General features: G+C 42.4%; 36 protein-coding genes and 8 tRNA genes (1 of these 44 only partly in view). 5 read left to right on the top strand and 39 right to left on the bottom strand.

Annotation, left to right across the window (positions count from 1 at the left end):
* From miaB to SALPA_RS26375, 15 genes are all read right to left on the bottom strand, one after another.
* Positions 1-1,201, bottom strand: the 5' portion of a protein-coding gene (miaB, locus tag SALPA_RS26305; protein ID WP_145101105.1) for a tRNA (N6-isopentenyl adenosine(37)-C2)-methylthiotransferase MiaB. It extends 140 nt beyond the left edge of the window; the window shows 1,201 of its 1,341 coding nt (coding positions 1-1,201); the start codon lies at positions 1,199-1,201; the stop codon falls past the left edge of the window.
* Positions 1,202-1,240: 39 nt separating this feature from the next.
* Positions 1,241-1,609, bottom strand: a complete 369-nt coding sequence (locus SALPA_RS26310; RefSeq protein ID WP_255451372.1) for a sulfite exporter TauE/SafE family protein — start codon at positions 1,607-1,609, stop codon at positions 1,241-1,243.
* Positions 1,606-1,962 (bottom strand): sulfite exporter TauE/SafE family protein, encoded by a 357-nt coding sequence (locus SALPA_RS26315; protein WP_145101108.1) that lies wholly within the window; start codon positions 1,960-1,962, stop codon positions 1,606-1,608. The genes SALPA_RS26310 and SALPA_RS26315 overlap by 4 nt, the downstream gene beginning before the upstream one ends.
* 15 nt (positions 1,963-1,977) lie before the next feature.
* On the bottom strand, positions 1,978-2,805 hold the full coding sequence (locus SALPA_RS26320; RefSeq protein WP_145101111.1) for an Asp23/Gls24 family envelope stress response protein: 828 nt from the start codon (positions 2,803-2,805) through the stop codon (positions 1,978-1,980).
* Positions 2,806-2,869: 64 nt separating this feature from the next.
* Positions 2,870-3,697, bottom strand: a complete 828-nt coding sequence (locus SALPA_RS26325) for a PHP domain-containing protein (protein ID WP_145101114.1) — start codon at positions 3,695-3,697, stop codon at positions 2,870-2,872.
* Positions 3,694-5,193 carry a leucyl aminopeptidase gene (locus SALPA_RS26330; protein WP_145101117.1) on the bottom strand — a complete coding sequence of 500 codons (1,500 nt, stop codon included), beginning with the start codon at positions 5,191-5,193 and terminating at the stop codon, positions 3,694-3,696. The genes SALPA_RS26325 and SALPA_RS26330 overlap by 4 nt, the downstream gene beginning before the upstream one ends.
* A 114-nt stretch (positions 5,194-5,307) precedes the next feature.
* Entirely contained in the window at positions 5,308-5,568 is a 261-nt protein-coding gene (locus tag SALPA_RS26335; protein ID WP_094607502.1) for a stage V sporulation protein S, read from the bottom strand.
* 129 nt (positions 5,569-5,697) lie between these two features.
* Positions 5,698-6,219 (bottom strand): hypothetical protein, encoded by a 522-nt coding sequence (locus tag SALPA_RS26340; RefSeq protein ID WP_145101120.1) that lies wholly within the window; start codon positions 6,217-6,219, stop codon positions 5,698-5,700.
* Between the two features lie 163 nt (positions 6,220-6,382).
* On the bottom strand, positions 6,383-7,927 hold the full coding sequence (gene rny / locus SALPA_RS26345) for a ribonuclease Y (RefSeq protein ID WP_145101123.1): 1,545 nt from the start codon (positions 7,925-7,927) through the stop codon (positions 6,383-6,385).
* A gap of 170 nt (positions 7,928-8,097) precedes the next feature.
* On the bottom strand, positions 8,098-8,547 hold the full coding sequence (locus SALPA_RS26350; RefSeq protein WP_145101125.1) for a regulatory protein RecX: 450 nt from the start codon (positions 8,545-8,547) through the stop codon (positions 8,098-8,100).
* Positions 8,547-9,605 carry a recombinase RecA gene (gene recA, locus SALPA_RS26355; protein ID WP_145102304.1) on the bottom strand — a complete coding sequence of 353 codons (1,059 nt, stop codon included), beginning with the start codon at positions 9,603-9,605 and terminating at the stop codon, positions 8,547-8,549. The genes SALPA_RS26350 and recA overlap by 1 nt, the downstream gene beginning before the upstream one ends.
* Positions 9,606-9,742: 137 nt before the next feature.
* Positions 9,743-11,317 carry a DEAD/DEAH box helicase gene (locus SALPA_RS26360; RefSeq protein ID WP_145102306.1) on the bottom strand — a complete coding sequence of 525 codons (1,575 nt, stop codon included), beginning with the start codon at positions 11,315-11,317 and terminating at the stop codon, positions 9,743-9,745.
* A 13-nt stretch (positions 11,318-11,330) separates the two neighbouring features.
* Positions 11,331-12,578: a competence/damage-inducible protein A gene (locus SALPA_RS26365; RefSeq protein WP_145101128.1), complete on the bottom strand. Its 1,248-nt coding sequence runs from the start codon at positions 12,576-12,578 to the stop codon at positions 11,331-11,333.
* Positions 12,579-12,719: 141 nt separating this feature from the next.
* Positions 12,720-14,048 (bottom strand): 30S ribosomal protein S12 methylthiotransferase RimO, encoded by a 1,329-nt coding sequence (gene rimO / locus SALPA_RS26370; protein WP_145101131.1) that lies wholly within the window; start codon positions 14,046-14,048, stop codon positions 12,720-12,722.
* Between the two features lie 61 nt (positions 14,049-14,109).
* Positions 14,110-15,141: an ABC transporter substrate-binding protein gene (locus SALPA_RS26375; RefSeq protein WP_145101134.1), complete on the bottom strand. Its 1,032-nt coding sequence runs from the start codon at positions 15,139-15,141 to the stop codon at positions 14,110-14,112.
* Between the two features lie 137 nt (positions 15,142-15,278).
* Here SALPA_RS26375 and SALPA_RS26380 point away from each other — a divergent pair, with 137 nt between their 5' ends.
* A complete protein-coding gene (locus tag SALPA_RS26380; RefSeq protein ID WP_222428131.1) occupies positions 15,279-15,695 on the top strand; it encodes a hypothetical protein in 417 nt (138 codons plus the stop codon).
* Positions 15,696-15,747: 52 nt separating this feature from the next.
* On the opposite strand, the gene SALPA_RS26385 is transcribed toward SALPA_RS26380, so the two are convergent.
* The 4 genes from SALPA_RS26385 to SALPA_RS26400 are packed head-to-tail and all read right to left on the bottom strand — an operon-like array spanning position 15,748 to position 21,632.
* Positions 15,748-17,649: a YgiQ family radical SAM protein gene (locus SALPA_RS26385; RefSeq protein ID WP_145101140.1), complete on the bottom strand. Its 1,902-nt coding sequence runs from the start codon at positions 17,647-17,649 to the stop codon at positions 15,748-15,750.
* Between the two features lie 21 nt (positions 17,650-17,670).
* On the bottom strand, positions 17,671-18,417 hold the full coding sequence (locus SALPA_RS26390) for a RodZ domain-containing protein (protein ID WP_145101143.1): 747 nt from the start codon (positions 18,415-18,417) through the stop codon (positions 17,671-17,673).
* A 5-nt stretch (positions 18,418-18,422) separates the two neighbouring features.
* Positions 18,423-19,466, bottom strand: coding sequence for a tRNA 2-selenouridine(34) synthase MnmH (gene mnmH, locus SALPA_RS26395; RefSeq protein WP_145101146.1), 1,044 nt, complete (start codon positions 19,464-19,466; stop codon positions 18,423-18,425).
* A 57-nt stretch (positions 19,467-19,523) separates the two neighbouring features.
* Positions 19,524-21,632 (bottom strand): DNA translocase FtsK, encoded by a 2,109-nt coding sequence (locus SALPA_RS26400; RefSeq protein ID WP_145102307.1) that lies wholly within the window; start codon positions 21,630-21,632, stop codon positions 19,524-19,526.
* A 157-nt stretch (positions 21,633-21,789) separates the two neighbouring features.
* Between SALPA_RS26400 and SALPA_RS29330 the strand changes: the two genes are divergently transcribed.
* On the top strand, positions 21,790-21,951 hold the full coding sequence (locus tag SALPA_RS29330) for a hypothetical protein (RefSeq protein ID WP_186451239.1): 162 nt from the start codon (positions 21,790-21,792) through the stop codon (positions 21,949-21,951).
* 310 nt (positions 21,952-22,261) lie between these two features.
* Here SALPA_RS29330 and SALPA_RS26405 read toward each other — a convergent pair.
* The 7 genes from SALPA_RS26405 to SALPA_RS26435 form a co-directional block, all read right to left on the bottom strand.
* Positions 22,262-22,350 (bottom strand) — tRNA-Leu (locus SALPA_RS26405).
* A 47-nt stretch (positions 22,351-22,397) separates the two neighbouring features.
* A tRNA-Cys gene (locus tag SALPA_RS26410) sits at positions 22,398-22,472 on the bottom strand.
* A gap of 7 nt (positions 22,473-22,479) precedes the next feature.
* Positions 22,480-22,554 (bottom strand) — tRNA-Gly (locus tag SALPA_RS26415).
* Positions 22,555-22,627: 73 nt separating this feature from the next.
* A tRNA-Phe gene (locus tag SALPA_RS26420) sits at positions 22,628-22,703 on the bottom strand.
* A gap of 142 nt (positions 22,704-22,845) precedes the next feature.
* Positions 22,846-22,922: transfer RNA gene (locus SALPA_RS26425), tRNA-Asp, on the bottom strand.
* Positions 22,923-23,062: 140 nt separating this feature from the next.
* Entirely contained in the window at positions 23,063-23,425 is a 363-nt protein-coding gene (locus SALPA_RS26430) for a response regulator (protein ID WP_145101149.1), read from the bottom strand.
* Positions 23,426-23,452: 27 nt separating this feature from the next.
* Positions 23,453-24,118, bottom strand: coding sequence for a hypothetical protein (locus SALPA_RS26435; RefSeq protein WP_145101152.1), 666 nt, complete (start codon positions 24,116-24,118; stop codon positions 23,453-23,455).
* Positions 24,119-24,263: 145 nt separating this feature from the next.
* Here SALPA_RS26435 and SALPA_RS26440 point away from each other — a divergent pair, with 145 nt between their 5' ends.
* From SALPA_RS26440 to SALPA_RS26450, 3 genes are read left to right on the top strand one after another with little or no spacing between them, the layout of a single operon-like run.
* A complete protein-coding gene (locus SALPA_RS26440) occupies positions 24,264-25,340 on the top strand; it encodes an ABC transporter substrate-binding protein (RefSeq protein ID WP_145101155.1) in 1,077 nt (358 codons plus the stop codon).
* A gap of 36 nt (positions 25,341-25,376) precedes the next feature.
* Positions 25,377-26,123 carry an ABC transporter permease gene (locus tag SALPA_RS26445; protein WP_145101158.1) on the top strand — a complete coding sequence of 249 codons (747 nt, stop codon included), beginning with the start codon at positions 25,377-25,379 and terminating at the stop codon, positions 26,121-26,123.
* Between the two features lie 13 nt (positions 26,124-26,136).
* Complete coding sequence (locus tag SALPA_RS26450; RefSeq protein ID WP_145101161.1) at positions 26,137-26,937, top strand: ABC transporter ATP-binding protein; 801 nt, start codon at positions 26,137-26,139, stop codon at positions 26,935-26,937.
* Positions 26,938-26,976: 39 nt separating this feature from the next.
* Here SALPA_RS26450 and SALPA_RS26455 read toward each other — a convergent pair.
* From SALPA_RS26455 to SALPA_RS26515, 13 genes are all read right to left on the bottom strand, one after another.
* Positions 26,977-27,052 (bottom strand) — tRNA-Trp (locus tag SALPA_RS26455).
* Positions 27,053-27,055: 3 nt separating this feature from the next.
* Positions 27,056-27,130: transfer RNA gene (locus SALPA_RS26460), tRNA-Gly, on the bottom strand.
* 79 nt (positions 27,131-27,209) lie between these two features.
* Positions 27,210-27,285, bottom strand: a tRNA-Asp gene (locus SALPA_RS26465).
* Positions 27,286-27,477: 192 nt separating this feature from the next.
* Positions 27,478-29,382 (bottom strand): sigma 54-interacting transcriptional regulator, encoded by a 1,905-nt coding sequence (locus SALPA_RS26470; protein ID WP_145101164.1) that lies wholly within the window; start codon positions 29,380-29,382, stop codon positions 27,478-27,480.
* A gap of 365 nt (positions 29,383-29,747) precedes the next feature.
* Entirely contained in the window at positions 29,748-30,506 is a 759-nt protein-coding gene (locus SALPA_RS26475; protein WP_145101167.1) for a 4'-phosphopantetheinyl transferase superfamily protein, read from the bottom strand.
* 15 nt (positions 30,507-30,521) lie between these two features.
* Positions 30,522-31,472 carry an acyltransferase domain-containing protein gene (locus SALPA_RS26480; protein WP_145101170.1) on the bottom strand — a complete coding sequence of 317 codons (951 nt, stop codon included), beginning with the start codon at positions 31,470-31,472 and terminating at the stop codon, positions 30,522-30,524.
* Between the two features lie 35 nt (positions 31,473-31,507).
* Positions 31,508-34,594, bottom strand: coding sequence for an efflux RND transporter permease subunit (locus tag SALPA_RS26485; protein ID WP_145101172.1), 3,087 nt, complete (start codon positions 34,592-34,594; stop codon positions 31,508-31,510).
* On the bottom strand, positions 34,591-35,679 hold the full coding sequence (locus tag SALPA_RS26490) for an efflux RND transporter periplasmic adaptor subunit (RefSeq protein WP_255451374.1): 1,089 nt from the start codon (positions 35,677-35,679) through the stop codon (positions 34,591-34,593). Before SALPA_RS26490 ends, SALPA_RS26485 begins: the two co-directional genes overlap by 4 nt.
* A 204-nt stretch (positions 35,680-35,883) precedes the next feature.
* The gene (gene nudC, locus SALPA_RS26495) at positions 35,884-36,714 is read right to left on the bottom strand and encodes an NAD(+) diphosphatase (protein ID WP_222428132.1); all 831 of its coding nucleotides are present in this window, start codon (positions 36,712-36,714) and stop codon (positions 35,884-35,886) included.
* Positions 36,715-37,050: 336 nt separating this feature from the next.
* Positions 37,051-37,719: a hypothetical protein gene (locus tag SALPA_RS26500; RefSeq protein ID WP_145101178.1), complete on the bottom strand. Its 669-nt coding sequence runs from the start codon at positions 37,717-37,719 to the stop codon at positions 37,051-37,053.
* A gap of 65 nt (positions 37,720-37,784) precedes the next feature.
* A complete protein-coding gene (locus SALPA_RS26505; RefSeq protein ID WP_145101181.1) occupies positions 37,785-38,450 on the bottom strand; it encodes a hypothetical protein in 666 nt (221 codons plus the stop codon).
* A 5-nt stretch (positions 38,451-38,455) separates the two neighbouring features.
* The gene (locus tag SALPA_RS26510; RefSeq protein WP_145101184.1) at positions 38,456-41,383 is read right to left on the bottom strand and encodes an acyl-CoA dehydratase activase; all 2,928 of its coding nucleotides are present in this window, start codon (positions 41,381-41,383) and stop codon (positions 38,456-38,458) included.
* Between the two features lie 158 nt (positions 41,384-41,541).
* Positions 41,542-50,787 (bottom strand): SDR family NAD(P)-dependent oxidoreductase, encoded by a 9,246-nt coding sequence (locus SALPA_RS26515; RefSeq protein ID WP_255451458.1) that lies wholly within the window; start codon positions 50,785-50,787, stop codon positions 41,542-41,544.
* Positions 50,788-50,801 lie beyond the last annotated feature (14 nt).

Consider the following 50,801-nt stretch of genomic DNA (forward strand, 5'->3'; position numbering starts at 1 on the left):
CATTTTTACTTACACCTTCAACCAATACTTCAATACTAGTCCCTGTCAGCTGTTTGTTTATTTCCAGGCTTATCTCATTTTGCACAGCCATCAGCTGATTAAGACGCGCCTTTTTGACTGCCAGTGGCAGTTGGCCCTCATATTGGGCTGCCGGTGTCCCTGAGCGCTGCGAATATAAAAAAGTATAGGCTACATCATACCTGACACTTTTGATAAACGCAAGTGTTTCGAGAAACTGTTCTTCCGTCTCCCCGGGAAAGCCAACAATTAAGTCGGTTGTTATACTGGCGCCAGGAATGGACTTACGAATGTCAGTAACAAGCTGACGATAATACTCTGTAGTATAGCCGCGATTCATCTGTTTCAGGATAGAATTACTTCCGGATTGCACAGGAAGATGAAAGTGCTCACAAATTCTTTTACTGTTTTTGATAATGTCAATCAGCTTAGTATTCATATCCCTCGGATGGGATGTCATATAACGAATGCGAGCTATGGTTTCAATTTGATCAGCTGCCTGCAGTAAATCGGAAAAATCGACCTGTGTATCAAGATCTTTGCCATAGGAATTAACGTTTTGACCAAGCAGGGTTATTTCTTTAAAGCCCTCTGCTCCCAGCTGCCGAATTTCGGCTATTATATTTTCCAGTGGGCGGCTGCGTTCACGGCCTCTGACATAGGGAACTATACAATAGGTACAAAAATTGTTGCAGCCATACATAATAGGTACCCATGCCGATATCTGGCTTTTATGGACAGTTGGGACATCAGGTGCCAAACGTTCAGCCTGATCCCATACAGAAACAACCTTTTCCCCGCTTGTTTCTATCTGGGCAATGAGTTCCACCAGTTGATGCGTATTATGTGTCCCCATAACCAGATTAACATGAGGGAACTTTTTTACTATTTTATCTCTATCCTTTTGTGCCATACAGCCAACAACGCCGATAATTATATTGGGATTGACTGACTTTAGCCTTTTCAGCTCACCAATCTTGCCATAAATCTTCTTTTCCGCACTTTCCCGGACACAACAAGTATTTAGCAAAATTACGTCAGCCTGATCAATATTTTCGGTAGCTTCATAGCCAATTGTCCGCAATTGGCCAGCTAACCTTTCTGAGTCGTTGAGATTCATCTGACACCCAAAGGTGATCGTATGAAAAAATTTATGATCTTTGTCTTTCTGGTCCAAATCCATCTATGTATCAGCTCCAATGGCAAAGTTATATAATTTGTACTATTTTTTACGTGTTGCCCAAATCATTCTAAGACCCGAAAAAATTACAAAAATGCCAAAAATCCGTTTAAGCTCGCTTGCCGGCACTGCTTGAACAAAATTAGCACTGACTAAAGCCCCCAAAGCAGCTCCTCCTGCCATATAAGCTGCCGCTTGATAATTGATAAGTCTTTTCTTATAAAAATACCATACACTAACAATTGATGTAGGTATAATAACCAGCATCGATATTCCTTGTGCTGTGTGCTGAGTTATCCCTAATAGTAAAACCAGCAGCGGTATTAACACTACTCCGCCGCCAATACCCAAAAGTCCACTTAAAACACCAGCGGTAAGTCCTATACCAAAAATTATCAATATCATAGTCATGCTAGTACCATCCTTACACCTACAACAATCAACAAAATAGCAAATAGCTGTTTTAAGCGAATGGGCGGAATTCTTTTCATTATCCGCGCACCGATACTGGCCCCAAGGGTGCTGCCTACAATTAAATTCAGAGCCAAATTTACATCAGTATTGCCATGAAAACCATAGATAATACTGCTGATTAATGCTGTAGGAATAACTATTGCCATCGACGTAGCTTGGGCAATATGCTGGGTAATATTGAAATAGGTTACCATAATTGGCACAAGAAAAATACCGCCCCCGAGTCCAAGCAAACCGCTGAGAATACCTACTACAAATCCGGCACCTGCAAATTTCAATCGTTCAGTCATGATAAAACCCCTTACTTATTCAATGCTTAGCCGTTTAACTGCAATATTTACTTCTCTAACCATCATACCTGTCATATATTCAACCATTTGCTTTATACGTACTTGGGCATCATGTACTACCTGCCAAATAGGCTGCCCATATTTTATAATTACATCAAGTGAAATTGAAATTCCTTTTTCCCTATCATGGGAGTTTTTTATATTTATTTGTCCTGTCTTGGTAATAACACCCTCACTGATAGCAATATAGTCAACAACGGCAGCTATCGCTGCATCTGAAATAAGCAGTTTTCCATAGTAGCTAAAGGTTGGCCGGACAATTGATTTTTCACCTAGTTTACGTCGTTGCTTGGAACGAGGCTTTTTGAAAAAAACATCAAGCGAATCAATCAGATAACCAGAAAAATGTGGTTTGAGTTCAATAGTTGGCACAGGAATAATATGTTTTCCCTCTTTGAGCCTACTCTCTTTTGCTTTGGCAATTTCACCTTTGGTAGCAATATCTTCAATCCGGATTATTTTACTAATTGCTGGTAATCCTAACACATCAACAATCTTTTCTACCATATTTCGGGAAGTACCAAGTAGTAAGATACGTTTAGGCATTACTCTAGCGATAGCTTCTCTAACTTCATTGGCATGGTCAGGTTCCATAAATATGGCACGTTTTACAGCTTTAATTTTGCTAGGTTCTTTTTTTGCCGAATGACCTGCAATAATTTTACTGTCCATAATTAACAGCCCGTCGTCAATAATTGTATCAACATCATACTCGTGTGCAACGATTAACGCCCGATGGCTTTTGCCCGTTCCACTTGGACCGACCAAAGCGATGGTGTCCATAGACAGCCTCCTGATAAAATAGTAATAGGGTATAGCATAAAAATAAACACCTTTGCAGGTGTTGTCAAGTAAAAGTATTACATTGACAAAAATCAACAAGCTTGGCTGAAACAGTGAAAATTCCCAATTTTTCAGGATACCGGCCAGGAATACCATGGAAATCAGAACCACCAGTTATTTTTAAATTATATTTATTAGCAATAGCTAAATACTTATTAACCGCTGTCTGATCATGTTTCGGATGATAAACCTCCAACCCACGAATACCAGCTTTAATCAAATCAAGTACTAAATTATCGTCGCCCACTAGGCCAGGATGAGCCAATATTGCAATGCCTCCAGATTGCTCTATAAGCCTGATGACTTGTTCTGGAGTTAGTTTGTAATGGGGAACATAGGCGGGAGAGTTTTTGGTTAATACTTGTTGAACTGCTTCTGGTATCGTTTTAAAATAGCCAGCTTCAACAAGTACTTGAGCAATATGCGGTCTCCCTACGGCCCGCGTTTCCCCAGCCATGTCCAGTACCTGATTATAATTGATCGAATAGCCCAATTTTCGCAGCTTATCTACCATCAGCTGCGACCGCTTTAACCGGGCATTAAGGATAATTTCCAGTTGATCGCGCAATTTCACATTATTAATATCAATACAATATCCCAAAATATGTACTTCATGGTGCGATAAGTCAGTGCTAAATTCTATTCCAGGAATAATTGCCAGCTTGGAGGCCGAAGTATGCAAATATCCTGTTATGTCCGCATAAGCAGCAACCGTATCATGGTCAGTAATAGCAATATAGTTAAGACCGGCAAGTTCGGCCTGCTGAACTACTTCCAGCGGTGATAATCGCCCGTCAGAGGCCGTGGTATGAATATGAAGGTCTGTAATCATGACTTGCTTAACGCAGTTGCCAATTGGATTAAGGTACGAACTCCTACCCCTGTACCGCCCTTACGATTATATCCCTTATCTTTATCGGTATCAGCTGTTCCGGCAATATCGACATGTACCCAGGGAGTTTTATCGGCAAACTGTCCAATAAACAATCCAGCTGTAATAGTGCCCCCTGGCCTGCCGCCAGTATTTTTAAGATCGGCAATAGAACTTTTTATTTGTTCAAAATACTCAACATCGTTAGGCAATTCCCACAGTTTTTCCCCAATTTGCTCCCCAGCGTCAAGAACGGTTTGACACCACTGCCTGTTGTTAGTAATAACACCGGAATAAACAGTTCCAAGACCAACAACACATGCTCCCGTCAGAGTTGCTAAATCAATTATTTTGGTAGCCCCCAGCTTCTTAGCATAGGTAACAGCGTCCGCTAAAATTAACCGTCCTTCGGCATCAGTACTCAATACTTCAATAGTTTTACCGCTCATGGAAGTCAGGATATCTCCGGGCCTAAATGCACTACCTGACGGCATGTTTTCTGTACATGGTACAACGGCTAAAATGTTTACTTTGGGTTTTAGTTGGCCAAGAGCCATCATCGCTCCTAATACGGCAGCGCCGCCCGCCATATCACTCTTCATCTCATCCATCTTTTGACTAGGCTTGATTGATATGCCACCGCTGTCAAAGGTAATACCCTTGCCAACAAAAGCTACTATTTCCTGGCTAGACGGGTCTCCCTGATATTTTAAGACAATTAGTTTCGGTGGTTCAGTACTACCTTGCGCTACAGCCAGTAATGCACCCATTCCTTTTTGCTGCATATCTTCTTTTTCAAGTACAGTAAGCTCAAAACCGTACTGCTCTGCTATCTCCCCAGCATGCCAGGCCATCTTCGTTGGCGTCATGTACTGAGCAGGATGGTTGATTAAATCCCTGGCATAGTTTACGCTTTCTGCAATGATTTGACCAGTCGCAATTCTATTTGTAATTACGGCAACATTTGCGGGATCATTTTCAATAAGTAACAACCTTGTAATACCAGGATTATCAGTTTGGCTTGTTTTATAGTACGCAAACTGATACAAGCCCATTACTGCACCCTCAACAACAGCCTGTGCTGTCTGGCAAGCTGCCAGCTTGTCACTGGCACTAGGGATGATAGTTGCTACGGTCTGGGAATGCATTTTTTTAGCTGTCCGCATAGCTGCAGCCATCAGTGCCCGTACTTTGTCTACCGTGATTTCATTTTCTTTACCCAGACCCAGAAGAAGAATACGTTTAGCACCAATAGCACCAAATGTATGTATAACCATAGTTTCCCCGTATTTGCCACAGTCTGGCATATCACGGATTATTTCACTTATATGCGAATCTAATGCTTTGTCCACGGCTCCGGTTGCCCCACATGGAGTCATAATTCCTTCAAATAAGCTAACAATGACTGTATCACATAGTATTTCAGTTATTGGGCCAGAGACAACTTCAATATTCATTTTTTCACTCCTTAATTTGATATCAATAATTATATTATTATATTATGCCATAAATCATTCATTAAAAACACTAAAACCTGTTCACGGTGAACAGGTTTCGAGCATTATCTATTGTTAACGCGGTTCAACGATTAGCTTAATAGCCGTTCTCTCTTCGCCATCAATAAGAATATCTGTGAAGGCTGGGATACATATTAAATCTACACCATGTGGCGCTACAAACCCTCGAGCGATCGCAACTGCCTTGACAGCTTGGTTAAGTGCTCCTGCACCGATTGCCTGCATCTCGGCGCCGCCACGTTCTCTCAGCACTCCGGCCAAAGCCCCTGCTACAGAATTAGGATTAGATTTTGCTGATACTTTCAAGACGTCCATGTTTATATGTGCCTCCTTTGATAAAAAAACATTTATTAGTCCTATAAATTAGATATATTCGTGGTACGGGAAAAAATTCCTTTTTTCACATGAAAAAAATCTAATTATTTCAACTAATTCATTTTAGGTTTATTTATTAAACACGAAAACACGTCCATCTTCACGAATCCCAATAAGGTTATGATGATCATTATATTGTTTACGCATATTTTCCAACATATCTTCAATTACTTCTTCTTGAAATAGAAGGTCTTCCTCTAACATAGCATCATTGTGATCAGCAACTAAACGCTCACTAAAACGTTCCCGAAGAATTTTAATCGTCAGGTTGATTTCTCCTCGTGTCAAGGTCTGTACATCGCGAATAATCGTTACCATTGCCACCTGTTCATAGGAACTTAATTCAATAGCAACACTAATATTGGTAATACCTTCAAGCATATGATAGGCCGCAATACTACTAATAATTAGCTGTTTAGTGCTTTCAAAATCCCCAGCAGCAGGAATGCCGGAAATCATAAAAGTTAGTTTTAATGAGTTTGCTTCTGGATTAAAATTAATAGTGCCAATCTCAGGATAACGCACTAACATAGATATTATTAAATTTGCTCCATCGGAAACTTGCTGATCTGTTTGGGAAATTTCAGGCATTATTTTCACCATCCAATAAAATTATACAATATATGATTTACTTATAAAGTTTCTGATTAAGTATTCTCTAGAAGATAATTAAATCCTGCTTTTAATTTGTTGGTAAAAAAGCTAAAAAACGGCTTTACCTAAAGGTAAAGCCGTTTTAATAACTGTTTAATATTTATTTAGCATAATCAACAGCACGTGTTTCACGAATGACTGTAACTTTTATTTGACCTGGATATTCAAGTTCACTTTCGATCTTCTTTACAATATCCCGTACTAAACGAACAGACGTTAAATCGTCAATTTTATCAGGCTTAACCATAATGCGAATTTCGCGACCTGCCTGAATAGCGAATGATTTCTCCACACCATCAAATGATTCAGCGATTTCTTCCAATCGTGTTAATCGCTTAAGATAGCTTTCTAACGTTTCTCTGCGCGCTCCTGGCCGCGCAGCAGATACAGCATCAGCAGCTGCTACAAGTACGGCTTGGACAGTTTTCGGTTCTTCATCACCATGATGTGCACCAATTGCATTAATAATTTCGGCTGCTTCACGATATTTCTTCGCTAAATCAGCTCCAATGGTTACATGAGGTCCCTCAACTTCGTGATCTACAGCCTTACCAATATCATGGAGTAGACCCGCGCGCTTGGCTAACATTACATCGACGCCAAGTTCACTTGCCATAACTCCCGCCAAATGTGATACTTCAATGGAATGTTTGAGTACATTTTGACCATAACTGGTACGGAATTTTAACCGTCCGAGAAGTTTTATCAGTTCTGGATGCAAACCATGAACCCCTGTATCAAAGGTAGCTTGTTCGCCTGCTTCCTTAATTTTCTGTTCAACTTCTTTTTGAGCTTTCTCAACCATTTCTTCAATGCGCGCAGGATGAATGCGGCCATCAACTATTAGTTTTTCCAGTGCGATTCTAGCAACCTCGCGCCGGACAGGATCAAATCCTGACAAAATGACTGCTTCAGGCGTATCATCAATAATCAGATCAATACCAGTGAGTGTCTCCAAGGTTCGAATATTACGGCCCTCACGCCCAATAATCCGACCTTTCATTTCATCATTAGGTAAAGAAACTACAGATACCGTAGTTTCGGCAACATGATCAGCTGCACAGCGCTGAATAGCTAAGGATATGATTTCTTTAGCTTTCTTTTCCGCTTCTTCTTTGGCCTGTTGCTCCAGATCTTTGATGAGCATTGCTGTCTCATGCTTGATTTCTTCTTCAACATTTGCAAGCAGTAATGTACGGGCATCTGCGGATGTCAATCCAGATAGTCTTTCAAGTTCAGTTAGCTGTTTGGCATAGAGTTCACTAATTTTTTCTTGACTTCTATCTACCTCAATCTCTTTACGACTAAGGATCTCTTCCTTCTTTTCAAGGGAGTCAATTTTTCGGTCAAGGTTTTCCTCTTTTTGCACCAAACGACGCTCTAGCCGCTGAAGTTCTGTACGACGTTCTTTAATCTCCCGTTCGAGCTCACTTCTTTGCTTGTGAATTTCTTCTCTTGCTTCGACCAACGCTTCTTTTTTCTTAGATTCGCCGGCCTTCTCAGCATCATCTAAGATTCTTTTGGCTGCAGTTTCAGCAGAAGCGATTTTGGCTTCGGCAATATTTTTACGTATCCAATAGCCGCCGGCAGCACCCAACAGTCCGACTAAAATTGCAGTAATAATAATCTCTAGTATATATTCCACCTCCTTTTTCTCATACTGATATTAAGGGTAAAGCCGAGTTAAACTCGGCTTTTACAAGTAGCTTTTCGTTGCTTTGTAAAGCATCCAAGCTCTCCTAAAAGATTGTCTAAATAGATTTAGTTCGATTACACGATTGGATAATTTTATTGTAAATGTTTTTCAAATGTGTGTCAAGGAGCCATATCCCTAAGATGTGCTAAAACTTTACTAACAGTCGCCGCCTTAAAGCCTTTTGCAGACAAACGGCGAATTATTTTATGTAAATCCTGGTTCTCCTTACTGTGCAAAATTTTTATTGCAATTTTTATAGCTGCCTGGTATTCCAAATTACTATCCCAGTCTGTTAATTTTTCATTAATCAGAGTGGTTGATAAACCTCTGCGCCGCAGCCTGAGATAGGTTTCTTTCAAACTATATTTGTTGCTTTCTGTATACCGCTCTACAAGCATGTCACAAAGCGCGGCATCATTTAGATAACCGCGCTTTGTGACATATTCAATAGCCTCGCCGACTGTCACTTCATCATAGCCCTGTTTTAAAAGCTTTTGTTCCAGCTCCTGTTGGCTGTAGGTTCTGATTTTTAAAAGCGTAACAGCAGCTTCAGATACGTTTCTATTCATTAGGCTTCAAAACTCTCATCATTATCCTCAAATGGCTCATCGCCATCACTAACTACCTGATCAAGCTTGGTATCGCCGGCAAGTAAATTTTCGCGGACCTTTTTCTCAATTTCGTCAGCAACGCCCGGGTTTTCTTTAAAATACTCTTTAACATTTTCCCTGCCTTGCCCTAGCCGTTGTCCATTATAAGAAAACCAGGCACCGCTTTTATTTATGATCTCAAGATTAACACCCATATCAACGATACTCCCTTCGCGGGAAATACCTTCGCCATACATTATATCAAATTCTGCCAGTTTAAATGGCGGTGCCACTTTATTTTTAACAACCTTAACCTTGGTCCGGCTGCCTACAACATCATTTCCCTGTTTTAAAGTCTCGGCTTTGCGAACATCCATACGAATAGAAGCATAGAACTTGAGGGCTCTGCCACCAGTAGTTGTCTCCGGATTGCCAAACATAACGCCCACTTTTTCGCGGATTTGATTAATAAAAATAACGGTGGTTCGTGATTTACTAATAACACCTGTTAGTTTACGAAGGGCTTGGGACATTAGACGGGCATGCAGGCCGACATGGGAATCACCCATATCACCGTCAATTTCATTTTTGGGCACCAAGGCCGCTACCGAGTCAATAACAACGACATCAATAGCCGCACTGCGCACAAGTGCTTCTGTAATCTCCAGCGCTTGCTCACCATTATCAGGCTGCGATATTAAAAGATTATCAATATCAACACCCAGCTTTTTGGCATAAGAAGGATCAAGTGCATGTTCTGCATCGATAAAGGCAGCAATTCCGTCCATTTTTTGAGCCTGAGCAATAACATGCAACGCTACTGTTGTTTTACCTGACGATTCTGGCCCAAATATCTCAATAACCCGTCCCCGCGGCACTCCGCCGACCCCGAGAGCAATATCAAGCGGCAACGACCCTGTGGGAATAACCTCAATATTCATTTTGGCAGCGGCTTCGCCAAGCTTCATTATCGCGCCTTTGCCAAAATCTTTTTCTATTTGACGCATGGCATTTTCAAGCGCTCTAGCTTTATCCATTTCCAGATTCTTTTCAAAATCTTTGGTCTTATCCATAGTACTATAAACCTCCCCCGACAACTCTAAGCACATTATACAAACGTTTGTTCGTTTTGTCAATGACAATATCGCGGTTAAGTCTATAATTTTCCTCTATTTTAGCGTCCTTTTGCTGGCTCAATATTAATGCGATAGCCTTTGATCGTGTTCTTATTCATGACTGATAATACTCGTTCAGCAACACTTTCCGGAACTTCTACAAATGTAAATTTGTCATAAATATTTATGACACCAATAATGCTGCCTTCAATATCGGCCTCTTCTGCAATGGTACGGACAATATCCTGAGGCTGAATTCTTTGCGCCCGTCCAGCATTAATAAACAGCCGTACCATGCCTGGTTCGGCACCAGTATTACCAAACTGAGCTTTTTCAATAACAGCTTGTTCTTTATACCCTTCCTGAAAGAGTTTTAGTGCCGCCGCAGCAAGATCAATTGGATCATAGTCTGCCGCTAAATCGGCAACGATGCCGCTGTACACATCAAAACTGCCTCTGGCAATGGTCTGTGTAAGTTGATTCTTAATAACCTCAGTTTGACGCTCCAGGATATCTGCCGGAGATGGCAGCTGCCGCCGTAATATCCGTGTTTTTACTTCTTTCTCAATAAGTTTTAGTTGCCTGTATTCACGCGGCTGAATAAATGTAATCGCTACCCCTTTTTTTCCGGCCCGTCCAGTACGGCCAATTCGATGAACATATGACTCGGGATCTTGCGGGATATCATAGTTGATAACATGAGTTATATCGTCAATATCCAGTCCACGTGCAGCTACATCGGTAGCAATAAGTATATCTAATTTACCATCCCGGAATTTTTTCATAACCCGGTCACGCTGGGCCTGACTAAGATCGCCATGCAAGGCGTCTGAGATATAGCCGCGTGCCGACAGAGAAGCAACTAAATCATCAACACCTTTTTTGGTGCGGCAAAAAATAATTACTCTGCCAACTGTCTCCGAATCAAGTACCCGGCATAAACCATCAAGCTTATCCCTGGTTTCATAATATATTTGGTCGGTAAGCGGCACTGTCAATTGTTCTTTACTAATAGTTACCGTTACCCTATCCTTCATATACTTATTGGCTAAAACCATTATTTCTGTTGGCATAGTAGCCGAAAATAACAGCGTTTGCCGTTCAGCAGGAACATGTTGCAGGATACTTTCGAGATCATCAACAAAACCCATATCCAGCATCTCATCTGCTTCATCAAGAATCAGCATTTTTACATTGTCTAGTTTGATGGTATTTCTGCGAATATGATCTAAGAGCCGTCCCGGGGTTCCTACAACTACCTGCACACCTGATTTGAGAGTTCTAATCTGTCGATCTATAGCCTGACCGCCATAAATCGGTAATGTCTTTATCCGCTTAAATTTTCCGATTTTCCCTAATTCTTCTGATACCTGGATAGCCAGTTCTCTGGTAGGCGTTAATACTAGAGCCTGAATTTGTTTGAGCTCAGTTATCCGCTCCATAATGGGTATACCGAAAGCAGCTGTTTTTCCAGTACCGGTTTGTGCCTGTCCCAAAACATCGTTTCCAGCCAATACCAGCGGAATTGTTTGGTTTTGAATCGGCGAGGGTTCTTCAAAACCCATTTCAGTTATAGCCGCCGCTGTTTTTTTAGTTAACGAAATATTACCAAATAAAGTTACTGTATCTTTCAACATAAAAAACCTCCTATATATTAAGCAAATAATGCCTTACATGATTAAGGGCAGCTAAAGCAGTCCGGTGTTTTATATCCAGGCGTGTTCCATTAAAGTAATGCTCATAACACACTTTTCCTGCCGAACCATCAATAGCAATATAGACAAGGCCTACAGGCTTATTTTCAGTTGCTCCGTCCGGACCAGCAATACCCGTAATACCAACGCCTATACTTGTTTGAAATCTTTCCTTAATACCTTGAGCCATACATTCAGCTGTCTCTTGACTTACAGCACCCTTGGTTGCAATTATTTCTTCAGGGACACCGACGTGGCGCGTTTTGACAGCATTACTGTAACATACTATTGAACCTAATAGATACTGTGAACTACCAGGAACATCGGTAATACGGCTGCTAACAAGCCCACCGGTACAAGATTCCGCTAATGCGATTGTTAATTTTTTGGCTAAAAGCAAGTTACCTACAGACTTTTCCATAGTTTCTTCATCAATGCCAAAAATATATTCGTTTAATAACGGCTGAATTTGTCCTTCAAGTTCGTTAATCAATTGTACTGACTCGGTTTCACTGCCTGCTCGCGCCGTGATCCGTACATGAATTTCACCATTTCTGGCTAGCAAAGCCAATGTCGGATTCGATTGGGCTGAAATATACTTCTTAATTCTTTCTTCTAATGCAGATTCTCCCAGTCCATATGTCCGGAGAACTCTTGACACAATTGCGCCTTGGACTCCAAATCGCTCAGTAAGATATGTAATGATCGATTTCTCAAACATTGCCGCTAATTCATGCGGTGGACCTGGCAAATTTATAATTACTTTTCCTGTTGTCTCTTGTTCTATAATAACCCCTGGTGCTGTGCCACAAGTATTTTCAATAATTTGTGCGCCTTCCGGCATCATAGCCTGACGCAAATTGTTATCTGTCATACATAAACGATGCTCGGTAAAGAAACGTTGTATTCGCTCAGCACTGGCTGCATGCAAATACATTGGTTTATTGAGTAGTGAAGCAGTTACTTCTTTCGTTATATCCCCTTGTGTAGGCCCTAAACCGCCACTGGTAATAACGATGTTGGCCCGCTCTAACGCTGTTTTTAAAACGCTTTTCATTCTTTCCCGGTTGTCACCGACTGTAGTTTGATATAATACGCTGAAACCTAGCTCGTTTAATCGGGCTGCTAAGAACGGTGCATTTGTATTCACAATTTGCCCCAAAAGAAGTTCGGTTCCAGTGTTTACTAATTCAATAATCATATAGCTCATTCCCTCCCAGCATTAATTCATTCGCGTTGCAAATTGGTAATTCCTTTCTATTGCTGAACTTTAACAAAAAATAGCAGAGCCTAAGCGCCTCTACTATTTTTAAGCTTGCATTATACTATTATGCAGCTACTCTTACTTTTTTTCGGCCACTAAATCATATGTGAAGCCCTGTACAACTTCTGCCTGTACAAGTTCTCCCGGCAACAAGCCTATAGCGTTTTCAACATAAACACAGCCATCGACATCAGGCGCTTCCCGGTAAGATCTGCCAAATGCCACACTAGGCTGATCCTGGTTATGTCCCTCAATCAATACTGTCAGCATTTTCCCCTCCATATCATGGTTCAACTCTTCAGAAACGCGGCATTGTAAAGACATTAGTTCGTGGAAGCGCTCCTCTTTGACACTATCAGGCACTTGATTCTCCATAATTCCAGCAGGCGTGTCCTCTTCCTGGGAATAGGTAAATATACCTACTCGCTCAAACTTTTGCTCCAGCATAAAGTTTTTCAATGACTCAAAATGTTTATCTGTCTCCCCTGGAAAACCAACAATAAATGAAGTACGAATGGCCACCCCAGGAATAACAGTGCGAATTTTCTTCAGTAAGTTTTCAATATCAGATCGTGTGTCACGGCGATTCATTGCCGACAGAATTTCGTCATCAGCATGTTGTAGCGGCAGATCAATGTAGTTGCAAATCTTTGGTTCACTGGCAATAAATTCAATAAGTTCTTCAGTGAAATATTTAGGATAACAATATAGCAATCTAATCCAAAAAACACCTTCAATTTTAACCAGTTCGTTAAGCAGATTCGTTAATTGGGGCTTATCATAACGGTCACGCCCATAACTTGTAGTATCCTGAGCGATAAGGTTGATTTCTTTTACTCCCCGCTCAGTAAGTTTTTTCACTTCATTTACAATTGATTCTATTGAGCGACTGCGGTATTTGCCTCGCACAAGAGGAATTACACAATAGGAACAGCAGTTGCTGCATCCTTCTGCAATCTTTACATAAGCACTATATGCTGGAGTAGTAGTAATTCGCCGCATAGTCTCATCATACAATGTGTCTGTTTCACCAATAAGCAAAACCCGTTCATCCGCCAGTACCGCATTAACAGCTTCCATAATTCGATGCCATGCACCTGTACCAACAATTGCGGATATTTCCGGTAATTCGTCTAATAATTCCTGCTGATAACGCTGGCCTAAGCAGCCGGCAACAATAACCCCCCGGCATTTACCAGTTTGTTTATACTCAGCCATCTGCATAATGGTTGAGATCGATTCCTCTTTAGCAGAATCTATGAACCCGCAGGTATTAATAATTAATAGTTCAGCATCCTGGGGATTATCGGTAATATGTATATTATTATCCGCTAAAATGCCCAGCATTACCTCGGTATCTACGAGGTTTTTGGCACATCCCAGACTAATAAATCCTGCTTTAAGCATTACGTGCTCCTCCTTATATCTGATGACCAAATTATTCTATAATCCCACTTGAATCTAAGTCTCACTGTATCCCCAAACGAGCTTGTTGTACCCAGTTATCCAATATTTTCCGTTGCTGTTCGGGAGAATACATATCATGATGGTCCAGGAGCTTTATATTTTTAGCGGCATATTCCCGATACGTTGGTGTTCCTGGGTTTGTCGGCATAAAATAAAATTTATGTTCTGCCATACATGCGAGTGCTTCTTCTTGAGTAAGCCAATCAATAAACTGCTGTGCTTCAACCGTGTGGGGAGCGCTCCTAACCAGGCCTACCCCTGTCAATAAAAACGCAGTTCCCTCCTCAGGATAGATAATTTGTACAGGAAAACCATCTTTAACATAACGCATAGCTTCACTATGCACAGCTATAGCCAGGTCAACCTCTGCCATACTGGCCATTCGCGCTGGCGTTGCTAAAAATTTGGCATACTGCACAACCTGTGGATGAATTTTTTTAAACAAGTCTAAGGTTGGTTGCTCGCCATTAGCCGCAACTAGCGTATATAAAAGATTAGCGGCAGCATCGGCTGCTAGAAAGTCGGTCAAACCCAATCTCTGCTTAGAATCTGACGGCAAGTCAGACCATTTTGCTGGTTTTTTCTTGGTTGAATTTAAATAATCCTGATTGACTGCAAAAATTATCGGATCATACCAAATGCCTACCCAATAACCATCAGTATCTTGAAATCTATTTGGTACTATATCCGTATACTCAGATTGGTAAGGTATCAGCAGAGCATTGTTTCGTGCCTGTTTTAATGTTTTACGGTTAGCAAGAATAAGATCTGCTTGCCGGTCTCCTGCGTCTTCGATCAGCCTACTAAACAAATCCTTTTCCGTAAGCGGTGTAATAGTAACTCGGACCTTTGCGACCTTTTCGTATTCCTGAGCTAATACGGCTACCTGCTCAATAGGCAAGGTCGTATAAACATTAATCGTCGGTAAACTGTTTTTATTTTGTTTACCTGCATAACCGATAAGGTAAGTAGTAGCCGTAATTACTAGTGCTACAAAAATAGCCATTACTAATAATGGCAGATAGCGTTTCATACATTACCCCCATATGATTGATCTGGTTACTAGCATTAACAACTAAGGCAAACATATATACTATACCTTTTATTTGTTCTTTATGCAAGTCCTAATCCCTTCTATGCAGAAGATTGCATTTAAAAAAGCGGTGAATTATGATAAAATTAAAAAGGAAAGGAGTTGTTTTTTTGACCGAGAAGCCCTCATTCTTATCTTTTTTTCATCCAGATTTGACCGCACGTTTGATTATTGTCATAATTTTTTTGCTGCTCATTGCTATTGGTTATGTATTTGGCATCTACGATGGACTGGTAAATAATAACCCTACTGCTATCTTTAATTCGTTTGTTGCAGTGCTGCTCTATGCTATCCCGGCATTTGGATTATTGCGGCTTAAGCGTTGGGCCCGCTTATTTGAGTTGGGATTGTCCATATTATTTGTAATAATTGGCCTGGTAATCCTGTTTGGTTATAGCCTGACCATGGGTATTATGACACTTGTCCCCCATGGTTTAATTGCCATTTACCTTTTATCAAATGACTGCCGGCGGGCATTTGGTATGATAAAGTAAGCCTTAGTCGTTCAATCCAGGAAGGTTTTAAATCTGAAAACCAAAAAGAAGGCTAGATTTTGAATCTAGCCTTCTTTTTGGTTTCTTTGCTGCGCGAAGCATGTAATCTACGGGACTTATTTTGTGATTCCCCTTTGCTTACGCTGGTAACAGGCTGTTTGTTGCGGGGCGGCCGGATTAAACATTTTGGTTCATAGCCGATTAAATCCTGTCGGCCTGCTTTACTAAGCGCTTCATAAACCAAATTGTAGTTTTTAGGATCGCGGTATTGCAGCAATGCTCGCTGCAGCCCTTTGTCATGGGGATTTTTGGCAACATAGACCTTTTCCCCGGTTAACGGGTGAATTTCTGTATAGTACATGCAGGTTGATAAGCTTCCCGGAGTGGGAATAAAATCCTGTACTTGTTCCGGTCGATAGCTGGTATCACGTAGAAATTCAGCCAATTCAATAGCCTCTTTTAGGCCGGCTCCCGGATGGCTAGACATAAAGTAGGGTACTAAGTACTGTTTTTTCCCTAAGTCTATATTTATTTGTTCATATGCTTTTTTAAATTTCAGATAGGTATTTTTACCTGATTTACCCATTAAGTTTGTAACTTTAGACGAAATATGTTCTGGCGCAACCTTTAGCTGACCACTAACATGGTGCTCGCATAATTCTCGTAAAAATCCCATATCCTTGGCAGCCAACAGATAGTCATAACGCAGACCTGACCGAACAAAGACTTTTTTTATTCCTGGAATTTGTCGAATTGCCCTAAGTAATTCTAAATAGTCGCGATGGCTGGTGTTTAAACTCTTGCAGGCATTGGGGAACAGGCACTGCTTGCCGCGGCAGGTTCCCCGCTCTGCTTGCTGCTCACAAGCAGGTTGGCGAAAGTTCGCAGTAGGACCGCCGACGTCATGGATATAGCCTTTGAAATCTGGCAACTGAACGATTTGGGCAGCTTCCCGTAGTATTGATTCCGGACTGCGACTTTGGATCATTCTTCCCTGATGGGCATATAAAGCACAAAAAGAGCAACTGCCATAACAGCCGCGATGACTAACGATACTAAACTTTACCTCCTGGATAGCCGGAACACCGCCAGCTGCACTATAAGAAGGATGGTAAGTACGCTGATAAGGCAAATCATATATTTCATCCATTTCAGTGGTGGAAAGTGGCATTGCTGGTGGATTCTGCACTACATAGTGTTCCCCATGCCTCTGAGCTATCGTTTTTCCCCGTATAGCATCCTGCTCTAAATATTGCGTTTTAAAAGCTTTCGCAAACTGCACCTTATTTGCAGTAACGTCTTGATAACCCGGTGTTTCGATATAGTCCCACAGATGCTCTATTGATTCTGCAGGATAACAGGTTCCAGGTATATCCCGAATATCTTTGATATTTATACCAGTCGATAATTGTGCGGCTAACTCTTTAATCTGACTTTCGCCCATACCATAAATTAACAGATCTGCTCTACTATCAATCAGAATTGATCGTCGTACGCTATCTGACCAATAATCATAATGAGCAAATCGTCTTAAACTAGCTTCAATACCGCCAATAATAAGCGGAGTATGCTTCCAAATCTCCCTTATTCTGTTACAATAAACAATTGTCGCCCGTTCCGGCCTAAGTCCAGCCTGGCCACCGGGCGAATAATTATCTGTACTGCGGTATTTTTTAGCTGCCGTAAATTTATTGAGCATAGAATCAAGATTGCCTGCCGAAACCAATATCCCTAGTCGCGGCTTGCCTAAGCGTTTAAAATCAGAAGTTGAACGCCAATTCGGCTGAGCAATTATTCCAACCTTATAACCGTATTTTTCCAGCAGCCTGCAAATAATCGCAGGACCAAAGCTGGGATGGTCAACATAGGCATCACCACTTATAAAAAGAAAGTCCAACTGCTCCCAGCCACGTTTAGCCATATCTTCCTTGGTCATTGGTAAAAAATCTGTCATGCTGCTAGATTTACCTCATTCCTATTTTGTCATTTCGGTCAGTGTAAACGTTTTGACCACTACTTCACCATTACCACCAATTTTACCCACAGGGCTGCCGTTGTATACTACATCAACAACACCGGCATTGCCAAACTTTACTGACAGTTTATTCGCGGCTTCCCAAGTTATTGATTCGCCACTTTTAGGAGTACCTTCATATATCTCCTTGCCGTCTGCTATTATTTGCGTCCAGCACGGAGCACTATATTTAGCAGTTACAATCACTTTGACTGCAGGATTTGCTGAAGTACCCGGCTGAACCGCCGGAGCCGGTTGTGGGGTTACAGCTGGTGGTGGAACCGGAGCAGGTTGCTGGCTCTCTGATGGCCACCAGATTATTAATCCGGCTACTATAAGGACGCCTGCCATGGCTGCTACTACGGTAAGCATTTTTTTTATGCCTCCGCCACTACCTTTACGTGGGGTTGAGGTGACTGGTATTGCTTCCTGCTGCTGCTCTGCAATTATATTTTCATTTGTCTGCGCTTTTGTCTGCTCTTTATTTTGGGAATATAGCTCAATTGCCTTTTGAGGGTCAAGTTCCAAAAAGGTAGCATAATTGCGGATAAAACCCTTTAAATATACTTCACCGGGGACAATGTCATAGTCACCTTCTTCAATAGCGTTAAGATATAGCGCTCTAATGCTTATCGCACTTTCAACATCTTTAATTGACAGGGCTTTTTTTAAACGTTCAGCGCGCAAAAATTCCCCTACGGTTTGCAAAATAACTACCTCCCCAACTGTTGTAAGTATTGGATTATCGAATCTGTTGCTTGCTCCAGATTATCAGCACTTACTGCTCCATCATAGTCCGCAAGATCTGACTTCTCATAACCATACATTGGATCATAATATTCTACGAGCAAAGTCTCAACAACCACTCGAATCTGTCCTGCTTTAAATTCATCAATCAACTTGTCAGTTTTCTTATTGCCAAGGCGCCGGCGTAGTGACGCAATACTGCTGATTATCGCTTCTGCATTATCATGGTAGATATCCAGATACTCTTCTATCAATCTATCCACCCTTACTTCAATGCTGGCAGCTACCAGTAATTTTGGTCCCTGCTGCATAGCGTTAAATAAACATTCAGGTAGATATACATTACCAATACGTTTGCTTTCACATTCAACTACTATATAAGGCTGATTATTTAGCGCATCAAGTTCGTTAAGCAGATTTGCATCAAAATTTTGCGCTGTTGCCGACCTGCCTAAACCGATTTGACCAAAAACTGATCCTCGATGATTAGCTAAATTCTCCAGGTCAATTACCGGAATATTGCGTTTAGCCAATTGCTTTATAAGCAAGGTTTTTCCAGTTCCTGTTGAACCACATAGTACTATTATCTTTGGCTTAACTTCAAACTGTTTTAATCTGTCCAAAACATATTGACGATACGCTTTATATCCGCCAACTAGCTGTGAGGCTGGAATTTCCATCATTTCCAGCACACTTACTATTGATTTGGAACGCATTCCCCCCCGCCAACAATATATGATAACCTTTCGTTCCTCTTTAGTAAACTGGCGAATTTGCTCAATAATATCCGGCAACTTTGTAGAAACAAATGATAAGCCTAGATGCTTAGCATCTTCGACACTCACTTGCCTATAGATAGTTCCAATTTGAGCCCGTTCCTCATCGTTAAATATCGGTATGTTCACGGCACCGGGAATATGCCCACCGGCATATTCTGCCGGTGAACGCACGTCGATAAAAATCGTTTTATCTAAGGTTACAGCTTCCGCTACTTTAATTACTTTATACAATATAAATCACCACTACTATTCTGCCCTGTCGTAAAATGCTGTAAGCATAAAAGCAATTTATTTTTTAAAATATCTGGAATAAACTTGTTCTGTTGTCATGATTATTTCTCGTGCTTTACTTCCAATGTTAGGACCAACGATTTTCATTTCTTCCATAGTATCAATTAGCCTTGCAGCACGTGTATAGCCGATGCGAAATTTGCGTTGTAACATGGATACGGAAGCCTGACCTGTCTCAAGCACCATGCGCACAGCCTCTTCTAAAAGTTCATCCTCAAAATGAGTTGGATCTTCTTTACTGGCGACCGCAGTTTCAGCAGTAGTTACACCATCATTATATTCAGGTACAGCCTGTTCTTTGATATAGACTACTAAATCTTCAACTTCAGTGTCGGCAATAAAAGCCCCCTGTACCCTGATAGGCTTGGAAGCTCCAACAGGATAAAATAGCATATCACCCTTTCCTAACAGTTTTTCAGCTCCAGCCATATCTAAAATAGTTCGTGAATCAACCTGTGATGAAACAGCAAAGGAAATACGAGAAGGCACATTGGCCTTGATAGTTCCTGTAATGACATCAACAGAAGGACGCTGCGTAGCAAGAACTAAATGCAATCCCGCTGCCCTTGCTTTTTGTGCCAATCGACAAATAGCATCCTCAACATCAACAGGCGCTACCATCATTAAGTCAGCAAGTTCATCAATTATAATCAAAATCAATGGCAGTCGCCCATCATTATGCAGTTCATTATAGCGGGTAATATCCCGCACTCCCGTAGTAGCAAAAACTTCATAGCGGCGTTCCATTTCCTGGACCGCCCAGTTTAAGGCTGAGGCTGCTTTCTTCGAATCAGTTACTACAGGAGTAAGTAAATGTGGAATACCATTATAATTTGACAGTTCTACCATCTTGGGATCAATAAGCACCAATTTAACTTCGTCCGGCCGGGCTTTAAATAATATACTTGTAATCAAGGTATTGATACAAACGCTTTTTCCTGATCCGGTTGCACCAGCTACTAATAAATGTGGCATCTTCCCTAAGTCTGTAACAATTGGCTGTCCTGCAATGTCTTTTCCTAACGCCACTGTCAAACTGGAAGAAGCACGATGAAACTCGTCAGTTTCCAATACCTCCCGCAGTGCAACGCCAGATAATTCTTTATTTGGCACTTCAATGCCAATAGCTGCTTTACCTGGAATAGGAGCTTCAATCCGTACTCCTGAAGATGCCAATTTTAGTGATAAGTCATCTGCCAGGTTTACTATTTTACTTACTTTTACACCTGGAGCAGGTTCCAATTCATAACGAGTAACTGTCGGTCCCTGACAAGTATTAATAACCCTGGCACTAACCCCAAAGCTATCAAGCGTCTGTTCAAGTATCCGGGCGTTATCGGCAACTTCTTTGGGCATTTTGGTTACACGTGGACGATTAGGTTTTTTTAATAATGACATAGGCGGTAAACGATAGTCGGTATTACTATCAGTACTACCCTCTTTAGTTACTGTAAAAGACTGCCTTTGCGTCTGCTGCATAACTGGATCCTGATTATTATCAGGAATAATGCTCTCTTTGGGGGACTTTTGTATCGCCAATTCAGGCTTATCATCACGCTGTTGATCGTAAAATACTGGTAGATCCTTTTCCTCTTCTTGCTCGGAAAAAATTGTTTCTGCCGACGCAGCAATAGCTTCCTTCGCTGAAGACATACTCTCTACTGCCTTGTCTTTGGCATTTAATAGCGTTTCTGCCAGCGACCAGGTTGTAGTCAGCAGAATTGAGCAAAGCAGCAATGCTGAGAGCACAATAATTGAGCCATGCACCCCCAGTAGCTTACGCAAGGAAAAAAGCACCATCCCACCGGTTAATCCCCCACCTGTCACCAAACTATCAGGCATTATTTCCTGACCAACAGGAATTCTAATATGATGATAAATTGCTAAAACCACAAAATATAAAAGCAGAAGACCCCAAAACTTAACTGAATAAACAATTGGACTCTTCGCCACAATGTACTTCAGTCCAACAATAAAAAATACTAAAGGTACAGCTACAGCACCTATTCCAAAAGTATATTTGAGTATTTTGGCTAAAAATAACCCAAACGGCCCAACATTGAGACCGATCAGACTAATTAACGCTAAAATTCCTCCTGTAACCATGGTAATGCCCAACAATTCATGCCGTAATTCAGGAGTTAAATGGGTCAACCATTTAGGCAAAACATACCACCTCTAACATTATCTTGTTCTACGTAATGGTAAAAATCCCTTTATTTTATTCACTTCTTCCTATAAATTGAGTAGGAGGTCCCATTATTTGAGTAGCCGACTCCGGGTTCTTCAAATTTGCTTAGGACATGCAACAGCAACATTCACCATGGACAACTATACCCATAATAATGGGAAAAAGCCGCCCATCCCTAAGGACAGGCGACTTATAGCACAACCGATATCTAAGCGGGCCGCACGTCAGATTTAGTTGTGGATTTGGCTACGATTAAACTATGTTAGCAGGTTGAACTACACTCATCATTGAAGCAGAAAAAGAGTAAAAGTATTATAATGATGATTATAAAGCAGCTACTACCACGACCTCCTCCGAAATTACCAAATCCCATAAAGCATGCCTCCTTCATTTCGTATTCGGAACACTACATACTATGCTAAACAGGATGGGTTTGCTCCAGGAACATTATAATTTTTGGTCTCTTGCTATAAAAGAAAAAACCCGGACAGAGTCCAGGCCATATTACAAAACGTAGTGAATTCGATTGTCGTTCGTTTAGAATTGGTGCCGAGGACCGGAATCGAACCGGTACGGAAATTTCTTTCCGACGGATTTTAAGTCCGTTGCGTCTGCCAGTTCCGCCACCCCGGCATGTAATAATCTAGAGAAAAACCACTTATGTGGCTTTATTATTTTTTTGGAGGCGACACCCAGATTTGAACTGGGGAATAGAGGTTTTGCAGACCTCTGCCTTACCACTTGGCTATGTCGCCATAGTTATGGAGCGGAAAACGAGATTCGAACTCGCGACCCTCGCCTTGGCAAGGCGATGCTCTACCGCTGAGCTACTTCCGCATATTCGACGTTCGACACTAGACGCTCGATTTTCGCTATCTAAAATCGAATGTCTAACGTCGAACATCGAGATTGGTGCCTCAGGACAGAATCGAACTGTCGACACGAGGATTTTCAGTCCTCTGCTCTACCGACTGAGCTACCGAGGCGTATGCAACTGTCTATAAACGCCCATCTGCTTTGTTGCTCCTGCGATCCGTTGCTCAACGTACTCTCGTGTACGCCTCCGCTACGGTTCTCGTCGCGCCTAGCATATGGACATTTCTAGCCACCCGCAGGTGTTAAGGTGAATGGCGACCCTGAACGGATTTGAACCGTCGATCTCCGCCGTGACAGGGCGGCATGTTAGACCGCTACACCACAGGGCCGCGTACAATCGCATTATTTAGTATATAGTAGGCTTACAATAAAGTCAATACTGCAAAAATGATCTTTATTTATAAGCAATGCGACGGAATTTATTATATCTTACTATCGCGAAAACGTCAAGTGCTTTTGCAAAATAAGATCACTCAGCTAGTACTTTATTAACAGTTTCTTGTACCTGCTCAGGATCAAATGGTTTAATGACAAAACCTGATGCCCCTGCATTAAGCGCCTCAGAAATAATACTACGCTGCCCAATAGCTGTTACCATGATAATACGCGCTACTGGATCTTCTTCGTGAATATGTTTTACCGCCTGAATTCCATCCATAATTGGCATAGTAATATCCATGGTTACCAAATCCGGTTTAAACTGACGATAGAGCTGCACTCCCTGTTTGCCATCGCCACCTTCGGCAACAATCTCATGTCCCATATCCTGCAGCAGTTTTTTTATCATCATTCGCATAAACGTAGAATCATCACATATTAGAACTCTGGCCATAAAACTTCCTCCTCTATTGAGCTCAACCTATTCTGCTAACTTTAACCTTATATTTTCAAGTGTCTGACTTAGATTGTCATTTAACCGTATTTCAAGCTCAGGCAATGTCTTCGCATCAAAAGCAGTTGTCATGATCGGCACCCGTTTCAGTCGAATTTCACTGAAAAACTCATCCCGAAAGATGTTATAGTTTACCGTCAGATTACTTTCTGCCGAAAAGTCACTGTAGTCTATTATAACATAAGATCCATTCAATGCTTTAATTGGTTTTTCTGGAGTGATAAAAAGAGTAAATCCCGCTACCTGCTCTGGCAGTTTTGTCGCATAGGGCCATTCAAGAACCTTCTTGCCGGTAATTTGTGTACATACCGAAGCAGGATCAAAAACGGCTAATTGCTGTAACACTTTTTCCATACGCTCTGTCAGAACCTTTTCAAAAGCCGCCAAATCTGGTGTAAAAAAACTTATATCACAGTATTCTGTTAAGCCAATGACTACACGAACCAAAAAATCTTTTGTCGCTTCATCATACAAACCAGTAAAGCTCCGCCTTGCTTGTTGATTATTGTAGGTAAAAATACGATATTGCGAACCGCAAGTCATGAGTTCATTAATCAAGGTAAACCCAGAAATTTCTTGTGGCATTTTTTTGAAAAACTCCCAGGCTGTCACTTGTTCAATAATTTTTTCCATGATATATGACCTCCGATTCTTCTATGATTATATTCTTGATTACATCACAAAAACCTGCAGGCGAAGTAACCAAAAAGTAAGTTCAGAATACTATGAAGTAACTTCGATGCAAAACGAAACCTTACAGCAATGGGGAGGGAAAACTATGGTAAAACGTTGGGGAGGATTAGTGGCAATCCTGCTTGTCATCACTTTGCTCATTACCGCCTGCAGCCAGGCACCTGCCACGATAGTAACTCCATTTACGGGACCGGCTTGGGCGCCAGCACTCAGGGTGCTGCCACAGGAAACGGTAATTAAGGTTGGTATGAAACAAGTTGTTTCTGATGCTGGAATTCTCATTGGTATGGCAAAAGGGTATTACCAGGATGTCGGTATTAAAATTGAAGCAGTCCAGTTTAACAGCGGCCAGGAAATGATTAATCAACTAGCCGCAGGTCAGTTAGATGTGGGCGCTACCGTGACGGCCTCCGGGCTGTTAAATGCAATATCGCGCGACATACCTGTTAAAATCGTTGCCGATAAAGGTATTAATATGCCTGGCCAAGGTTACTACCGCTTGGTTATACGGAAAGATCTTGCCAATAGCATTATAGACTTTACAGACTTGCGTGGCAAAAAAATTGCAGTGGTTGGCACTGCCTCGCTTGACGAAATATGTCTGGCCAGGGTATTGGCTAAGGGTGGTTTGACAACTAAGGATATTGACATGCAAGTCATCCGGGCATTCCCTGATATGCTTGTTTCACTAGGCAACAAAAGCATTGATGCCGCCATGGTCATCGAACCCTTTGTAACGCAAGGTATAGCCAAAGGCATTGTTGATCCCTGGAAAGACCCGTCTGAATATGACCCTGACGCGCAAATTGCGCTGTTAGTCTACGGCACAAGCATGACTACCCGGCCTGAAGTGGCTAACCTCTTTATGACAGCCTATGTAAAAGCTATGCGTGACTATAATGACGCCTTCTTCAAAAATAAGAACAAGGCGGAAGTGATCGGGATGCTGTGTAAGTATTCTGTAATCAAAGAGCCTGCTTTATATGAAACAATGTATCCCACCGGGTTAAATCCTGACGGCTACCTGCGAATGAACGGGATTGCTGCCGACTTAGCCTGGTACAAAGAAAACAATTTGCTTAAATCAGAAATTAAACTGGAAGATATTGTTGATAACCGCTATGTAGACTTTGCTGTAAAAACCTTAGGGAAATATCAGTGAATAACACCAATGTCAACTATCAGGAGTTGGTAAATCATGAAAACAGCCATTTCAATTCTTTCTCCATTGACTTTGTTACTGCTTTGGGAAGCTGCCGCTCATTTAGGTTTTGTTGACACCCGCTTGCTCTCAAGTCCTTCGCTTATTCTACAGTCGTTTTTTCCGCTGCTCATTTCCGGCGACCTTATCTACAACACCTGGGTAAGTGTTTTACGAGTTATCTGCGGCTTTCTCGCCGGTTCCATTCCGGCTATCCTGCTTGGTATGAGTATGGGCCTGTCCCCTTTTGTCCGTTCTGCTATTGAACCGATGATCGCAGCTACCTATCCTATTCCCAAACTAGCCCTTATGCCGCTTATTCTCCTCATATTTGGCCTTGGGGAAACCTCCAAAATATTTACCATTGCCATTGGCGTATTTTATCTTGTGGTGATTAATACGATGGCCGGGGTTTTAAATATTGACAAAATCTATCTGGAAGTGGCCAAAAACTTTGGCGCCGGTCGCAAAGATTTTTATCTCTCGGTCGCCTTACCTGGGGCATTGCCGATGATTTTTGCCGGCTTAAAGCTTGGCATGGGTATGGCACTTATCCTGATTGTCGCCGCCGAGATGTCAGCAGCCAAGGCTGGTGTAGGCTGGATGATCTGGAGAGCCTATGACATGTTTGATATTGAACAAATGTTTGCCGCGCTAATTACGCTTTCTGTTCTTGGTTATATCTTCGCCCTGGCGCTTGACTTTCTGGAACGTCTGGTACTTCCATGGAAACAAACCAACTAAGGGAGGTGCGGTTATGCCTTACGACAGTACCAGCATTGTTTTACATCACATTGGCAAAGTATTTGTTAACGCCCGTGGTCAGGTTACCGCTCTGACTGACATCAATATTTCTATTGGTGACGGCGAGTTTTTTTCTATTGTCGGTCCCAGCGGTTGCGGCAAGACTACCCTGCTGCGCATTCTCGCCGGCCTGGATACAGCATCAAGCGGTACTGTGACAATCAAAGTTACAACCGATGATCGTCCGATAAACTCTATGGTATTTCAGGAACAGTCAATCTTTCCCTGGCTAACTGTTATGGATAATGTTGCCTATGGCCTAAAGTTACGGGGTATTTCTAAAAAAGAACGTTATCAAATTGCCGAAAAATATATTCGCATGATTGGCCTGACTAAGTTTGCCAAAGCCTACCCGCATCAGCTTTCCGGCGGTATGAAACAACGGGTAAGTGTCGCCCGGGCTTTTGCTAATGATCCGGAAATTTTACTGATGGATGAGCCCTTTGGTGCCCTTGATGAACAAAATAGAATCCTGTTGCAGCAAGAATTGCTGCGAATTTGGGATGTAAGCAAGAAAACCACTGTTTTCATCACCCACAGCATTGATGAAGCGCTCTGCCTGAGTGACCGAATCTTAATTATGACTGCCCATCCTGGCACCGTAAAATCAATTGTAAATGTAGACCTGCCCCGCCCCCGCGATATTGCCGCTATTAGAACTACGATGAGGTATAACGAGTTATTCCAATCGATTTGGCTGACACTGCGGGAGGAAGTATTGAAAGTTAAAGACAGGGAATGCGCTGATAACTAATGCAAAGAAAACACTGAGAATAACTTCTCAGTGTTTTTGTGGCAGGGGCAGAAGGACTTGAACCCTCAACCAATGGTTTTGGAGACCACTACTCTACCAATTGAGCTATACCCCTATATGGAGCGGAAAACGAGATTCGAACTCGCGACCCTCGCCTTGGCAAGGCGATGCTCTACCGCTGAGCTACTTCCGCATATTCGACTTTCGACCTTAAACGTTCGATTTTCGTCGTACTTATCGAATGTCGCATTTCGAACATCGAATGTTGAGAGTGGCGACCCAGATCGGATTTGAACCGACGACCTCCGCCGTGACAGGGCGGCATTCTAACCGCTAAACTACTGGGCCGTGTTATTTACTATCTCCCTGACGAGATCTAATATTACCATGCTTTTGACATAATATCAATAGGTTTTAGCGGAATTTCTATATTTTTTTAGTATAATTCTGTTATTATCTATATTTTGATCGAAATGCTGCGTTAAAACCCTGCTTTGGGGAATTTGATCAAATTCCAGCAGATATGGTGAAAAACTCTTGCTAATGAAAAATATTATACTGATGCATTTTCCGGTAAACAGTACTGCGGGCAACGCCCATTGTCTTAGCAACATGACTAACGTTCCCTTTGAATTTAAAAAGAAGGTCAATGATCTGCTGCCGTTCCTGTTCACTTAGATTGTGCTTCATTTTCACTGGCTCACGTAAATTATCCGGTTTTGCTGCGGGGGAAGTCCGAATACTCATGCCTTTGTTATCGATAATAAACTCTGGTAAATGCTCCAACCGAATTGTATCACCTTCGGCTACATTTATTGCCCTTTCTGCAATATTTTGCAATTCACGGACATTACCTGGCCAGTCATACTGTTCGAGCAACAGGTATACTTCAGAATCAACATTTTTAATAGTCCGTCCCAATTCATTTGCCATTTTCGTAAGGATGGAATTAAAAATAAGCAGTATATCCTCCCGTCGTTCCCGTAACGGTGGTATTTTAATAGAAATAACATTGAGCCGGTAATATAGGTCTTGGCGAAAATTACCCTGTTCTACCTCGCGCGCCAAATCCTTGTTAGTGGCACAAATAATTCTTAAATCAATTGGAATAAGCTTATTATCACCAATTCTAGTTAGTTTGCGTTCTTGTAGTACTCTGAGTAAAGTAACTTGCAGTTCCAGGGGCATGTCCCCTATCTCGTCGAGAAAAAGGGTCCCTCCTGACGCAAATTCGAATTTTCCCGGTCTCCCGCCACGTTTTGCTCCGGTAAAAGCGCCATCTGCATAGCCGAATAATTCGCTCCCAATCAATTCTCTGGGGATAGCGCCACAGTTAACGGCTACAAAGGGCCCTTTTCGCCGCGCACTCTGATTATGAATTGCTTGCGCAAAAACCTCTTTTCCTGTGCCGCTTTCCCCTTCGATAAGCACGTTAGACATACAACTGGCAGCCTGGAAGGCTGCTTGAATAGTCTTCAATATTGCCGGACTTTGCCCGATAATGTCACCAAGCCGGAAAGCAGCCTGAGCACCACTTAAGCGGTTAATTAGATTATGCACCTTTTTTATGGGGCGCAGTAAAATAACTCCCCCTGCTAACATTCCCTGGTCATCAAAAATTGGCCGGCCAGAGGATATGCAGTGCAGCCGCCCTAAACTTGCATCATTAAAAATTTCAATATCATTATAAGCTTCCTGCCGTTCAAAAACACCTTCCACAAAGGGTGCTTCGCTGCCAGCTAATTCATTTACAGACTTATTGAGCAGAGTTGAACCTGACTTGCCGAAAATTTCTTCCACTACCAGATTGACTTGCCTGACAATTCCTTTATCATCAATTATGATGACTCCATCTGACATCGTGTTGAAAATGTTATCCATGCGGTTATAAGCTAATACTATTTCCCGGTTCTTTTCCCGTAGTTTCAAAGTCTGGTAAGCATACTTTGATATTGTATTCGCTACGGAAAAGAGAACATTAGCTGCTGCCTGAATCTTTTCTTCCGGAATAACCGGGATTTTTTTAATTTCAGTTATATATTTATCCGGGTCCACACCAATTTCACCGGCAATTTTCAGACATTGTTCTTCATTAGGAGCCGCAGTCAAGATTTGTCCCCCAAATATTGCGCCAATTGAGATTCCATTCAATATAATAGGAGCGACAAAATCAATTAAACCAGCATGACAATGGTACACAGCAGGCCTTCCCGTACGGATTGCTTCTGCTATCCCCAGCATATCAATCTCCTGACAGCGCTTTCGTCCAACCTCGGTCGACCGCATGATATTCGTGCAGAACTCACAAAAACGGCTCGGGCGGGTTATCGCATTACCGTCACTATCCTCAGTTAAACTACCCATACCGACACTTAAGGCAAAGTTATCTTGAAATTCCTGGAGAAAGGGCAATTCAATAAGTTCAGTCAATCTTACTGTAGCCATTGGTAAGGTTCACTCCCCTCGACAGTCATTTTTCTCCGCGGCCTGAAGCCATTTTCACTTTAATTTTACCATCTTATATAGAAATTTGCTGTAGATAATAAATTCCAGCAAATAAATGCCTTACAGTTCGGGCTTTTGAACTGTAAGGCATGCAGTCAACCTAGGTATCTTAAATGAACTTATCATATACTTATAGCAATATACATGCCAACATATTGAATGGAATAAGCATTGATTAAACCGTTTTTTATCGTTACTATAAGGTCTAAAGCCATAATTGTAGCATATTGTTGCAAGAATTCGCAAAGTGTATTGCTTTCAAGCATATAAGCATACTACACACTGATACATTTTTTCACTTGCTCTCAAATTGCATTCTTAGCCACATTAGCATAGTAGTCTCTCAAAGACTGAATATCTACATACAACTCGGTTTTGATAGGATAAACGATTGAGCACATATAATTGCCGATAGTAAAAGAAATGGCTTTGTATTGAGCAAAATTTTTATAGTAACACATTGTAAAATTATTGCAAAGGTCAATTCTTGAGATCTCAAAAACTTCAAACGGGGTCATTAAACCTGTTTTAAGAACCTTAGATAATGCCTCTTTAGCTGTCCACAGAAGAGTTAAACCTGTTTCATAGGGAGTAACCAAGGGAATAATCCTTGTGGTTTCAAACTCGGTAAATTGCCCTGCTAAAACACCGTTTTGGGAGGAATCAATCTTTTCCAGGTCAATTCCCATAGGATGTGCTTCCGGAAAGGCAAGTGCCGCTCCATAATCCTCACAGTGGGTAATACTGACTTGAATATTTTGCTTGTTGGATATAACTATTGGCTGAGTAAAGACACCAGATTGAATGACAATCTGCGTTAACTTGTCTTCACCGGTTAACGCAGCTATCGCCTGTTTAGCAACAAAGCGCCCGATAAGATAACTTCTGATCCGCTTTTCAAATTTCAATGTATTGTAATAATTACGTTCTTGAGTATGCAAGTGCGAAATTATCTCGCCATAATCTGTTTTACAAGAAAAAAAACAGCAACATAAAGTTGCTTTAAATATATTCTCCTCTCTAATTAAGTCCAACTTACCAATATAAACACTACTGTTTGGCATTTTGGATTATACCTCTCAATAAATTCCAGCTAAATTTTCCAATCGTTTAATCTCCTGATCGAAGGGAGTTAAAATATCATAAAATCGTGATTCAGAGTTCTTCTCTACGTTATGCTTTACAAAGTTAGCTAATGTTCCAGCTGGTCCCAAATCAATATAGTGAAACTGATAAATTTCTTCTAGCTTAAGTATGGTTTTTTGAAAAAGAATTGGCTGCCGAACAATATCCCAAAAATACTCTGGCGGGATATCAGTAATACGTTCACTCGATAAACATGATATTATTGGTATTTCAGGTGTTCTAAAAGAGAAATTGTGTAAAAACTTTTTATATTCACCTCCTGCCGGATCAATTTTTGTTGAATGAAAGCCATACCTTACAGGAAGTGTTAAAAATGGGACATTTGTAGTTTTTAAATGGTTTTCAATAATTAATAAATTTTCACTAGCACCAGAAATGACAAAATGAGAAGCATAATTTACTGCAGCTAATTCTGAGTAGCGGAAAATTACAGAGGACTGGTTATACAATTCCGGCTTATTAATAACTGCTACCATCCTGCCAGTTTGACAATGGTCCCCAATTAACTCCACCTGCTTCAGAATACAATCTAACGCATCCTTCAGTGAAATCATTTCCGCAACTGCTGCTGCGGTAACCTCTCCTAAACTTGCCCCTAAAACATAATCAGGATTGATTCCCAGTTCGACTAATACACGTGCCAAAGAATATTCCACCATAAAAATTGCTGGATGAGTGTATAAGAGGTTATCAAATTTATCCGCTTTGCTTTTGGCAGGATTGTAAATTTCATCAATAATTGAAATACCAGCACTTTGATACACCATGTCATTCAACTGGGATAACCAGTGTCTAAATACGGTATTTTGATGATAGAGTTCTCTGCCCATATGGTAATACTGCGATCCTTGACCTGAAAACATAAAAACAATAGGTTTTCTCAATCACCATCATCCTCTTTCTTCATCAAAGTTAAGGTTCATGGTACCAGGGCATTATGATCGGTATCTTGTACTACAGCCTTATTTTGATGCACATTGAACCATGCCGCATACATGGTCGGCAAAACCAGCAGTGTTAACACAGTGGCCCCAAATAATCCGCCTGCAATGGCTACAGCCATAGGACCCCAAAAGTTGCTTAGCACCAAGGGAATCATCCCCAGCATGGCCGTTACTGCAGTGAGCATAATGGGGCGAAACCTTTGTACCGCAGAGTCAATAATTGCATCCCAAGGTGTTGCTCCGGCTGCAATGTGCTTTTCAATCTGATCCACCAGAATTACTGAGTTTCGTATGATCATACCGGAAAGAGCCAAAATGCCAAGTTGAGCCACAAAACCCATTGGGCGCTGCGTCAATATCATTGAGAGACTAACCCCAATAATACCCAACGGAGCGGTTAATATCGTCAAAATCACCAGTGACATTTTCTCAAACTGCAACATTAATAAGGTAAGAATAATTAACATCATAATTGGCACAGGCAGAGCCAGGTATTCCTGGGATGAAATACTTCTTTCGAGTGAACCGCCGATATCGATGTTATAACCTAAAGGTAAATTATTACGGATATCGTTTAGCTCTTTATATACTTGCTTAGTTGCGTCATTTCCAGTAATTCCTGATGCTACCTCGGCCTGCACGGTTACGGTTGGTTTAAGATTACGACGCCAAATTAAGCCTTCTTCAGCCTCAAAGTGGATTCGGGCGATTTGCTCCAGTGGAACAAATTGGCCATTACCGATATGAATTGGCATATCTTTTATATGGGCTAAATCTTTTCTATTCTGAGAGTCCATACGGTAAACAATGCCAATTGTTTGGTCACGTTCCCGAAATTCTGCCACTTTCGCTCCAGATATCTGGTTTTGTAAAGCCGCCGCCAAAGCCTGACTATTTATTCCAAGTATACGCGCTTTGTCCTGATCAATCTCTAAATGCATGACTTTTATTTTTTCATTCCAATTAACATTTATATTGCGTAGCCATAAATTTTGCGCCATGAGCTCACTTACCTGGTTAGAAATTTCCTTTACTTTTGCATGCTCATATCCTGACACTCTAAACATAACAGGGTAGTCCGCAGGCGGGCCGGTCTGGATCAAATTGATATGCCCACGTACATTATCAAATTTTTCCGCAAACAATGTATTGATTTTTTGCATCAATTCTGCACGTGTTTTTATATCTTTAGCCACAATAATGAACTGGGCATAATTGTTAGCCTGAGGCATTGCTTCCATACATATTACTAACCTGGGTGCACCCTGGCCAACATAATAGCTATAACTGCTAATATTGGTATCGTCAGTAAGATATTCAGCAAATCTCCGGGCCTCATATTCGGTTGACTGGAGGGAAGACCCTTCAGGTAAAGTCAATTCAACAATGAGTTCAGGACGCATGGATGGCGGAAAAAATTCCTCTCTTACGAATTGCAGTAAACCAATAGCCCCGATAAAACAGACCAGTGTTATACCAAGCACCAGTTTTCGATGACCTAAACACCACGTAAGAACCTGCCGGAAAAGCTGATAAAATTTCGCATCATACACAGCATGACCATCTTTTTCACCAGGCTTTGACTTAATTAGTTTATACCCCAATAAAGGAGTTACCAGAACAGATACAAACCATGATATCAGTAAGGCGATGGTAACTACTTTGAAAATACTGCTCGTGAAATCTGCTGAATCACCTTTAGCCAGTCCTAAGGGAATGAAGCCTGCACATGTAATAAGTGTTCCTGTCAGCATTGGAAAAGCAGTAGCCGTATACGCATAGCAAGCAGCCTTAGTCCGGTCCCAGCCTTGCTCCATTTTAACTGACATCATTTCTAAGGAGATGATAGCGTCATCTACCATTAATCCCAAGGCAATAATTAATGATCCTAATGAAATCTTATGTAAATCAATATCTGCTATTCTCATGCAGACAAATACGCCAGCGAAAATCAGCGGCATGCCTACAGCTACAACAAGTCCTGAACGTATGCCAAGACTAAAAAAGCAGACAACCAGTACAATGATTACAGCTTCACCCAGTGTTTTAACAAATTCGCCAATTGATTCTTCAACTACTTTGGGTTGATTTGACACCTGGCTAATTGTAAAACCAACCGGTAAATTCTGTTTAATCATGGCTATAGTTTTATTCAGATCTTTACCCAGATTTAGTATATTACCGCCATTTTCCATTGATACCGCAAGACCGACTGCCGCTTGACCATTATAAAACATCTTTGGCTCAATTGGATCAACATAATTTCGCTGTATCTTGGCGATATCAGCTAATCTGATTGTATGGTTATTGGCACGAATAGGTAAATTACGAATACTCTCAATATCGTCAAACATTCCCGTGACACGTAAATAAATATTATCTGACGATGTTTCGATTGATCCTGAAGCCGCCATAGCATCTTGGGTTTGGATAGCGCTTATAATGGAATTTGGATCAATTCCAAGCTGAGCCAGCTTGCTGCTTTCGATTTCAATATAGATTTTTTCTGTTTGGACCCCTATCAGATCAACTTTCTTCACGCTTTGTACGCCCAATAAAATCCGTCGTATTTGTTCAGCCTTTTTTCGCATTTCTTCATAGGTGAATTCATCAGAAGTCAATGCATAAATGTTACCAAACACATCGTCAAACCGATCATTAAAATATGGTCCAACAATGCCTTGCGGTAACGTATGCCTGATATCATTTACCATATTGCGCACTTCCAGCCAGATTGGACGGATATCCTTGGGATTCACAGTTTCTTTTAAATTGACATAGATCAATGCTTGTCCCGGACGTGAATAACTTCTTATATAGTCCAACTTAGGTGTATCCTGCAGTTTTTTTTCAATTTTATCAGTAACCTGTTCTTCTACCTGACGCGCGTTAGCCCCTGGCCACTCTATAGAAACAAGCATTGTGTGGAGTACCATATCAGGTTCTTCCATTCGTCCTAATTGAACATAGGAAAAGGTCCCTACTATCAGTATGACAACAATGAAATAGTATACCAGTTGTTTATGCCGCAGGGCCCATTCTGTTAAATTGATATTCTTCATAAGACATCACCTGCAATACGCACTCTTTGCCCTTCGCGCAACTTATGCACTCCTGCCGTGACGATAACCGCACCTGCCTGCAGCCCTTCAATAACCTGAACTTTTCCATCACCAATGGTACCAATTGTAATGGGATTTAGATTAACTATATCATTATTGACAACCCAAATATAAGGCTGATCTTGGGTCTGATAAATCGCCGTCACTGGAATATATAATGCCTTTTGACTGTTAGGGCCTGTAATCGTGACATTAGCTGTCATGCCTAGCTTAATGCTTTGCGGAACATCAGGCAAGCTGATACGCACTTTATAGGTACGGGAGATCTTATCCGCCATAGGTGAAATCTCTCTCACTTTTCCATCTACCACAACATTTGGCTGTGCCCAAAATGTGACAGACACTTGTTGTACATTACGAACTTCTTCGATGCGATTCTCCGGAATACTGATTTCTACTTCCAATGCGCCGTCCTTGACAAGCGTAATAATCGACTGTCCGGCACTTACCACTTGATTGATTTCAGCATTGATGCTGGAAATCACTCCCGGGCTATCAGCATAGAGACTGCTGTAATCCATTTGATTGGCGCTTTGTGCATATTGGGCTAACGCTTTGCTGCGATCAGCCACGGCAGTGTCATAAGCAGTTTGATACTGATCATACTGTGCCCGGCTAATAGCATTTTGTTCATATAACTGCTTGTAGCGCTGCAGGTTACTCCCAGCAAGTGCTACTTGTGATTCGGCAGAGTTTACCTGAGCTGAATTAATATTCATAGTCTGTTGAATGTCTTTGGGTTCGATTTGCATTAGAACATCACCAGGATTGACTACACTCCCCAAATCCACATTTCGTTTAATAATCTTCCCGTTTACCTGAAAAGCCAGCTGACTTTCATAACGGCCGCGTACCTCACCGGAATAGTTAGAATTTATACCATAGGAATTTTCTTCGACAATTTGCGCCCGCACTGCTGGTATTTCTTCTGTTGCAGGCTGCGTTTTAGAACATCCGCTTATGTTTGCACCTATCAGCAGAATCAAGCAAATATAAGCTCCCACAACGTTTCGTCGTTTTGCCACACAAGCCCCCCCTTTCACGCATTTTATCCCGCTTATTTTATCTTTTGCGGCAAGTTAAGACTCCCGCCTCTGCAAGCGGCGTTTGTTCAGGTGGGGCAGACTCCCCACCTGAACCGGATGTTTCAGCGATGCTGAAACAAGTTCACTCGCCCAGTTCCAAAATAAAAGGGCAAGGTTATTACCCTACCCATGTAACCAAGCAATCTAACTAGAGTGTTTATTTTTTTCTATAAATGAGGAAATTAACCGCCTGGCAATGCTAAACGGAATAGGTTTAAGTTTGATTTGCGGAATATCATCAACTGTATACCAATCTGCGTGTAGAAGTTCATTACGTTCGATGGTAAGATCACCTTTATCATACTCTGCATTAAATGCCAGCATCAGGGAATGGGGAAATGGCCACGGCTGATTTCCAAAATAAGTTATGTTTTTTATTTCAATACCTACCTCTTCTCTGGCTTCCCTTTTTAAACATTCCTCCAGCGTTTCTCCAGCCTCCACAAACCCGGCAACAACTGTATAAAAATCGGTTTTTAGATTCTTTACTAACAGAATCTTGTCTCCTTTTGTTATCGACAATATCACTGCTGGAGACAAACGGGGAAAAGACATATAGCCACATTTTGGACAGACTTTAGCTCGTTCATCTGCTTTCGTTACGGTAGGTTCACCGCATTTTCCGCAGAATTGATGTGTCTCATCCCAGGTGATTACCTGTATTGCACAACCGGCAACCCTAAACATATTGTCTTCAATTTGACCATATAAGTCCATAAGACCTTGAAATTCCATATTATCTGGCACTAATTGCCCGGCAGCATATACTGCTGTATAGCATGCCTGTTCACCTATGTTGCCAATGTAATGCCTATTTGTAAGTTTAGTTTTACTACTATCAAGATCATCTGAAGATGGAATCGCAAAACCTCCATCCACTTTTTTTACCAACAACTTATTCTGCTGGAATAAAAAATAAAATACCGGTACATCACTCTGTTCTGGCGGAACACATCCAGATTTAAAATTCATCATTCTCTCCTCTTTTCTTTTTTATCTAGTCGCTGAGTTAAGAATCCCCCCTTTATCGGCGGCGTGCTGAACAAATTCACTTTTTGATCACGCATAATTTGACTGTCGCACGGCGCAGAAGTTAGTTCTGGATACTAGCACTAATGAGTGTACAGAGCACTTGAGCAGATTATCGCTTGTCCAACTACCCGTCTAACCAGCCGGTGTATGGAAACAAATTGTAAAAATCACTGCAGATTTATTTTATTGTATCCTTATTTTGGATATTCTGTCAATAAAAAACTAGTGCAATATTCTGTTATTTAGTGGAAAAATTATTCGGCCACTGCTTCAGGCTGATCAGCCTGTTGTTGTGGACCGCCAGTCAGCGGTGGTCGTCCAGGTATTTTTTTCCTGCCGCAAACGCCGTGCCTGGAATATCACATTTTCTAATAGACGGTGATGGTTTGCTGACAACCAGGGTCCTTCCAACTCCAGGCCGGTAAAAGGAATATCATATTGATGAGATAAGGCTCGAATAAAAGCTTGGCCATTTATGGATGGTTGACAGGTGAACAAAGCTATATTAACGAGTCCGTCGAAAACTCCTGTCTCAATTGAACTTAGATACTTCCCTACCGCAACACTCGCCTCAGTAAAAACATTGTCGTTTATAAACCGGTGACCTTCTTTTAAGATATTTGTATAGGATACATGTTTATCATATACAATACCTGAACCTTGAATCGCTTTACGAAACCGTTGATTCATGAAATCAGCAAGCTGTAATGTAAAACACGAAGATATGGCAAGATTGGCTTCCTGTGCGTCTTGCGGGGAATTAAAGGAGGAAGAAATTATTGATCCTAAATTAAATTGCTGTTCTAAGCTATCATACCCTTTTTTAAATCCATAGCTTCTGGCGCAATCGGAAAAAAGATAGAGTATAAATTCGTGAAATCCCACGATTTTGGGGATGATTCCCTGTTGGCTGCAATAGGTGATTAACGGTTCCCGGATAAAAGCCATAGAGCCCCCGCCAAACAGCAATACTTTTGGCGTTTCATCCAGTGTGGCTTTTAAAGGGATTTTTCTTATCTTCCTGGCCCATTCTTCAAAGAGCTTTCCAGTTCCTGCATTCCTTTATGAAGATTAGGGACAACTTTGAGCATTTCTTCATGAAATATTCCGGATGCTTCTTCCTTATCAAGGGAGATGATTTTTAAAGCCCATTCTGCTTCATCAAATAGATCGCCCAAAACAAAAGCGGTTACTATATCCTTGCCAAATTCAAGTCCTTGTCCAAGATAATTGTTTTCCAAAGTAGTAAAGACGGAATAAAGGACATTAGGGTTTCCTATCCTTTCTGAAAAAACTTCCCAGGCATCAGGCCACGCGCCAATTTGACAAGGACAGGCATGTTCAACCCCCCAATAGACAAACAGCTCATCTTTTATATAATTTTTGGCAATATCTTCATAGTACATTCCTGCAAATAAATTCAGTGATGGACATTCCCTGCCAGAACATAATAACTTAGAATAGTACATCATATCGAAGGTTGGTTCTAAAAATCTGATACGCCAGCCCCGCTGTTCAAAGATGCTTTTAAGAAAAGGTGTTGCATTAAACATATACTGATTAATCGGCCAAATGTGTTCCACTCGCTGATCGTCGATAGTAAATTTATTACCATTACCATCAATAATATGAGTGAAATCCTCCGAGAAAGAAGCAGCCTTAAAATTTTGGTTCATCATTCTATTTAGGCCTCCAATTTGAAATTTCTTTTTTTGGACATTTCCCGCTCTTTAAGTTCAATAATATCCAAAAATGCGCCTACGCGAGTTTCAAAACCGGCATGAGCAGTATGTGAGTCGAATTCTAAATAGCAGAATACTTCTCCCGCTAATTTACTGCGGAAAGTATGGTACATGCTGACATCAGGCACACAGGAAAAACAGGATACCAGGCAAATATATACGTTAGGCGTTTTTTTCGCATAATTGATGGCATTTATAGTCTGTCTGGTAAAATACCAAACACCATTGCGGTCAGCTCCGTTTTCTTCCACTTGCGGCAACATATCAGCAGTGACCACATTATATCCTCTGCTGGTTATTTTCCGGGGCAAGGCCAAATTGGCTTCTGCAGAACAAATTACATAGGGCCTGCCGGCGAGAACAATCGTTGGTTCAGAAATTATCTTGTATAAATTCTCCTTTTTAAATTGCTCAAATTCTGTTTTATAGGACTCATAGTGAGCAAAGGCCCGTTCACCGGCTCTTACCGCAATATTTTTATCGATACATAGCTGCTCCCCTAACTTTCCGATCTGTTTAAGCGAAGTCTCTCTAAATTCATCTGAAAAACTGATTGGGAGCGGCAACAGCCTGCTGCTGTCGAGATTAAATGCGGTTCGAACCAAATCCGGAATAATTTCCGCATTACCGCAAATATAGTTATGTGTTTGGTGATCCGGGTTTTTCCCCTCAAAAACATGGGGTAAAAAAATGTAGTCAACCCCTTGCTGCAACAAATCATAGACTGCACCGTGCGCGATCTCACAGGGGTAGCAGATCGATCCCAATGTTTTTGCGTTTCCCTCTTTCGAGGCCTTGGATAAACTAACATTAAATCCTAACTCATTGATGAGTTTAGCATAAAATGGGTAGAACTCATACGTAGTTAAAGCCAGAGGAATCCCGATCGTACCCCGGGGGTGCCGAAATGTTTCGGCACCATATTTTTCAAACATCAGTTGATTGCGAACCGCAACCAGATCCTGTCCTTCAGCCTTTAACCGGCTGTGTTTTGGCTTTACCTCATATTTTGAACATAGTCCGCCAAACGGAAATTCCTTGCCCCGGACTTGAATCTTTTTAATTTCGCATATATTTTCACAAGCCGGGCATTTGAATGTTCTTTTTACTTCCATAGCACCTTTGAGTAACTCTCCCAAGTTATATGTTTTTAGCGAAAGTTCTCCTTCGTTAATCATATCCTGGGCCATTAGGCAACTGCCGACACACCCCATTAACTCAGGGTATTGCGGCACAACTACTTTGCGTTGGGTTAAAGCCGCTATCGCCAGGGCAACTGATCTATTCAGGGCTACCCCACCTTGGAACAGCAACCTTTCTCCCACTTCTCTTACGCCGACTAAACGGGAAATATAATTTCGTATAATTGAATAAACAAGGCCGGCAATAACATCTTCCGGCAGGGCCCCCTGTTGCAGGGCACTGCGTAAATCAGTATTGATGAAAGCGGCACATCGTTCTCCAAAAGCAATCGGCTGCAGGCTGCTTTCCGCCTTTTTGCTGATATCTTCAACAGAAATACCCAGATCCACAGACACTGCTTCTTCAAGAAAACTACCAGTCCCGGCTGAACAGCCATCATTCATGGCGTAGTCGACAGGAATTCCGTTGAGGAAGGAAATAAACTTCGAATCTTGTCCGCCGATTTCAAATACCGTATCCACATCCGGTACTTCTTCTGCCGCTGCTCTGGCATGCGATAAAATCTCATTAAAGCTTGGGCAGTTTTCGAAAAATACGGAAACAATTCCTCTGCCGGACCCTGTGACTGCAATTTGAACAACATGAATCTTTTTTTCGCCCACCTGTTTAACCAATTCCTGCAGGCAATTATTCACCGCAGTTATGGGGTTTCCGTGAGTTCGCAGATAACAGCTTGCATCAACAGTTCCCCGTGATAGATTAAAAAGAATCGCCTTAGTAGTTGTTGAGCCGGCATCGACCCCCATGATATAAGATGCGCCTTCAACCACTTTACGGGCATAATTCCCCTGTACTCTGTAATCAAGAAGGTTTTCCGCTTGGCGAAGAGGCGGCATGCTAAAAGGGGCTTGGGGCTCCTTAATACTGATATTTGAATAGAAAACAGCTGCTTGCTGAGGTAATTCATCTGCAAACAGTGATGCGCCAAAAGCCTCAAAACAAGGACTTTCTTCCCGCACTATCAGCTCTGAGTCTTGAAATAACCGACGTAATTGTTCAATAAATGGCTCATTTAAGGCTAGCCCGCCGATAACCATAATCGACCTTGTTTCCCACCGCGCCGCTGCCACCATTTTATATACTTTTTTTGCCAAATCATCAATCAGCGATTTGGCAATATCCGCGCGGCTGCATTCGCCTTTATTGAGCTTATGCGTGGCATCTGATTTGCAATAAACAGAACAACGGGTAGCCAGATCCACCGGGTTCCCGTTCAGGCTCTCCTGAATTCCACGCTCTAATGTCAAATCCATCCTTTGAAGTTGCTGGACTAAAAACTCACCTGTCCCGGCGGCACACTTTGATGAAGGAATGATATTGCGAATCCGCCCGTCTTTCAATGTATACACACTAAAAATTTCTCCGCCAAGCGAAAGCAATATATCTGGTTTTAAATCAAAATGCGCCAATGCTCTTTCTAAGCATTCCGATTCAGAACGGTATGGCAAATTAAATAATCCTTTTACAGCTTGTCCGGTAACTACCATTTTGACTTTTCCCTGTGCCGGATACCGTTTGATAATTTCCTGAACCTTTTCCAATGGGTTTCCTTCATGTCGTTTCATACCCATATAGTACTCTTGTGAGTTTGTCCTGCGGACCCACTTAACAGCTACAGAACCTATCTCCAAACCCTCACAAAAAGCTTCCCCGGTAATATTCCCCATGACCTTTTGCCTCCTCTAATCCCCGTTTATCTTTGCAGCGAATTAAGCCTCCCGCCTCTGCAGGCAGCGTTTGTTCAGGTGGGGTAACCCCCCCACCTGAACCCGCCGATGTTTCAGCTATGCTGAAACAAGTTCACTTACTAAAACCAACCTTGTTGTTACATACCTCCGGACATAGCATGTTTCTGGAACTGCCAGTTCCAAAAACTATTGTTGCTACTGCTATTTCTGAGATAACCAACCTTGCTGCAGTAATCTAAATAAACCGCGATTAACTCTTCGTTGATTTCAGGGCAAATTATGCCGCCCTGTGCCAGCACTTTTCTGGTATAGGTAGTATCGACATGTGATCTTTGTACCATTGAGGGATTAAACATAATTAGTTCAGTTGATATCGAACGGTAACTATTATTTTCACTATGCAAGTTGTTCATATATTCCCCGGCGCTGACAAACCGAATAGGATAACCCACTTTATCAATCATCGCTATAATATCTTTATAAGTCTTATAATCCGGATTTGATAAGTGATAGGTTTGATAGAGATTCTTTACAGACATACTAAGCCATACTATGCTCCGGCTCACATAATCAATAGGCGTTATATCAAAATGCCAGGGATTATCTATGGCCATTCCCAGCTCAATTGCCGTTTTGAAAAAATCATAGAATATACCAGGAGTATTGGTCAGGTTAAAGGGATAATATCCCAGCTTACTATCTCCCATAATGTAACCAGACCGCATTATTATCCATTTTAAATCTTTGGTGGAGCGAATGATTTTTTCTGCTTCAAACTTAGATTGGGAATAGCCAAGTTTGTTAAATTGCTGGCCAAAATCAAAATCGTTTTCGGTAAAGACTTCACCTTCTTTAAACTGGTGATCACCCATAATCCCATAGATGGTAGAGATATGAATAAAATATTTTTGTGAAGTTTTCAAAGCAAAGTTAACCATATTTTGGGTTCCAGCAATATTCACACCCTTTACTTCATTATATAATCCATGAAGACTGGTTTTTCCGGCGCAATGGACAACCATATCAATTGTTGCTGCTAATTCTTGATATAATTCAGGCGGCATTTCCAAAGAAGGGTGAGTTATGTCCCCTAAGACGGGAATTACACGGCGGTCAAATTCGGATAATAGTTTGTGATCCGGATCATGAACCTCTAGCATAGCTTGAATCCTTTGCTTTGCTTGCACGAGATTTTCCGCCCTTAACAAGCAATACAGCATACTATCACTATGATTCAGATATTCCCAGACCAGTCTCCCTCCCAAAACACCGGTAACACCAGTTAATAATATATTTTTTGTCTTAAGTTCTAGTGAGTCAGCCGGCAACTGGGATGGTTGCTTTGTTGTCGAAGTCAGTTTTTTAATTTTACTGTTTTGCCCTGCTGCATTCCTGTTGTTACTAATCATTGGTTCTGCTGCGGCAGGCTGGTGCTGGTTAACTTTCCCATTAATATACCCGGCCAATTTATTAACTGTGTTTTGATCAAAAATAACCTCCATATCAACTATGTCGCCAAATTCCTTTTGCAGATCATTAATGATTTTAATTCGGGCAAAAGAATCAAGACCATATACCTCAAAATCAACTTCCGGGTTCAATTCTTCTAGTTCTAAGCCTAACTCTTGTGCAACAACATGTGTAAGCAAGTCTTGAACTTCGTTAAATCCGGCAGCAGATTGTTCTTCTTCACCCCTATAGTATTGGTCAATTATTACCTGCTGCAAAGAATTTTCGTCATCGAATGAGTTCATTGTAGCGTTCGGGTTACTTCCTGCCTCCTTTATCTCTTCCATTTCGTTTCGCACTAGATTCCCGGCCTGATTATTCAGTTGATTTCCTGTAGTAACAGGTTCTCCACATGACGCTAAGTGATTATCTTTTGCCGAAATCCAATACGACTTCTGTTCAAATGGATAGGTCGGCAAAGAAATTATATTTCCGTGATCAAGCTTTTTCCATGGTACTGAAACTCCTTCAACCCATAAAGCGGCCAGTTTCTCCATATCATGTTGTCGGATTAACACATTTACCTTCTCCCGGGATTGTTCCTTGCTCAATACTGGCAGCAATCCGGCTGTACAGCCATAGAGGATGGTATTAAGATCAGCGGCCGTCTCCTGGTGATTAACAAATTTTGTTAATCGGTCAATAAAATCGTTCCATGTCTCGCCAATGATAGCCATTCTTTCTTCCATAGGTTCCCGGCCGATCTGCAGAGTATACGCGATATCCGCAATAGCAGCATTATCTGTAGGAACTGCACTGGAATTGCTGCAAAAATCACGCAACCGCTTGGCATACTCATACAAACAAGCCTTAGTCCTTGCTGAAAGCAACATAATTTGAGGAGCAACACGCTCACATTCCTGTGCTTTTGTTATACTTTGGTACTCTTCAAGGATCATATGCGCATTTGCCCCGCCAGCTCCAAAAGAACTAATGGCCGCTCTTCGGGGAAGAGTTTGAAAAATGCCATTTTTGTTTTCTGTTATGGGAGTCCATTCCGTCAACTTTTGCTGTACATAGAAGGGTGAATTATCAAATTCAATGTTCGAATTAAGCTTCTCTGAATGCAATGAAGGCACGATTTGCTTATGCTTTAATTGCAGTAATACTTTGGTTAGCCCTGCCATCCCTGCAGCTGCTTCTAAATGTCCAATATTAGATTTCACAGATCCGACCGCACAGTACTGCTTATCTTGAGTAAATTTATGATAAGCCTTAGTTAACCCATTTATTTCAATAGGATCACCAAGCGAAGTACCTGTACCATGTGCTTCAATATAAGTGATAGTACGCGGGTCTACTTGCGCTTTGTGCAGCGATTCTGCTATCAGGTCGGCTTGCGCAGTTAAATTAGGGACGGTGTATCCGTTAGTTTTTCCACCATGGTTTATGGAAATATCTTTAATTACTGCGTAAATCTGATCTTGATCAGCAATAGCTTTTTGCAACGGTTTCAACAGAACAGCCCCTACACCCTCACCGGGTACATAGCCATCCCCGCCTTCGCCAAAACTACGGCAACGACCGTCACTGGACAAAAATCTGTTCCGACATAACTGCAGATATTTATTTGGATGTAAGGAAAGACTAACCCCACCCGCAATGGCCATTTCACAATCGCCGTGACAGATGCTATTGCAGGCTAAATAAATAGCTGTCAATGAGGAGGAACACATGGTATCCAAAGCTATACTCGGGCCATTAAAGTTATAAAAATAGGAAATACGATTAGCAATCGAGGCAAAGGATTGAGTTGGCAGTACACCATTCTCCCTGTGTCCACCCCCCAAGAGCTGATATTCGCTCCACATAACCCCTGCAAACACTCCCACTTTGGCGTGCTCGCGTAAGCGGCTCTTGGTATAACCGGCGTCCTCCATAGTCTCCCATACAGTCTCCATAAAAAGTCTTTCCTGAGGATCAATCTGCTGGGCATCCAGGGGGGCAATATTAAAGAGCAACGGATCAAACTTATCGATATCAGCTAAGAAACCGCCCCACTTAGAATACATGGTTCCTGCTATATCTTTATTACGGGTATAATATTGACGGTAATCCCATCTCGAAGGGGGTATTTCCGTGATACAATCCTGGCCATCACGCAGATTTTGCCAAAATTCCTGCATATTGTCCGCCTGAGGATAGCGGCCTGAAACACCAATGATGGCGATATCTAAGGGGCCTATTTCTTTTTTCTCCTGAGCTTTTGTTCTAGGAGAGATAAATCTGGATCGTTTACGACTACTAAAGGATGGTTTTACAGGTTTTGTCCTAGCGGCAAAGCAGCTGGGATCATCAATAGTTGCTGCAGCTTTATCCTCTATCTCAAATAAATGGAGGAGTTGCTTCCGGTATGATTGTAAGAAATATTCACTTAATTCCTGGATGTTTTGGTATTCAAAAAATAGTGTTTTCGGCAATGACCCAAATCTTTTTTCTAATTGATTGGTTAATTGCATAATCATGACCGAATCTATGCCGTATTTCTCCAGCGGAGCATCCTCTTCAATCCGCTGCGGCGGCAACTTAATAATGGAAGAAAACAGTTGTTTAAGAAAATCTACGACTTTTCCCCCCAGCAAATTTTGCTCACCTGCCGTAACCGCTTTGTTTTGTTCTCCGCCAGCCGGTTGCGTTGTCTCAGTATCGATGGATTGCCCCAAGAAAACTTCATGAAGTCGTTTGCGGTCACCTTCCATAATGGCCATTTGCTCAAAGCCTAAGGCAATGCCCTGGTACAAGGCTCTGATACCAGTTGTAGTCTGCATGGCAACCAGCCCCATGTTTTGCCGCATACTGTTTTCAATTTTGGCGTCAACTCTCATCCCACCATCTTTCCACAGCGGCCAGTTGACAGACAGGGTTTGTCCCTGCCGCTGGCCTGAAGCGACCAAGGTAGTGCGATACGTGGCGTAAGCATCCATAAAAGCGTTGGCAGCTGCGTAGTCGCACTGTCCTGGATTGCCAAAAGCTCCGGTCACAGAAGAAAAGAGAATAAAGAAGTCAAGCGCCAATTCTTTTGTTGCCTGATCCAGGTTCACAAGCCCTGTAACCTTGGGAGCCAGGACTGCCTGCAATTCGTCGCTGGTTTTCTTAATAATGAATCCATCCTGGATCATACCCGCACTGTGGATAATGCCGTGAAGGTCGCCGAATTCTTCCCTGATACCTGTGATTAGGTCGGTAACTGCCTGCTTTTGGGTCACATCGGTTTGTCTGTATACCGCACAAGCACCCAAGGCTTCCAGTTCTTCTAATTGGGCTTGCTTACCGTTAGTAAGCGGAGAACGTCCAGTAAGAATCAATGTCGCATTCTTAACCTGCTGCGCGATTTCTCTGGCAAATAGGCGTCCCAGACCACCAGTGCCGCCAGTGATCAGATAGATACCCCTGTCTTTCCATGGAATTCTTACTTCTTCCGGGGAAGGTTCCATTTCACGCCAACTGGCAACATAACGTTTATCGTCCTGATAGCAAATGTGGCTGCCAACAAGACTTTGGCTATTCTCCTTCAGCTTTTCTGCCAGCCCTGCTGCCGCTTCTCCCGGTTCCACCTCAATCAACTGTCCAGTCAGTCTGGGATTTTCCAGCTGCGCTGTTTTCAACAGTCCGGAGAGTCCTGAGAAAAGCCGCTGCTGACCCTGGCTGAAAACGACTATCTGGAGCAACACTTTGTCCTTGGTTTTTTGTTTGAGGATGGTTTGGATTTCTTCAAAGGCTTTTGTGGTATAGGCTTGGAACCGCTTGGCTATGTCTTGCTCCTTTGCTTCTACGGTGAGAAAGCGTACCCCCGTTATTTGCGTTTGGATGCTTTCCCGGATAATATCGCCCGGTTCACAGAGCATAACCAAATGCTGATCATACTCAAGGCCTGCGGCTTGTCCGGCAAGACCTTGTTCTTGCCAGCATGGCCGGAGCATTAACGTCCCGGGAACTGACTGCGATCCTGCCGAACCTAATTCCCCTTCCAGAACCCTTGATGAAAACCCGGTCATTCGCACACAGATATTTCCTTGCCCGTCACACAGGTCAATATCGAATTTCGGCAGCTTAGCTGTGGCTTTACTAGATTCACTATAGCGAATCCAAGCCCACATTTTTGCTGTACAATTGCCCAGGATGGCAAGTTCCTGCAGGGCAAAGGGAAGCGGCAGCTTGAGGGAACTTGTATCCTGTATAGTACCAGCACCCAGCAGTAATCCCAGCGACGCCTGCAAGGCCGCATCCAGCAAACTGGGATGCAAAGTGAATTGCTGTTGTGTACCGGCGACTGAAGAAGGCAGGGACAGCTGCGCCAACACCTGATCTGCGCCCAAATATATTTTCTCAATCCCCTGGTGGCCCGGACCATAGGCGAACCCCATAGCCCGGAAAGTATCATAGCATTGCAGGGCTGAAAGGGTTGCCTGGCTGCACTGGGCTTGCAACTCTTCAAGGTTTAGGGCTGGAAGCGCTGCCGCCTTGCTCAGCACGGCGCTGCCCTGGCTGTGTACTACCGGCTCTGCCTGGTTCTCTTCGCTATATATTTCAAAAGATAGCAGTCCGTTATCCTCAGGGAAGATTCCGGTATGCACCTGAACCGGCTGGTCTCCCAGGATAATGGGGCGTACCCAGACTACATTTTGGAGCCGGATTCCGGTCTGGCCGTCCTCCGGGGCTCCTGCCGCCTGTTCCACTGCGGTGCGGGCCATCTCAAGGCAGGCCACGCCAGGCAAAACCGGTTTGCCTTTTATGATATGATCAGCCAGGAAAAATTCCTTGCCGGTGAAGGTAGAGGTAAAACGCTGTTCATATAAGTTAGATGTATTTTGGTGCAACAAGGGATGAATAGAGTCTGTAGTAGCTGTAGCTGCCGCTATGCTGTGATCAGCCCTGGCGTCAACCTCAGGAATCCAGTACCGTTCTCTGGTGAAAGGATAGGTTGGCAAGCTGATGCGCCGGGGCTTATTGTCACCATAAAGCTTGTTGCAATCAAACCGTAACCCTTTGACCCACAGTTCTAGAAATTTCCCATACTTTTTGCGGCTGATCCATTTATCAACGGCTTCCGACAATTCTTCATCCACAGTAAAAATTGATACCGTCTCGTTATTGTGTTTGACCTGTCCCTGGTACAAATCTTCTATATCAGCCTTACCTTCCAGAAAATCATTTAATTTTTCTTCAAGTTCTGTGATCGAGCAAACAAGCACCGCCAGACGTTCTTCCATAGCCTCGCGTCCTACCTGAAGCGTATAGGCCATATCGGCCAGACTGCTGTCGGTAATTTGCTGCGCCTCAATTGCGCTCAACAATCGTTGCACCTGCTCTTGCAGCTGCTCCTTACTTTTTGCCGATAGCATGATAATTGCCGGCGTGCCGGGGGTAACCAGCGTTTGAGGTTGTTCCGGGCTTGGGGGAATATATTCTTCGATCACGATATGGGCATTTGCTCCTCCGGCGCCAAAGGATGATATTCCGGCCATCCTTGAGCATTCCCTGATTTCGCCATTGCTATTGAGCACCGGCTGGTTCCAATCCGCAAGTTTCTGCTGGACTATGAAGGGGGTATTGTTGAAATCAATATGGGGATTTAATACCTCAGAATGCAGGGAAGGCACTAATTGGCGATATTTTAGCTGGAGCAATACTTTCGTTACTCCGGCAATTCCTGCCGCACTTTCACAATGCCCAATATTCGATTTAGCTGATCCGATTGCGCAGAACTGTTTATCTTTCGTGTAGTCCTCAAACGCTTTCGTCAAGCCCGCGATTTCAATCGGATCACCCAGTGAAGTTCCGGTACCATGAGCTTCCAGATAACTGATCGTCCGGGGATCAATCCCGGCTTCCTTAAAAGCTTGGCCAATAACACTGGCTTGGGCGTTGGGGTTTGGCACTGTATACCCGTTGGTCTTTCCTCCATGATTGATGGAGGTCGCTTTGATAATGCCATAAATGTGATCGCCATCGGCAATGGCTTTCGACAGCGGTTTGAGCAGTACCGCCCCTACGCCTTCTCCGGGCACATAACCGTCGCCGCCTTCACCAAAGCTTTCACACCGCCCTTTACTGGATACAAACTTACTCTGACCGAGAAATAGGTATTTGTTAGGGTGAATGGAAACATTGACACCACCGGCTATCGCAAACTCGCATTTGCCCAGTTGCAGGCTTTGGCAGGCCAGATGGATTGCGGTTAAAGAGGAGGAACACATGGTATCCACAGCCATGCTGGGTCCATGGAAATTACAAAAATAGGACACACGGTTGGCTACTGATGATGGATTGCCCCAGACAGCGACCGATCGGCCCTGAATCTGTTCCTGGGCTCCATATAGCTGGTACTCTTCGTACATCACTCCCACAAAAACCCCTACATTGCCTTCCAAACCAGAGCCCTGAATCCGTCCAAGCTCTTCCCTTGTATAGCCTGCGTCCTCTAAGGTTTCATAGACGCACTCTAAAAATAGACGCTCCTGAGGATCCATAATTTCTGCTTCGCGGGGTGAAATAGTAAAGAACAGCGGATCAAATTGATCCTCACCATCAATAAAACCTCCCCACTTGCTGTAGGTTTTTCCAGGTTTATTTCTGTCTTCATCAAAGTACAAGCTATGATCCCAACGATCTTGGGGAATTTCAGTAATACAATCCTTTCCTTCCCGCAGATTCTTCCAAAATTCATGGATATCTCTCGCTTGCGGATACCGGCCCGCAACACCAATAATGGCGATATCTAATGGTTTTTTTTCTTCCCTGGATTCTATACGCAGGGATGCAAAACGGGAACGTTTGTGACTGGCAAGGACCGGTTCTTTAGTCCCGGTCACAGGGATATGGTCTTGGATATCCGGGACAACTGCTGCTGCTTTTCCCTTGCTTCCCAGTAATGCTATCAGTTGATCCCGGTAAGCTTCCATGAAATATCCGGTTAATTCCCGGATATTTTGATATTCAAAAAACAATGTTTTTGGCAGTGAACCAAATGTTTTTTCCAGTTGAGCTGTCAATTGCATAACCATGATCGAATCGATTCCGTACTTTTCCAACAAAGCATCTGCATCAATACGATCAGTTGATAATTTGATGACCGAAGCAAGCATTTTCTTGAAATAATGTATGGCTTTTTCCTGGAGCAAATCCTGGGCAATGACTGGCATTACTTGGTTTTCTTCGATGGAAACCGGTGCTTTTACGGTTTCTGTTGTAGACGCTTGCCCTAAGAGTTTGGCCTGAATCTGTGTAAGATCGCCTTCCAGTACCATCATTTGCTCCTTGCCGGCGAGCAGGCCCTGATACAGAGCCCGGATGCCGACTTGGGTCTGCATGGCAACCAGTCCTGTGTTTTGCCACATTACCTTTTCGGTTTCGGCGTCAACTCTCATCCCACCATCTTTCCACAGCGGCCAGTTGACAGACAGGGTTTGTCCCTGCCGCTGGCCTGAAGCGACCAAGGTAGTACGATACTTGGCGTAAGCATCCATAAAAGCGTTGGCAGCTGCGTAGTCGCACTGGCCTGGATTGCCAAAAGCTCCGGTCACAGAAGAAAAGAGAATAAAGAAGTCAAGCGCCAATTCTTTTGTTGCCTGATCCAGGTTCACAAGCCCTGTAACCTTGGGAGCCAGGACTGCCTGCAATTCGTCGCTGGTTTTCTTAATAATGAATCCATCCTGGATCATACCCGCACTGTGGATAATGCCGTGAAGGTCGCCGAATTCTTCCCTGATACCTGTGATTAGGTCGGTAACTGCCTGCTTTTGGGTCACATCGGTTTGTCTGTATACCGCACANGCACCCANGGCTTCCAGTTCTTCTAATTGGGCTTGCTTACCGTTAGTAAGCGGAGAACGTCCAGTAAGAATCAATGTCGCATTCTTAACCTGCTGCGCGATTTCTCTGGCAAATA

The sequence above is a fragment of the Sporomusa sp. KB1 genome (assembly GCF_007830295.1).
Lineage (GTDB): Bacteria > Bacillota > Negativicutes > Sporomusales > Sporomusaceae > Sporomusa.

Excerpts from the sequence above, each read along its gene's own strand:
- SALPA_RS26505 (WP_145101181.1), bottom strand. The coding sequence starts at position 38,450 with ATGATGAACCAAAATTTTAAGGCTGCTTCTTTCTCGGAGGATTTCACT.
- SALPA_RS26450 (WP_145101161.1), top strand. The coding sequence starts at position 26,137 with ATGCCTTACGACAGTACCAGCATTGTTTTACATCACATTGGCAAAGTA.
- SALPA_RS26400 (WP_145102307.1), bottom strand. The coding sequence starts at position 21,632 with ATGGTTACAGGAGGAATTTTAGCGTTAATTAGTCTGATCGGTCTCAAT.
- SALPA_RS26315 (WP_145101108.1), bottom strand. The coding sequence starts at position 1,962 with ATGACTGAACGATTGAAATTTGCAGGTGCCGGATTTGTAGTAGGTATT.
- SALPA_RS26310 (WP_255451372.1), bottom strand. The coding sequence starts at position 1,609 with ATGACTATGATATTGATAATTTTTGGTATAGGACTTACCGCTGGTGTT.
- SALPA_RS26470 (WP_145101164.1), bottom strand. The coding sequence starts at position 29,382 with ATGGCTACAGTAAGATTGACTGAACTTATTGAATTGCCCTTTCTCCAG.
- SALPA_RS26435 (WP_145101152.1), bottom strand. The coding sequence starts at position 24,118 with ATGGAAAAAATTATTGAACAAGTGACAGCCTGGGAGTTTTTCAAAAAA.
- SALPA_RS26320 (WP_145101111.1), bottom strand. The coding sequence starts at position 2,805 with ATGGACACCATCGCTTTGGTCGGTCCAAGTGGAACGGGCAAAAGCCAT.
- SALPA_RS26445 (WP_145101158.1), top strand. The coding sequence starts at position 25,377 with ATGAAAACAGCCATTTCAATTCTTTCTCCATTGACTTTGTTACTGCTT.
- SALPA_RS26475 (WP_145101167.1), bottom strand. The coding sequence starts at position 30,506 with ATGCCAAACAGTAGTGTTTATATTGGTAAGTTGGACTTAATTAGAGAG.
- SALPA_RS26340 (WP_145101120.1), bottom strand. The coding sequence starts at position 6,219 with ATGCCTGAAATTTCCCAAACAGATCAGCAAGTTTCCGATGGAGCAAAT.
- SALPA_RS26330 (WP_145101117.1), bottom strand. The coding sequence starts at position 5,193 with ATGAATATTGAAGTTGTCTCTGGCCCAATAACTGAAATACTATGTGAT.
- SALPA_RS26350 (WP_145101125.1), bottom strand. The coding sequence starts at position 8,547 with ATGAATAGAAACGTATCTGAAGCTGCTGTTACGCTTTTAAAAATCAGA.
- SALPA_RS26380 (WP_222428131.1), top strand. The coding sequence starts at position 15,279 with ATGATAAAATTAAAAAGGAAAGGAGTTGTTTTTTTGACCGAGAAGCCC.
- SALPA_RS26365 (WP_145101128.1), bottom strand. The coding sequence starts at position 12,578 with ATGATTATTGAATTAGTAAACACTGGAACCGAACTTCTTTTGGGGCAA.
- rimO (WP_145101131.1), bottom strand. The coding sequence starts at position 14,048 with ATGCTTAAAGCAGGATTTATTAGTCTGGGATGTGCCAAAAACCTCGTA.
- SALPA_RS26440 (WP_145101155.1), top strand. The coding sequence starts at position 24,264 with ATGGTAAAACGTTGGGGAGGATTAGTGGCAATCCTGCTTGTCATCACT.
- SALPA_RS26325 (WP_145101114.1), bottom strand. The coding sequence starts at position 3,697 with ATGATTACAGACCTTCATATTCATACCACGGCCTCTGACGGGCGATTA.
- nudC (WP_222428132.1), bottom strand. The coding sequence starts at position 36,714 with ATGATGAATTTTAAATCTGGATGTGTTCCGCCAGAACAGAGTGATGTA.
- SALPA_RS26385 (WP_145101140.1), bottom strand. The coding sequence starts at position 17,649 with ATGACAGATTTTTTACCAATGACCAAGGAAGATATGGCTAAACGTGGC.
- SALPA_RS26375 (WP_145101134.1), bottom strand. The coding sequence starts at position 15,141 with ATGAAACGCTATCTGCCATTATTAGTAATGGCTATTTTTGTAGCACTA.
- SALPA_RS26510 (WP_145101184.1), bottom strand. The coding sequence starts at position 41,383 with ATGGGGAATATTACCGGGGAAGCTTTTTGTGAGGGTTTGGAGATAGGT.
- SALPA_RS26485 (WP_145101172.1), bottom strand. The coding sequence starts at position 34,594 with ATGAAGAATATCAATTTAACAGAATGGGCCCTGCGGCATAAACAACTG.
- recA (WP_145102304.1), bottom strand. The coding sequence starts at position 9,605 with ATGGATAAAGCTAGAGCGCTTGAAAATGCCATGCGTCAAATAGAAAAA.
- SALPA_RS26500 (WP_145101178.1), bottom strand. The coding sequence starts at position 37,719 with ATGGCTTTTATCCGGGAACCGTTAATCACCTATTGCAGCCAACAGGGA.
- SALPA_RS26335 (WP_094607502.1), bottom strand. The coding sequence starts at position 5,568 with ATGGACGTCTTGAAAGTATCAGCAAAATCTAATCCTAATTCTGTAGCA.
- SALPA_RS26430 (WP_145101149.1), bottom strand. The coding sequence starts at position 23,425 with ATGGCCAGAGTTCTAATATGTGATGATTCTACGTTTATGCGAATGATG.